Origin of the sequence: Pelagicoccus sp. SDUM812003, assembly GCF_031127815.1 — a bacterium.
In the GTDB taxonomy this organism is placed as follows: Bacteria; Verrucomicrobiota; Verrucomicrobiia; order Opitutales; family Opitutaceae; genus Pelagicoccus.
In genome coordinates, this window is record NZ_JARXHY010000011.1 from 1 (window position 1) to 56,761 (window position 56,761).

The 56,761-nt window shown below is 57.5% G+C and carries 53 protein-coding genes (1 of these 53 cut by a window edge); 29 read left to right on the plus strand and 24 right to left on the minus strand.

Annotation, left to right across the window (positions count from 1 at the left end; all coding sequences use genetic code 11):
- The 5 genes from QEH54_RS14805 to QEH54_RS14820 all read right to left on the minus strand — a co-directional run.
- Positions 1-1,505, minus strand: a 1,505-nt coding sequence (locus QEH54_RS14805; protein WP_309019477.1) for a cadherin repeat domain-containing protein, incomplete at its 3' end; no start/stop codon positions are given.
- A gap of 770 nt (positions 1,506-2,275) precedes the next feature.
- A complete protein-coding gene (gene ptsP, locus QEH54_RS14810) occupies positions 2,276-3,949 on the minus strand; it encodes a phosphoenolpyruvate--protein phosphotransferase (protein ID WP_309019478.1) in 1,674 nt (557 codons plus the stop codon).
- A 317-nt stretch (positions 3,950-4,266) separates the two neighbouring features.
- On the minus strand, positions 4,267-4,548 hold the full coding sequence (locus tag QEH54_RS14815; RefSeq protein WP_309019479.1) for a hypothetical protein: 282 nt from the start codon (positions 4,546-4,548) through the stop codon (positions 4,267-4,269).
- A 453-nt stretch (positions 4,549-5,001) separates the two neighbouring features.
- A complete protein-coding gene (locus QEH54_RS22925; protein ID WP_345785663.1) occupies positions 5,002-5,148 on the minus strand; it encodes a DUF3309 family protein in 147 nt (48 codons plus the stop codon).
- Between the two features lie 142 nt (positions 5,149-5,290).
- Entirely contained in the window at positions 5,291-5,701 is a 411-nt protein-coding gene (locus tag QEH54_RS14820; RefSeq protein WP_309019480.1) for a chaperone modulator CbpM, read from the minus strand.
- Between the two features lie 603 nt (positions 5,702-6,304).
- Between QEH54_RS14820 and QEH54_RS14825 the strand changes: the two genes are divergently transcribed.
- Positions 6,305-6,517, plus strand: a complete 213-nt coding sequence (locus tag QEH54_RS14825; protein WP_309019481.1) for a DNA-directed RNA polymerase subunit omega — start codon at positions 6,305-6,307, stop codon at positions 6,515-6,517.
- A 141-nt stretch (positions 6,518-6,658) separates the two neighbouring features.
- Positions 6,659-8,281: a chaperonin GroEL gene (gene groL, locus QEH54_RS14830; RefSeq protein ID WP_309019482.1), complete on the plus strand. Its 1,623-nt coding sequence runs from the start codon at positions 6,659-6,661 to the stop codon at positions 8,279-8,281.
- Positions 8,282-8,859: 578 nt separating this feature from the next.
- Here the strand turns inward: groL and QEH54_RS14835 are convergent.
- Positions 8,860-9,333: a hypothetical protein gene (locus tag QEH54_RS14835; RefSeq protein WP_309019483.1), complete on the minus strand. Its 474-nt coding sequence runs from the start codon at positions 9,331-9,333 to the stop codon at positions 8,860-8,862.
- Positions 9,334-9,623: 290 nt separating this feature from the next.
- Complete coding sequence (locus QEH54_RS14840) at positions 9,624-10,322, minus strand: PRC-barrel domain-containing protein (protein ID WP_309019484.1); 699 nt, start codon at positions 10,320-10,322, stop codon at positions 9,624-9,626.
- Positions 10,323-10,759: 437 nt separating this feature from the next.
- Here QEH54_RS14840 and QEH54_RS14845 point away from each other — a divergent pair, with 437 nt between their 5' ends.
- Positions 10,760-11,011, plus strand: a complete 252-nt coding sequence (locus QEH54_RS14845) for a hypothetical protein (protein WP_309019485.1) — start codon at positions 10,760-10,762, stop codon at positions 11,009-11,011.
- A gap of 92 nt (positions 11,012-11,103) precedes the next feature.
- On the opposite strand, the gene QEH54_RS14850 is transcribed toward QEH54_RS14845, so the two are convergent.
- On the minus strand, positions 11,104-11,547 hold the full coding sequence (locus QEH54_RS14850; RefSeq protein ID WP_309019486.1) for a hypothetical protein: 444 nt from the start codon (positions 11,545-11,547) through the stop codon (positions 11,104-11,106).
- A gap of 178 nt (positions 11,548-11,725) precedes the next feature.
- The gene (gene sufB, locus QEH54_RS14855; protein WP_309019487.1) at positions 11,726-13,132 is read right to left on the minus strand and encodes a Fe-S cluster assembly protein SufB; all 1,407 of its coding nucleotides are present in this window, start codon (positions 13,130-13,132) and stop codon (positions 11,726-11,728) included.
- A gap of 356 nt (positions 13,133-13,488) precedes the next feature.
- Here sufB and QEH54_RS14860 point away from each other — a divergent pair, with 356 nt between their 5' ends.
- Positions 13,489-14,250: a BON domain-containing protein gene (locus QEH54_RS14860; protein WP_309019488.1), complete on the plus strand. Its 762-nt coding sequence runs from the start codon at positions 13,489-13,491 to the stop codon at positions 14,248-14,250.
- A gap of 233 nt (positions 14,251-14,483) precedes the next feature.
- Here the strand turns inward: QEH54_RS14860 and QEH54_RS14865 are convergent, their stop codons facing one another.
- Positions 14,484-14,627: a hypothetical protein gene (locus QEH54_RS14865; protein WP_309019489.1), complete on the minus strand. Its 144-nt coding sequence runs from the start codon at positions 14,625-14,627 to the stop codon at positions 14,484-14,486.
- A gap of 53 nt (positions 14,628-14,680) precedes the next feature.
- On the opposite strand from QEH54_RS14865, the gene QEH54_RS14870 reads away from it, so the two are divergent.
- Positions 14,681-14,950: a DNA-directed RNA polymerase subunit omega gene (locus tag QEH54_RS14870; RefSeq protein ID WP_309019490.1), complete on the plus strand. Its 270-nt coding sequence runs from the start codon at positions 14,681-14,683 to the stop codon at positions 14,948-14,950.
- Positions 14,951-15,115: 165 nt separating this feature from the next.
- Here the strand turns inward: QEH54_RS14870 and hflC are convergent, their stop codons facing one another.
- The 7 genes from hflC to QEH54_RS14905 form a co-directional block, all read right to left on the minus strand.
- On the minus strand, positions 15,116-16,150 hold the full coding sequence (gene hflC / locus QEH54_RS14875) for a protease modulator HflC (RefSeq protein ID WP_309019491.1): 1,035 nt from the start codon (positions 16,148-16,150) through the stop codon (positions 15,116-15,118).
- On the minus strand, positions 16,137-17,072 hold the full coding sequence (gene hflK / locus QEH54_RS14880) for an FtsH protease activity modulator HflK (RefSeq protein ID WP_345785664.1): 936 nt from the start codon (positions 17,070-17,072) through the stop codon (positions 16,137-16,139). Before hflK ends, hflC begins: the two co-directional genes overlap by 14 nt.
- Before the next feature lie 478 nt (positions 17,073-17,550).
- Positions 17,551-17,796, minus strand: coding sequence for a hypothetical protein (locus tag QEH54_RS14885; RefSeq protein ID WP_309019493.1), 246 nt, complete (start codon positions 17,794-17,796; stop codon positions 17,551-17,553).
- 235 nt (positions 17,797-18,031) lie between these two features.
- On the minus strand, positions 18,032-18,709 hold the full coding sequence (locus tag QEH54_RS14890) for a response regulator transcription factor (protein ID WP_309019494.1): 678 nt from the start codon (positions 18,707-18,709) through the stop codon (positions 18,032-18,034).
- Positions 18,706-19,782 carry a sensor histidine kinase gene (locus tag QEH54_RS14895; RefSeq protein ID WP_309019495.1) on the minus strand — a complete coding sequence of 359 codons (1,077 nt, stop codon included), beginning with the start codon at positions 19,780-19,782 and terminating at the stop codon, positions 18,706-18,708. The genes QEH54_RS14890 and QEH54_RS14895 overlap by 4 nt, the downstream gene beginning before the upstream one ends.
- A gap of 419 nt (positions 19,783-20,201) precedes the next feature.
- Entirely contained in the window at positions 20,202-20,537 is a 336-nt protein-coding gene (locus tag QEH54_RS14900) for a hypothetical protein (protein WP_309019496.1), read from the minus strand.
- Positions 20,538-20,721: 184 nt separating this feature from the next.
- On the minus strand, positions 20,722-22,383 hold the full coding sequence (locus tag QEH54_RS14905) for a hypothetical protein (protein ID WP_309019497.1): 1,662 nt from the start codon (positions 22,381-22,383) through the stop codon (positions 20,722-20,724).
- Here QEH54_RS14905 and QEH54_RS14910 point away from each other — a divergent pair.
- Positions 22,382-22,570 carry a hypothetical protein gene (locus tag QEH54_RS14910; RefSeq protein ID WP_309019498.1) on the plus strand — a complete coding sequence of 63 codons (189 nt, stop codon included), beginning with the start codon at positions 22,382-22,384 and terminating at the stop codon, positions 22,568-22,570. The two genes, QEH54_RS14905 and QEH54_RS14910, sit on opposite strands and share 2 nt — an antisense overlap.
- Positions 22,571-23,084: 514 nt before the next feature.
- Here QEH54_RS14910 and QEH54_RS14915 read toward each other — a convergent pair.
- From QEH54_RS14915 to QEH54_RS14930, 4 genes are all read right to left on the minus strand, one after another.
- Positions 23,085-23,585: a cupin domain-containing protein gene (locus QEH54_RS14915; protein ID WP_309019499.1), complete on the minus strand. Its 501-nt coding sequence runs from the start codon at positions 23,583-23,585 to the stop codon at positions 23,085-23,087.
- A 27-nt stretch (positions 23,586-23,612) separates the two neighbouring features.
- On the minus strand, positions 23,613-25,088 hold the full coding sequence (locus QEH54_RS14920) for a PLP-dependent aminotransferase family protein (protein WP_309019500.1): 1,476 nt from the start codon (positions 25,086-25,088) through the stop codon (positions 23,613-23,615).
- Positions 25,089-25,811: 723 nt separating this feature from the next.
- The gene (locus tag QEH54_RS14925; protein WP_309019501.1) at positions 25,812-26,924 is read right to left on the minus strand and encodes a hypothetical protein; all 1,113 of its coding nucleotides are present in this window, start codon (positions 26,922-26,924) and stop codon (positions 25,812-25,814) included.
- A 458-nt stretch (positions 26,925-27,382) separates the two neighbouring features.
- Positions 27,383-28,381: a hypothetical protein gene (locus QEH54_RS14930; RefSeq protein WP_309019502.1), complete on the minus strand. Its 999-nt coding sequence runs from the start codon at positions 28,379-28,381 to the stop codon at positions 27,383-27,385.
- Between the two features lie 342 nt (positions 28,382-28,723).
- Here QEH54_RS14930 and QEH54_RS14935 point away from each other — a divergent pair, with 342 nt between their 5' ends.
- The 6 genes from QEH54_RS14935 to QEH54_RS14960 all read left to right on the plus strand — a co-directional run bounded on the left by QEH54_RS14935 (position 28,724) and on the right by QEH54_RS14960 (position 36,856).
- Entirely contained in the window at positions 28,724-28,864 is a 141-nt protein-coding gene (locus QEH54_RS14935) for a hypothetical protein (protein ID WP_309019503.1), read from the plus strand.
- Positions 28,865-29,064: 200 nt separating this feature from the next.
- Positions 29,065-31,407 carry an endonuclease/exonuclease/phosphatase family protein gene (locus QEH54_RS14940; protein WP_309019504.1) on the plus strand — a complete coding sequence of 781 codons (2,343 nt, stop codon included), beginning with the start codon at positions 29,065-29,067 and terminating at the stop codon, positions 31,405-31,407.
- The gene (locus tag QEH54_RS14945) at positions 31,404-32,063 is read left to right on the plus strand and encodes a VTT domain-containing protein (RefSeq protein WP_309019505.1); all 660 of its coding nucleotides are present in this window, start codon (positions 31,404-31,406) and stop codon (positions 32,061-32,063) included. Before QEH54_RS14940 ends, QEH54_RS14945 begins: the two co-directional genes overlap by 4 nt.
- 182 nt (positions 32,064-32,245) lie before the next feature.
- Complete coding sequence (locus QEH54_RS14950; protein ID WP_309019506.1) at positions 32,246-34,555, plus strand: hypothetical protein; 2,310 nt, start codon at positions 32,246-32,248, stop codon at positions 34,553-34,555.
- Positions 34,556-34,609: 54 nt separating this feature from the next.
- Positions 34,610-35,899, plus strand: a complete 1,290-nt coding sequence (locus QEH54_RS14955; protein WP_309019507.1) for a glycosyltransferase — start codon at positions 34,610-34,612, stop codon at positions 35,897-35,899.
- A 141-nt stretch (positions 35,900-36,040) separates the two neighbouring features.
- Positions 36,041-36,856 (plus strand): sugar phosphate isomerase/epimerase family protein, encoded by an 816-nt coding sequence (locus QEH54_RS14960; RefSeq protein ID WP_309019508.1) that lies wholly within the window; start codon positions 36,041-36,043, stop codon positions 36,854-36,856.
- An 86-nt stretch (positions 36,857-36,942) separates the two neighbouring features.
- Here the strand turns inward: QEH54_RS14960 and QEH54_RS14965 are convergent, their stop codons facing one another.
- Positions 36,943-37,791 (minus strand): YihY/virulence factor BrkB family protein, encoded by an 849-nt coding sequence (locus QEH54_RS14965; protein WP_309019509.1) that lies wholly within the window; start codon positions 37,789-37,791, stop codon positions 36,943-36,945.
- Positions 37,792-38,011: 220 nt separating this feature from the next.
- Here QEH54_RS14965 and QEH54_RS14970 point away from each other — a divergent pair, with 220 nt between their 5' ends.
- Positions 38,012-38,230, plus strand: a complete 219-nt coding sequence (locus QEH54_RS14970; RefSeq protein WP_309019510.1) for a hypothetical protein — start codon at positions 38,012-38,014, stop codon at positions 38,228-38,230.
- A gap of 21 nt (positions 38,231-38,251) precedes the next feature.
- Here QEH54_RS14970 and QEH54_RS14975 read toward each other — a convergent pair whose 3' ends face one another.
- Positions 38,252-39,055: an SDR family oxidoreductase gene (locus QEH54_RS14975; RefSeq protein WP_309019511.1), complete on the minus strand. Its 804-nt coding sequence runs from the start codon at positions 39,053-39,055 to the stop codon at positions 38,252-38,254.
- A 281-nt stretch (positions 39,056-39,336) separates the two neighbouring features.
- Between QEH54_RS14975 and QEH54_RS14980 the strand changes: the two genes are divergently transcribed.
- Positions 39,337-39,567 carry a hypothetical protein gene (locus QEH54_RS14980; protein WP_309019512.1) on the plus strand — a complete coding sequence of 77 codons (231 nt, stop codon included), beginning with the start codon at positions 39,337-39,339 and terminating at the stop codon, positions 39,565-39,567.
- A gap of 98 nt (positions 39,568-39,665) precedes the next feature.
- Here the strand turns inward: QEH54_RS14980 and QEH54_RS14985 are convergent, their stop codons facing one another.
- On the minus strand, positions 39,666-39,923 hold the full coding sequence (locus QEH54_RS14985; RefSeq protein WP_309019513.1) for a Rho termination factor N-terminal domain-containing protein: 258 nt from the start codon (positions 39,921-39,923) through the stop codon (positions 39,666-39,668).
- A gap of 703 nt (positions 39,924-40,626) precedes the next feature.
- Between QEH54_RS14985 and QEH54_RS14990 the strand changes: the two genes are divergently transcribed.
- The 15 genes from QEH54_RS14990 to QEH54_RS15060 all read left to right on the plus strand — a co-directional run.
- Positions 40,627-42,621 carry a methyl-accepting chemotaxis protein gene (locus QEH54_RS14990; RefSeq protein ID WP_309019514.1) on the plus strand — a complete coding sequence of 665 codons (1,995 nt, stop codon included), beginning with the start codon at positions 40,627-40,629 and terminating at the stop codon, positions 42,619-42,621.
- 42 nt (positions 42,622-42,663) lie between these two features.
- Positions 42,664-44,613, plus strand: coding sequence for a chemotaxis protein CheW (locus QEH54_RS14995; RefSeq protein WP_309019515.1), 1,950 nt, complete (start codon positions 42,664-42,666; stop codon positions 44,611-44,613).
- A 273-nt stretch (positions 44,614-44,886) separates the two neighbouring features.
- Positions 44,887-45,945 carry a chemotaxis response regulator protein-glutamate methylesterase gene (locus QEH54_RS15000; protein WP_309019516.1) on the plus strand — a complete coding sequence of 353 codons (1,059 nt, stop codon included), beginning with the start codon at positions 44,887-44,889 and terminating at the stop codon, positions 45,943-45,945.
- A gap of 41 nt (positions 45,946-45,986) precedes the next feature.
- The gene (locus tag QEH54_RS15005) at positions 45,987-47,075 is read left to right on the plus strand and encodes a HEAT repeat domain-containing protein (RefSeq protein WP_309019517.1); all 1,089 of its coding nucleotides are present in this window, start codon (positions 45,987-45,989) and stop codon (positions 47,073-47,075) included.
- Positions 47,066-47,902, plus strand: a complete 837-nt coding sequence (locus QEH54_RS15010; protein ID WP_309019518.1) for a protein-glutamate O-methyltransferase CheR — start codon at positions 47,066-47,068, stop codon at positions 47,900-47,902. Before QEH54_RS15005 ends, QEH54_RS15010 begins: the two co-directional genes overlap by 10 nt.
- Positions 47,903-47,918: 16 nt before the next feature.
- Entirely contained in the window at positions 47,919-48,278 is a 360-nt protein-coding gene (locus QEH54_RS15015; RefSeq protein ID WP_309019519.1) for a response regulator, read from the plus strand.
- A 38-nt stretch (positions 48,279-48,316) separates the two neighbouring features.
- A complete protein-coding gene (locus QEH54_RS15020; RefSeq protein ID WP_309019520.1) occupies positions 48,317-50,203 on the plus strand; it encodes a hypothetical protein in 1,887 nt (628 codons plus the stop codon).
- Positions 50,204-50,272: 69 nt separating this feature from the next.
- Positions 50,273-51,106: an STAS domain-containing protein gene (locus tag QEH54_RS15025; protein ID WP_309019521.1), complete on the plus strand. Its 834-nt coding sequence runs from the start codon at positions 50,273-50,275 to the stop codon at positions 51,104-51,106.
- Positions 51,107-51,112: 6 nt separating this feature from the next.
- Positions 51,113-51,493 carry an STAS domain-containing protein gene (locus tag QEH54_RS15030; protein WP_309019522.1) on the plus strand — a complete coding sequence of 127 codons (381 nt, stop codon included), beginning with the start codon at positions 51,113-51,115 and terminating at the stop codon, positions 51,491-51,493.
- Positions 51,494-51,519: 26 nt separating this feature from the next.
- The gene (locus tag QEH54_RS15035; RefSeq protein WP_309019523.1) at positions 51,520-51,933 is read left to right on the plus strand and encodes an ATP-binding protein; all 414 of its coding nucleotides are present in this window, start codon (positions 51,520-51,522) and stop codon (positions 51,931-51,933) included.
- 1 nt (position 51,934) lies between these two features.
- Positions 51,935-53,038, plus strand: a complete 1,104-nt coding sequence (locus QEH54_RS15040; RefSeq protein ID WP_309019524.1) for a SpoIIE family protein phosphatase — start codon at positions 51,935-51,937, stop codon at positions 53,036-53,038.
- Positions 53,039-53,064: 26 nt separating this feature from the next.
- Positions 53,065-53,358: a hypothetical protein gene (locus tag QEH54_RS15045; RefSeq protein WP_309019525.1), complete on the plus strand. Its 294-nt coding sequence runs from the start codon at positions 53,065-53,067 to the stop codon at positions 53,356-53,358.
- Positions 53,359-53,384: 26 nt separating this feature from the next.
- A complete protein-coding gene (locus tag QEH54_RS15050) occupies positions 53,385-53,756 on the plus strand; it encodes a response regulator (RefSeq protein ID WP_309019526.1) in 372 nt (123 codons plus the stop codon).
- Between the two features lie 52 nt (positions 53,757-53,808).
- Positions 53,809-56,592, plus strand: a complete 2,784-nt coding sequence (locus tag QEH54_RS15055) for a chemotaxis protein CheA (RefSeq protein ID WP_309019527.1) — start codon at positions 53,809-53,811, stop codon at positions 56,590-56,592.
- A 129-nt stretch (positions 56,593-56,721) separates the two neighbouring features.
- On the plus strand, positions 56,722-56,761 hold the 5' end (the start) of the coding sequence (locus tag QEH54_RS15060; protein WP_309019528.1) for a response regulator transcription factor. It continues 650 nt past the right edge of the window; only the first 40 of its 690 coding nucleotides appear in the window; it begins with the start codon at positions 56,722-56,724; its stop codon lies off the right edge, out of view.

A 56,761-nucleotide genomic window follows, 5' to 3' on the forward strand; every position in this document is an offset into this window, starting at 1 on the left:
GGGGCGACTTCGTCGAGATCGTTGATGGAGAGCGTTACGGCCTGTTCGGAGCTGTTTCCTGCTACGTCTGTGGCGACGACGGTGAAGCTGTAGGACGGCTTGGTCTCGTGGTCGGGGTTTCCTGTGAGGGAGACGGCTCCGGTGTTGGCGTCGATGGAGAACGATTCATAGTCCGCTGCTTCTTTTAGAGCGAAACGAATTGTCCCCGCGTCCTCGGCGGTCGCAGTGTAGACGACTTCTCCCGTTCCCGAACTTTCGTCGATTGCTAGCGTTACTGAGTCTTCAGCAAATGTGGGGGCGTAGGTATCCACGAATTCGGATACATCATCGCTGGGCAATTCGCCGGTATTTGTTTCGACGGTCTTCGCTCCTTTGACGATGACCGATTGAGAGTGTTCCGACAAGGCGGCTTTGCCGTCTCCCTCCACCGTCAATCCTTCTAGCACCTGTTCAATGGTTTTCTGGCTGTCGCCCCCATTTATTTCGTCTGCTCCGGAAAAGGATGCGAGAATTGCTCCGTACTTTTCTTCGGAGCTCATCCCGTCCGTCCCGTCGAATTCCCCGCCGTTGGTAGGCTCAACTTTGAGGTTGTGGAGGTCCTCTAAGCCGAAAAGTTCTGCGATAGCCTTGTTGTTGGCCGAGACAGTCTCTGCGGTGAGCGGCTTTGCTTGAATGTTGCGAAGTCCGATTTCGCTGGCCAGGGTAGTGACCACGTTAATGTTCATTGTCACCGTCGTGTTTGGCTCGGTGATAATTTCCATTGCGCTGAGTCGAGCGTTCAGGTCCTTGTTGGCGCCGGAGGATTCGTCGAGATAGTCGGCACCGTCGTCGGCGTCCACTACCATTGCAATCACCACCCCGGTATAGTCGCCCACGTCCAAGGAGAAGGAGCCATCCGCGTTCACCTTTGCCGTGCCAAGCAGCGTTTCGCCATCGGCTTGATACACTTCTACGCTCAGGCCGTTCGAGTCGATGACTGGGCCGGCAACGATGGAGCCCTCTACGGTGTTTTTCACGATCGGCTCATCGGGTTCTTCGGTTTCCGGAAGAGCGGCCGTGCCGTCTCCGCCTCCGCCCGAGAGCGCCGCGATGCCGCCAGCTGCGAGAGCTCCTCCCCATATAAAGGGAGAGACCGTCTCTCCGCTATCTGCCGGTTCCCAGATGACCGATTCCTCGCCATTTTCCGTCAGGGCCGGGGAATCAGCGTCAAGAGCGCGTCCTGCAACGGCGCCGTCCGCCAGCGTGGCCTCGGGAATGAAGCCGACGTCAGGAGTAGAGTAAAAGTCTTCTATCACCAGCACGACTTCGTCGGCGCGTTCGACGATCATATCGTCGCCAGCGCGCTTGACGGTCAGGTCTCCTGGGGACTTTCCGCTGGCGCGAAAAACGATTGCGTAGTCGATGGATGCTTCAGCGGGGAAGCGTTCTGCCTTGGTAAGTGGGCGGGTTTCGGTAGAGCCGTCTTGAAATCGGACGACGAGAGTCAGGGTAGCGTTGGAAAGCATGGCGTAGAGTTTTCTGTTACATTGTCGGAGCGTTTCGACTTCGGCCGTCGAAGGCTAAAGAGATTAATCGCAGGCACGGTCTCTTGTAACGTCGGAATAGACCTTCGAACGACTGTTCTTCAATGGCGTATCTGTATTTGAGATACAGATTTACCTGCAGTTTACTTCAATTGTAAAAAACCCAATTTTCGTCCTTCCAGCGCAGAATTCAGAACGCAAAATTGCAACCTGTCTTTGTAAGGAAAAACTGAGGACCGCTGCATTTTGCACACTCGCTTAGTCGTTCGACCAAGGTGGATGATCGAGGGAGGTCGGTTGACCTCCCGAACTAGGATTTGAGGAGGGCCTAGAGCCTCTGGTCCAAATGCGTTCCCTTTACCTGCTGTCTGGGTCGGCGGAACTCGATCAGACCTCACTTAGCACGGGAGGTAGCGGTCATGGAACAGTTGAGGTAGCGATTTCGAAGAAAGGGATTGAGTTGTACACATTGCGATGACGCAGGCCTGATTTTGGTCAGGGAATATGTATTTGTATAACTAATACGAACGAGGCCGGTTTTAGAGGGGGAGCCGAAGGAGTCGACGCTGTCTGCTTCGCAGAGATCATGAGTGAAGGTGGCTATGCCGCAACGTCGTGGCTCGATCCCACCTACGAAGGCGACGCGTCTAAGTTTGTTGGATACAAATGCGGTTTCATAGAGAGCGCTTGGGTGGCTAGTGGGCAGCAGTTCTTTCGCTCGACCGTTGGGCGCAAAAGGGACGCCTCGTCTTCTAGAGGTCTCGGGTCGGATTGTTGTTTGTCTTTGATCTGGCATAGTGAAGCTTGCGAATGCGGTCTTTGATCTCGGGGATCATTGGCGGGGCGACGCTCAAGGACCGCAGACCGCAGCGAAGGATTTCTTCGGTGTGTCGGCTTCTGCCCGCCAGCTCGCCGCAGATAGAAAGGGGAAGGTCTGGCGCGTCCGCTCGGGCGATTTCCATCAAGCGTAAAATAGCTCCGTGGGAGTCCTGAAAATAAGGTTCGACGGCGGCGTTTTCCCGGTCGGCAGCGAAGGCGTATTGGGTGAGGTCGTTGCTGCCGAAGCTGGCGAAATCGCAGAAGGAGGCGAACTCCTTGAGGGAGAGAGCGGCTGCTGGGGTTTCGATCATGATGCCTAGTGGGGGGATCTGGGCGATGGCGAGCTGCTTGGAGGCGACTGTTAATCGTTCGCGGGTGGCTGTTATGTCCTGAGTCAGGGTTGCCATCGGGATGAGGATGCGGGCATCCCTTTCGGTCGAGAACCGGAGGATGGCTCGGAGCTGCGTATCCAAAAGTTGTGGGAACTCGAGAAGAAGACGAATGCCGCGTCTGCCAAGAGCGGGATTGGACTCGGCGAGAAAGCCCGTGTAGGAAAGCGGCTTATCGGCGCCGATATCGAGCAGGCGAATGGTGACGGGTTTGCCTTCGAAGGGCGCTAAGGTGTGTTGCATCTCCTCTAGGAGCTCATCTTCGCTGGGAGGATCGCTGCGACCCAAGTAGGCGAGCTCGGTGCGGTAGAGTCCGACTCCGTCGGCTCCATTGTCTACGGCTCGGTCAGCGTCGGCTCGTGATGAGATATTTGCGAGGACTTGGATGGAGGTGCCATCGATGGTGAAGGCGGGCTCATGGGACTTCCTGGAGATTCTTGATACGGTGGCGTTTCTTCTGGAGATTTTCTTTTGAAAGGCGGCTATGCTTTTCTTGCTGGGGTGAAGGACTACCGTACCTAGCTCGGCGTCGACCAGAAGGGGGGCGTTATGTTGGATGCGTTGGAGAATACCGTGTACTTGAGCAATACAGGGGAGGCCCATTTCGCGGGCAAAGAGGGCGGCGTGCGAGCTGGCGCCGCCGTATTCGAGCAGTACCGCGGCGGCGGACTGTTTCGATAGGAATACGGTGTCGGAAGGTAGGAGCCGTTTTGCGACGAGTATGCCTCCGGACGGGAGGCTTCCGAGTCGGTTGACCTTGATGCCGCTGAGGGCGTTGGAGAGCCGGTTGGAGAGATCCTTCATATCGTCTCCCTTATGGCGGGAGATTTGCGATTCCATGAGAAGGAATCGTTTTTCCCAGCGTAGAAAGACGGAGCGAACGGCGCTGCTGGCGCTCACGAGGTTGTCGCGTATCTCAGTTTGAAGCTCTATCTTAAGGGAGGGGTCGTTGACCATCATCTTGTGGGCTTCGAATACGGAGGCGAGTCGGGCGTCCATCTCCTTTTCCACTTTGGTGGCGAGGGAAGCAAGGTCCTCGGAGATTACGCCCGTTGCTTTTTCGAGGAAGTCGATTTCCCTTTCGACATCCGAAGCGATGATGGGAGTGGGAAGGTCTAGCGATTGCAGAGGTTCGCGGTAGACGTAGGCGCGCCCTTCCGCGAGGCCAGTGGAGATCGGCTTGCCTTTGATGGTACGCTCTGATCTTTCGATTGTCATAGAAAAAAGGATACACGTTTCTTCGGTGGTCTAGTCGGGCACGTTTCCCGCTCCTGGAATACCCGTTCGGGAGGCTTGTCATCAAGTCCTCGACGAGCAGGTTTTGGCGTCCGGTCCTGAAGGACTCTCCGAGACCTTCGTGAACGAGCAGGCCAAGATAGTGATGAAGACAATCGTGTTGAGGGCTCTGTCGAGGCCGCCAGGCGTTCCCCGCTTCATCGGTGCTTAAAAGGCGAGGAGTAGGAGAAAGGTGAAGTGTAGGGAGAGGTCTAAGCCAAGGATGCGACGGTTTTAGGAGGCCATCTCATAGGCGCTGCTCAATAAGCTCCCGCTCTGATAGGAATGGTTTCCGGAATGTAGCTCGATTGCTGGGCCTCCACGACGTCAGCGCGAGAGAGTTTGGTGTGAAGCGTGTGTCTTTTTCTATCGATGCTCTCGATAAACTTTGCGGGAAGGCGGACTTGCGAGCGTCTAAACCACTGGCGTGTATCGATCAGGAAGTCGGTTGCCGCCCATCGATCGGTTTCGAATCTGATCGCTTCGAGTTTGCCGAAGCTGCCATTTGACGTTTCGAGCTGGAATCCGATCAGGGACTTCACGCTGTGAAGGTCGCTGTGGTGAAACGAACAAGCTGAGATGAGAGCAGGGCCATGCGAGCGGTTCCCCATACCTGAGCTTTCCCAATGGCTAGGAAGAAAGTGGGATGTTGCGATGGTGAACGGAGAAGGTGGGACGCTCACATTACCATGATTCGCCGTAGCGAAGCGAGCGATCTGATCGCGCGTGAGGTTAACCAACGGCCTGCCAGCGATGTCGAAAGGGCTAGGGCGGAAGCAATGTGTTGCGACGAGTGCCAGTCGGCCGTCGAACCAAGCATCCGTCTTGACAACGATGTAACAGATTTTCCAATACGAAGAATCTAGATAGTAATCCGTAATATAGCCAAAAGCCCCATCGGTAGCGATGGCAGGCCTGCCGAGTAAGGTAGTTGAATCGTGGATCATGGATTTTGTTCTCCGAAATGGTTGATGTGAATCGAGCGCTCTGGCGGCCTACTTAATGAGCAACAGCAGAACGAGGGTTAGGATGACGAGTAGGCTCCCACTTGGGTAGTACCCCCAGTTTCGACTGTGCGACCACCGCGGTAGCGTGCCGATAATGAGCAGGATTAGGAAGGCGATGAATATGGCATGGATCATGATCGTAGGAAACGAACTGCATTGTCTCGGGCAGCTGTTCCGAAGGGTGATCTTATCTGAAATCTATCGCCTAGGCTACGGGGTCTAGATCTACCTAGCAACTATCGGGGGCAGAGTCTCTTCTCCGACGGTGTAGATTTGTCTACGTAGCGGCCCGAGGCTGGCCTGATTCGTCTCGCAGGCGATCTATTTCTGCTATCAGGGAGCAGACGAGATTAACGGCGGCTGAGTTGAGCCCGTATTCCATGCGGAGATGATTTATCCGCTGCAGCGCTGAGATCGAACTCGGATCGAAGCGCCATCCCTCCTCCTGAGGCTTGGATACGGTGGAGATCAGTCCGTAGCGATAGTAAACCGCTATTTGATAGCGTCGCACTTGGGTAATGCGAACGACCTCCTCGATCGAAAAGGATTCGTCCAGGGAGTAGAATTCTGGCAGGATAACTATGGACCGGGAGTGCAGGGCAGTCTTTTTGGTCATTGCTTGGTCACAACTATTTATGATTCGCGCGATCTCGAGGGCTTCGTAGTCGTCCTGTGAATCGAATGGCATGGGAGGCCTTCTAGGTATGATCCTAGCAATCAACCTAGCGTAGTTTGAATGAGATAGCGATAGGGTATTGCCCGCGCTATTGGCTGCGAAAGGGATTCACACGCCTTCCATTCGTTAACTTCGACTTATGGTTGGCTGACTGTGGCGCGGGTAGCGCCCTATATCCAGAAAGCTTGTTACGGAGTAGTCTACTCGATTGAGATGTATCTAAAATATAATACTTATGAAGCGATTCCTAATTGTAAGCAGGTTTGCGATCGGCTTGTCGCTGATGGCCTATGGACTCAGCAGAGCTAATTCACTCGACACTATTTTCACACGGTTCATATTCGAGATTCCGCGAGATGGCTCGCTTTTCGTTTTCTTTTTGGGAATCGCGTTGATTGCTCACGAAGGGTACCGACTCCTTGCTCCCTCTAGGGCTCAGAGCGTTTGAAACGCCAGATTTCGTCGTGGTCTTGTCGATTTGAGAGTCGATGTGCGCCCCCGTAAAGCAGGGTTGTACCCCATGTTTTGTTTTGTGGGAAAGCGTTATGATTCCGCGGTCTCCTATAGACAGCTTTCGAGGAGCGAAAATTGCTCATTTCGCGGGCGAAGAAACATATGAAAGACGACTTGATCAAGGCGGCTCGGAAAATTGTGACCGATCCCTACATTCTTGTAAACGTGGTATCGCGCCGAGTGAAGCAATTGCGTCACGGCAGCAAGCCGCTGGTAGAATCCTTGGAGAAACTGAATCTCGAGGACGTTGCTCTTCGTGAGATCATCGAAGGGAAGATCAGCTATGAGCTTAGCCCTGGTGAAAATACATACTGATGCATTCGAGAATCAGGAGGATCGCGTCTCCGCGGACCGTTTCTCGATAGCGGCATTCTGATAAAACTTTTTAGAGAACTCGATAGGGGAGGAAGCGCTTGAATTTATCGAAAGCGCTCAGTCCTGACGAGTATTGAAAATATGGCTACAAGACAACTTATGTTCGACGAGGCAGCTCGTCACAAGATCCTTCGCGGCGTCGAGCTTTTGACGCGCTCAGTTAAGGCTACGTTAGGCCCGAAAGGGCGCAGCGTAGTGATCGATCGTTCGTACGGAACTCCGATTGTAACGAAGGACGGAGTAACGGTGGCGAAGGAAATCACTTTGTCGGATCCTTACGAAAATATGGGGGCCCAGATGGTCAAAGAAGCTGCTTCACACACCTCCGACCTGGCAGGCGATGGCACGACCACAGCGACAGTGCTAGCCGAATCGATCTACCGCGAAGGCATCAAGCACGTGGCGGCTGGAGCGAATCCCATCTTTCTCAAGCGTGGTATCGATCGCGCCGTGGAGGCGGTGGTTGGGGAGCTCGCTCGGATCTCGAAACCAGTGAGCGCGAGCGAAGAAATAAGGCAGGTCGCTACGGTTTCCGCGAACTGGGAAGTCGGGATTGGCGAAATCATCGCGAAGGCTTTGGGTCAAGTGGGCAAAGATGGCAGCGTGACAATCGAAGAGGGAAAGTCGGTCGAGACGACCCTAGATGTTGTCGAAGGGATGCAGTTCAAGCGCGGCTATCTGTCGTCGTATTTCGTGACGAATAGTGAAACGATGGATACGGAGTTGGAAGATGCCTATGTCTTGGTCTACGAGAAGACGCTGTCGCGTTTGCAGGAACTGCTGCCGTTGCTGAGAGCCGTTTCGGAGTCTGGAAAACCACTGCTGGTGATCGCGGAGGATGTTACTAGCGAAGCCCTTGCCACGCTGGTTGTAAACCGTCTGCGTGGCAGTTTGAAGTGCTGTGCGGTGAAGGCTCCCGGATTTGGCGACCGCCGCAAGGATTTCATGGAGGATATCGCCGTCTTGACTGGAGGACGTTTCATCTCCGAGGACCTTGGCTTGAAACTGGAGAGCCTCACGCTGGATGATCTCGGACGGGCGAAACGCGTGCGAGTCGACAAGGATTCTACCACTCTCTACTCGGGCCCAGAGCATTCGGAGGCTGTGGAGGCGCGGGTCAAGTTGATCCGCCGTCAGATAGAGGAATGCAGCTCGGACTACGATAGGGAGAAATTGCAGGAACGTTTGGCCAAGCTGGCCGGCGGGGTGGCGGTGATCCAGGTAGGAGCGGCGACAGAATTTGAAATGAAGGAGAAGAAGGCCCGCGTGGAGGACGCCTTGCATGCGACGAGGGCAGCGGTGGAAGAAGGTATCGTGCCCGGCGGCGGGACCGCGTTGCTACGCTGTCGTCCAGCAGTCGAAGGAATCGTTGTCAGAGGTGACGAGCAATTGGGAGTACAGATCGTACGGCGAGCTCTGTCGTCCCCTATCCTGGCTCTGTGCGAAAACGCAGGGGAAGAAGGCGCAGTGATTGCGGCGGAAGTCGCAAGAACTGTAGGGAATATTGGATACAATGTAGCGACTGGAGTCTACGAGGATCTGCTGGCCAGCGGCGTGGTCGATCCGACTAAAGTCGTGCGAGTGGCGTTGCAGAATGCGGCGTCTATCGCAGGCTTGTTGCTAACGACCGAGTGTATGATCGTCGATTTCGAGGAAACCAAGCGGGCGGCGAAACGGCGCGGGTCGGTCGGAGCATTGTGTTAGCTGGAAGGATAGCGCCGCGGCGCTGTTGATAAAGGTTTGGCTGAGCCCTGATTGCTCGATCCAGGCCAACCCCAGAGCAGCAATTGCTGCAGGGGCGATTGTTCGGCTCTTCTCTGTTTGAGGACGAGGTCAGTCTTAGGGGCTTTCCTCGTTGGGGCATGATACTGGGGAGTAACGAAGTGTATTCATTTAGCCATACGACCAGCCCTGGCACGCTAGGCGGTTGGTGTAAGTCCTCCTCGCAGCAGAATACCACAAGTCAGAAATGGTTGCGACGAGCCTCGGCAATCTGAAAACCTAATCTCGGAGCGGGTGCTCCTAGAGGTTCGAACTCGGGTGTACGGTCGATTAGCCTTCAGCAGCAACGCTGTTTTTTCGACTGTGAATCCGCCCATGGGGAAACCCGTTTAGGGAGAGGGAATCAGCGCGACAGAGCTAGGGTTCTTTGGCTGTCGGCGATTCATTCTCGAAACCTAAACGGGTCCTTGTTGGATCCCCAGACGGGAAGTGCTTGGATTGTTTTTTGAAGGAACTGGTTCTTTCTTTCCTGAGAGAGCGCTGTGGGTCTTGGACTTCGGCTAGTTTTCGCGATCGGGTTGGATGAGATCGCTGAGCCATTGACGGGAGTCGTTGACGCTCTGTTGAAGGGCGTCATACGCTTTTTGAGAATCGGCTTTGACGCCTTCCCAGGTCGTTGGGGTAGCGTCGCCGATCGCTTGGATCCGATCTTTCAAATCAGCTGCCTGCGACTTGAGCGAGGCGATCTTCGGCTGAGCTGTTGATTTTGCGGAATCGGAGGACTCTTCAAGAACCGCCTCGAGGGATTGTATTTCAGATTCAATGACAGCAAGTCGTTTTCTCATCGCTTCGGAAAAGGCCTGCCTCCGCTCATACGTGACTGCCTCGATCTCTAAGCTTGTGGCGTCAGTGGAGACTTCCGTTTTCGGTGTTACGTCTGTGACTCTCGCTTCGGTGGAGACATCTGACGACTTCGAACAGCCGGCAGCTAAGATGCCGGTCAGGAGATAGATTGAGAAATGGATAGATTTCATAGTGGTTCCGGTTTTGCTTTTCGAGTTGGTGGACTACAGTTAGCGGGTTGATGATAGGCGGTCGCTGCTTCTGTTTTGGCGAAACAAGGGCTGTCTGCTGGACGATCGAAGCTATAGAAATGCTATCATCGATGCTTTTAGCTGTCTCTCGGAGCGAGGGAGAGGTGTCTTGAGCTTTTTGACAGCCCAGAGATCCGCAAGCGCTGGTGAGCGTGGCGAAGATGATGAGTACGATCAGGAAAGTGACGTGTTTTCATAAAGGCGTTTGGCGAGGCGTTCACCACTGCCTTTTAGCGGTGTATACAATCACTGGCGACGTTATGCTGGGCAACGTCGTGGGCTCGAGTGTCGAAAATTTTCTGTTTTGTCAGAGCGACATGGATGGTCGAGTGATGGTGGTCGATGTGTTCGATCGATTCGGGAAGGCTAAGGACTTGTTTTCCCGAAAACCAATTCCCGGTCTCAATCACCAGTTCGGCGACTTTCCACTTATGGGTATCGATCGTTAGGGAACTGACTTTCCCTACAGGTCCGTCGCTTGCATTGAGTCGATAGCCAAAAAGTGACTTGAAGGTTCGCAGGTGGATTGCGTCACCATCTACCTCCTTTTCCCTGACGGGACCGATCATGTCGCCCTCCGAGGCGTTGATTTGACTGCCGTCCAGCCAATAGGCCGACCACCCATAGTGATGGTGGACTGTCTCTTTGTAAGAGCGAGTGATCGCTGGAAAGGTCTTGAATGGAGGGCAGCTTTCGATCTGCGCTCGACTAATCGTTGTTCTTAGCGGTTTGGGCTGAGCGAGGGCGTTTTTGTCAAAGGCTTCGGGAGCGAGCAGGGCATGCTGCGGTTCAATCTTGTCCCCGATTTCAACGACGAGGTAGCGTATTAGCCAGGTCGAGTCGTCGAAGTATACGTCCGAGATGCTGCCGACTTCCCCATCCGAAGTTAGGATCGACGTTTCGATCAGGTTCTTGGCGTCTGTTATCATAAAGTGTTTTATTTGTTAGTCCGAGAGTCTACCGGTTTGTCGCCGAGAGCGATACGGGGTGTTCGCCTACTAGAGCGCTTATTATGTTTGAGTCCCATTTCTGCGTTCCCCGAGCATCGGAAATCACGATGGGTGCGGAGTGTTTCGACGGGAGGCGATTCGCGGCGTGCGTCATTCGAGTCTTTGCAATGCGCGAAGCGAAAAGTCATCAAAATTTGGATACTAGCTATTGCGTGGCTTTCCTTCTTCTTGCTCGAACCCGGCTTTGGCGTCCGCTTCAGAGGGATATTCGAGCAGTCAAATGGTGCGCAATCGCCTGCGGATAGATTTCAGAGAGAAGGGGGGCGAATCAAAATTTTAATCCTCGACGGGTAAGACCCCATGTGATCGAGCTAGTGAGTCCTATATACTTAGCCATGAAGAGAAACAATATTCGTATGGATAAGTCTAGGGGGGCTGTCGTTTCGGAAGCTCCCGTATCGCCTGCCGAGCGATCGTTCCAGTCGGAACCCAGCGAGAGTGACATTCGCGACTATGCGTATCACCTTTATGAGCACAGCAAAGAGACGACTGACAACGATCTGGACAACTGGTTCGAGGCGAAGGCTCGTCTAGAGGCTCGCATCCCGCGGGAACGCGAATGCGGTCGGATGAGCTCTGAGCCAAGCGAAGGGACGGCGCGAACCTGATTCGCAAGCACTCCGAAGGCTTAGTTCATCGATGATGGGGGAACGGCGAACGAGTGTCGTGGTTCATCACTCGGTCGATTTCAAAACACGCCCTAGTCCGATTCTTCGGCGACTGTCTTTTTCGCGTCCTTAAGGCGTTTCGGTTCCACGTCAGACATCATTCCCCGGTACATCGAGCTATCGTTCGCCATGTTGGACATCATATCGGCCATATCCTCGTGCATGGCGGATCGCTGCTCCACCATTTCCGAGAGCAGAGTGACGACCAGGTCCATCTTTTGGTCGTCTGAGGCGAGCTTGATTGCAGCGATTTGTTCCGCGAGTCTGGCGTCTTGCGCCTTCATCTCCGATATCAATTTGCTACGGTGTTCGCGCATGGCGAGTTGTCGTTCCGTATTGCGATCTTGCTTCATCGCCGGGCCCGGTTTCGGCTCGGCGGCCCGCGTATTTGTAGTCGTCGCGAGGGTCGCTGTGAAAGCCAAGGCTAGGGCCAGGGCGGAAAACGTTAAGAGCTTTGCGAGTGGGTGTTTTTTCATGTTGGATCGTTTGCAGATTTCGATTGCTTGCCTGAAGCAGGGATTCCGACTTTAGGGAACCCTTGAGCAGGGGGTTGGTTGACGAAAGGCTGTAGTATAAACCTTCGGACACTGGAGCTCCATGGGGTGAAACGCTACCGGCGCCTTCGAATTCTATTCGCGGAAAGTGTATTGGAAATCATCCTACGGTGCCTTCCATCTCCATTTCGATGAGGCGTTTGAGTTCGGCGCTGTACTCCATGGGAAACTGACGGGTCAGGTCGTTTACAAAACCGTTGACGCTGAGGCTCATGGCTTGAGCGTTGGTCAGTCCGCGTTGCTGCATGTAGAAGAGCTGATCGGATGAGACCTGGCTGACGGAGGCCTCGTGTTGGGTGACGTTGTTGTTTCCCCTCACCGTGATGGCAGGATAGGTGTCGGTTCGCGACTGGGTATTGATAAGCAGGGCGTCGCACTCGGTGTTGTTCTTGCAGCCTTTGAGGTGTTTAGGAATGTGCACGCGCCCACGGTAGGTGGAGCGCCCGGAGCCGACGCTGACGGATTTCGCAATGATGTTGCTGGAGGTATTGTCGGCGGCATGGATCATCTTCGCTCCGGTGTCCTGATGCTGGCCGTCGTTTGCCAGGGCTATGCTGAGCACCTCGCCGCGCGCTCCGCGGCCTTTGAGAATGACGCCCGGGTATTTCATGGTGAGCCGCGAGCCGATATTGCAGTCGATCCACTTGACGATGGCGTTTTCGTGGGCGAGGGCGCGTTTGGTGACGAGGTTGTAGACGTTGGACGACCAGTTTTGCACGGTGATGTACTCGATCTTGGCTCTCGGCATGGCGACCAGTTCGACCACCGCGCTGTGTAGGGTCGCGGTATCAAACTTGGGCGCGGTGCAGCCCTCCATGTAGGTGACCTCGGAGCCTTCGTCCGCGATGATGAGGGTGCGCTCGAACTGGCCGAAATTTTCCGCATTGATGCGGAAGTAGGCCTGAAGCGGGTGGCTGACCTTTACGCCCGGCGGGACGTAGATGAAGGAGCCGCCGGAGAATACGGCGCTATTGAGGGCGGAGAATTTGTTGTCGGCGGTGGGGATCACTTTCCCGAACCATTTCCTGAAAATCTCCGGGTGCTGCATGAGCCCCTCGGTGCTGCCCATGAAGAGAACGCCTTGTTTGCCAACGCTGTCTTTTATATTTGAATACGCGGCTTCGCTGTCGAACTGAGCTTCGACCCCTGAGAGGAAACGACGTTCGTTTTCCGGAATGCCGAGTCGCTCGAAGGTCTGCTTCACCTCGTCGGGCACATCGTCCCAGCTCTTCTTAGTCTGGCGATCCCCCGCTAGGTAGTAGCGGATCTGATCGAAGTGGATGTTATCCAGATCCGCGGTGGCCCAGTGGGTCGGGAGCGGTTTTTTCAGAAAGATGGCTAGGGCCCGCTTGCGAAAGGCCCGAATCCAATCGGGCTCTCCCTTGACATCGGAAATGTAGTCGATGGTCGCCTCGCTCAGCCCGGTGCCGGCGTCGTAGGCGTGATGTTCCTCGAAGCGAAAGTTGCCCCGCTCCCGGTCGACTTGGATATGTTTGTTGGCGATCATAGTCCGAAAGGTTTGATGCGGTATGCGAGGGGGGAGCGATGAATGCCGATGAGTCGAAGGTAGCGGTCCTTAGCCGCTAGCAAGGAAACGTGTCCCGCTTCGGGAAAAGGCAGGTCTGCGTTTCGTCTATTTTTGCGTGAGCGTTTGTGTAAGCATGATGATTGCACGGTCCGATGATGGACCAATGCTGGTAAATCCGCTATGGGGTCTAATCCGGTGCTTTTCGAAGCCCAGGAGGAGGGAGGTGGTCCAGCGGTACGGCTTCGGATTGGCCGTTTCGTCTCCCTTCTAGGACTCTGCGGCGGGTTGGGTTTGACCCCATGGTGTCAGAGGGAGCTTCGCGTAATAATGTTGGTATGCTTGATTCCGATGCCGACCAGAATTTGGGAATGAGGAAGTTTCTGGCCAAGGAGACGCCGCCAGCGGAGCTTTCGCGTTTCGCCGCCAACAGAAGACTCGAACGCGAAATCCGAGACTCGTTCAGCCTGCGAAGGATTCTCGGAAATCGTGTTTTCGTGAAAGCGGACGGTGGGGTGGTGACTTTGAGGGGAAGTTTACGTGACGAAGAGGAACGCTGCCTTGCGGTCGAGACAGTCGCCAGCGTCTCGGGCGTAAGTGAGGTGGTGGATGAACTGATTCTGGGCGACCGTTCCCAAGTCGGATCCAGCTCAGCCTTGGTCGCCACCATCTACGTGCGCCTGCTGTCGAAAGCGAATGTGGGTCTCGAGGCGGTCAGCATAGAGGACCAGTCGGGCGTGATTTTGGTAAAAGGGGTGGTCGATAATCCAGTGCGAAAGCTGTTGATCGAAACGCTCATCCTCGAAACCAAAGGGGTATCATCGCTAAAGAACGAATTGCGCGTCGACCCCTTGGCTATCGGGGAAACTGCAACCGAGAGCGTGGACGACGCCTCGATCACCGGCATGGTCCGGAGCGCTTTGAAATCCGCAGGTTTGCACGCCGAAATACGAATCTACAACGGATTGATCGTTCTTTCAGGAGTCGCTGCGGATCTGGCGGAGCGGAGCATGATCGGGGCCATCGCTCAAAGTTTCAGGGGAGTCAGATGGGTGACCAACGAAATGTCCGTTCGTCGCGGCGAGCTTCCTTACGCCTGAATCGGTGTATACAGATATAGACTACGAGCTTCGAGCGTGTGGGGCCTTGCGACCATGAGAACGGTCGTTTCAAGGCTGTTTGGTCTTTCTGGCGAGGGTTTGACCCCATATCGGTTTTAACCGCGATAGTCTATGGTGAAGGGTGAATGACTGACTTAACTAGAATTCGGGCCACACCGACATTTCGTGTGGCGAGGGAGAGCTCATCCTTGCGGGACCGAGTACACTCCCGTTCACGCGAACTCGCCAGCATGGCTGGCCGTGGAGCCTGTGAGATCACTCAGCGCGACTACGAGCAGGCGAAGCGCGACTTGACGGGCGAAGTGGATCTGGATCGCCAGAACGCGGCGCTTGATCGTGTACGGTCGCTTGGTCACGTTCGCACAGACTCCTGCCCGACACCTTCGCCACCTGAATCCTTCAATCGATTGTGAGAGTCGAATATTTGAATACCGCCCAAACGATAATCACTGACCCGTACATCCTCGTGAACCTGATTTCGCTACGCGTCAAGCAGCTGCGACAAGGAAGTCGTCCCTTTGTTGAATCCTTGGAACGTCTTTCATATTTGGATACTGCGTTGCGGGAAATCATGGAAGGAAAAATTGGCTACGAGCTACTTGGCTCCCATACCCTGCGATACCCAGCGAACAATCTTCACCGGGTAGAGGTGGAGAATGTCGCCGCTTCCAGGAGGTAGCCCGCATCTTGTCCAAACTGGTCATGCTCCGCCTTCATTCGTAGAAGGTGTTTTGCCCAAATGAAAGCGCCGCGCGGTCGAGCTCTCCTCACGTTCCCGTCGCTGGGTAGAGCCATCGCTTACGGGAGGTGGGCGGTTCACAGATCACAGTAGGGAAGTCCCCGGCTACTTGGAGCGCTGGTCGTTGAGGTGCCCGTTGAGGTAGTCAGGTGGACCTTCGCCGTTGTCCGATCTAGAATCTGGATACATGCCCTTGAAGAACTTGAAGACGTCGCTATCGGTGGAAAGCACGATGGTGGAATCAGTTGAAACGATGGTACGGTAGGCCTGCATCATGCGTGTGAATTCGTAGAATTCGACGGATTGGGGGCTTTGGTTGTAGACTAGGGAGTAGATCTCGGTGGCTTTGGCGTCCGCGAGGCCGCGGATTTCTTCGACCGCGCGGTAGGCTTCGGATTGGATCTTGTTGAGATCGCGCATGCGATTTCCCCGGATACGCGCCGCCTCGCCATTGCCTTCCGAGAGAAAGCGCTCCGCGATCTGGCGTCGTTCGCTGATCATTCGATCGTAGATCTTGGGACGCACGCTTTCGTTGTAGTTGATGCGCTTGAAACGAATATCCAAAAGTTCGATACCGAATACCCGCACCTTTTCGGACGCTTCGTCGAAAATCTCCTTTTCCACCAGCATGCGGCCTTTTTGGATCGGAACCAAGGCGCCCATGTCGAGGGCCTGTTCCGCTTCGGTGAGAAAGGTATCGCGCAGGGGGGATCTATCTTTGGTGGTGCGAATGATCTCGATCAGCTCGTGTTTGGCCACGGCGTTTCGGGTTTCGCTTCCAAGGATGTCGTCCAAGCGGGACTGGGCGCTGCGTTCGTCGCGCAACCTGAGAAAATACTGCAGCGGGTCGGTGATACGCCAGCGAGCGAAGAGGTCTACGGAGATGTAGAGTTTGTCCTTGGTAGGCATGTCGGACGGGGATCCGTCCCATTCCATAATGCGCTTGTCGATCGGGTTGACCTCCTGAACGAATGGGGCCTTGAACTTCAGGCCAGCCGTAGTGACGGGGGATCCGATGGGCTTGCCGAACTGGGTGACGATCACCTGTTCGACTTCGCCCACCTTGTAGATCGAGCTGGTGGCCACGAAGATCCCGATGGCGAGAATGATAATGACGGCGATTGTCTTATAGTTGTTCACTTGTGGTATTCCGGTTGGCATTGAGATTGAGCAGGGGCAGGAGCTGGCTGGTATGTTCGTCGATAACGACTTTCGCGTGGATGCCCGGCATGATGTCCTCGAGGGTTTCGATATAGATGCGCCGTCTCGTGACCTCCGGAGCTTTGCTGTATTCCGCTAGCAAGGCGCTGAAGCGAGCCACGTCGCCCTCCGCCTCGTTGATGCGTTTGAGGCGGTAGCCATCGGCTTCGCGGATGCGCTGGTCCTTCTCGCCCTCGGCAAGCGGGATCACCTTGTTGTAGTCCCGCCTCGCTTCGTTGATGAGCTTTTCCTTCTCCTGTTGGGCTTGGTTTACCTCGTTGAACGATTCCTGCACCGGAAGCGGCGGATTGATGTTCTTGAGTTGAACTTGATCGATGCTAATGCCCATGGCGTACTTGCTGGAGAGGGCTTGCATCTTGGTAAGGGCTTCGCTCTCGATCTCCTGACGTCCGATGGTGATAACCTCGTCCACGGTGCGATCTCCCACGACCTCCCGCATGACGGATTCGGAGACGTAGCGAAGAGTCGCGCTGGGGTTTCGCACTTCGAAGAGGAATTTTTGCGGCGTGGCGATGCGGTATTGGACGACCCACTCCACGAGGGCGGCGTTCAGGTCGCCAGTCACCATCTGCGTTTCCTGTCTGCTATCTCTCGTCTGAGACCCCTGGTAGGGGTCCGTCCCGCCGGGGGTAGTAAACCCGAACTCCTGTTTCAGCTGCCTTTTCACGGGGACGATGGTGGCCTCGTCGACGCCGAAGGGCATTTTGAAATGCAGTCCCGCCGGCACCTCCTTCAGGTAGGCTCCGAAGCGTTGCACGACAGCGACTGAATCGCTGGGAACGGTATAGATTGACGACCAGGTCACCAATAAGATGATTACGACGAGAACGACAATCGGCATCGATTGAAGGCGAAAGCGTCGAAGCCGCGCGAGCAGAGCCTCTGATGAAAACGCTTGTTCGGTTTTTTGGGGTTCGGTGGTGGTCATGGTTTGCTAGATATTCTGGTTGATTGGAACGGTGGGCGTCTTGGGCTATAGCTTGTATTAACAAATAAAATACATCTACGCGGGCCCGCGCGTTCAGGAGTCGAGAGCGTTGCGTCGGACAGGGCTCTCTATGCAAAAAAAAAGGGGCCGATTTGAATCGGCCCTTTTGTTCGTTAACTGAGTGAGAATGACTGAGATCGCTTTGCCTCTTTTTTCGATCGCTTCGCTTCTTTCTTTTCCTTCGCGGTCTTTTGAGGCGCCTTCTTGTCTTCTCTCTTGGTGTCTTTGGTCTTTGGCATATCTGAATCTGGGTTTGTAGGTTTTCTAAGGATACACTATCCTCTTAAAGGTGGTTCACAGCTCCTGTGGAGTGTGGTGATGGTTTGCCCTGCTAGGCGGAGAAGTCGGCGGGATCTCGGCCGGTGGAGGCGGGTGGTTGCGTCGTGCCTTCGACTTTGGCTTTGGTTCCCGTCTTGTTGGTCTCCTTGACAGGGGCGTGAAGGGTCGACTCGCGCTTCTTGAAGCGTCGGATCAGTCGTTTCGTTTGGCTGCGGAGAAAATGCAGAACATTCTCGGCCTGGAGGGTTCGCTTGTCCTTGGATCGCTCGCGGTCGGCTTTCGTTTTCTGAGTCTGCATGTCGAATATGGGTTGGATGATTAGCGGAAGTCTCGGTTGGGGGCTGGCGCTTTTTCGGGCTTGTGATGATACTCTGCCGGAGGTCGAACGGCTATGGGGTGGAACCCTTCCTTTTTTCGAACCGTGCCGTGCAAGGGGTCCCTGTGCGGTTGCTCCCCAGAGCCTGTGGTTCGTATTGGAACGGAAACGAGATGGCGTAGTCGCGAGTCAGAAAGTCGAACGGTGAAGCCAGCGTCTATTCGGTAGTTGGCTGAACACTACTTTCGATGACACCGGTAGCGATGGCGTGGCGGGTGAGCCCTGCAGTGTCGTGGATGTTGAGCTTGTCCATCAGTTTCTGGCGGTGCTTTTCGACTGTCTTGATGCTGATATGCATTTCCGAGGCCATCTGCTTGTTGGCGAAACCTTCGGCGACGAACTGGAGGACCTCCGATTCGCGTTTGGTCAAAGGTCGCGGACTTTGCTCGTTGGGCGTTCCTTCCAGCCGAGCCTTTTCCTTGGCGTTTCGCATGCGGTGGGCGACGCTCGGGCTGAAGTACGACATACCGGCGGCGATCTCGCGGATGGCCTGCAGGAAGACGTCGCCCGAGTTTTGCTTCACGAGGAATCCGGCCGCGCCCACTTTTGCCATGTGGGCGACGTATTCGTCGTCGCTGTGGGCGGAAAGAGCTAGTACACGCGCCTTTGGGTTTGCCGCGAGAATTTGGCGGGTGGCTTCAAATCCGTTTAGACCGGGCATGGCGATGTCCATGACAACCACGTCAGGACGAACGGCGTTGGCGCAAGTGACTGCCTCGCGGCCGGTCGAAGCTTCGCCGACCACTTCGAACTCGTCGGAAAGGTCGAGCAAGGCGCGGAGGCCCTCTCTCACGATGCCATGGTCCTCGGCGAGCAGTACGGTGATGCGTTTCATGGTTGACCCTTTCCGCGGGGAGAGAAGGGCAGGACTGCGGTGATGGTGGTACCGCAGGGGGACTTTGATTCGATCGAAAACGCTCCGCCGAGCATTTCGATGCGCTCGCGCATGCCGAGCAGACCGAGTCGCTTTGGTGTCGCAGAATTTAGGATACGCTTGGCGTTGAACGACTTTCCGTCGTCGCGGATTTCGAGTTTGATGCTGTCGGGCGTTTTGCTCAGGTCCACCCACACGTTTTTCGCTTTGGCGTGGCGAACAACATTGGTCAAGGCTTCTTGAGCCACGCGATAGAGGGCGGTGGCCTGTTCGTTGCCGAACGAGTCGATGCTGCTATCGGCGTTGAAGCGGATCTTCAGCCCGAGGCTCCCAGGCAGATCTTTGATATAGGAACGAATAGACGGAACGATGCCCAAGTCGTCCAGCAAGGAGGGCCTCAGGCGAAGGGCGTAGCGGTGGACTGCTTCGACCGATTGTTCCACCAGCTTCTGCGTCTGGTCGATTCGATCGCTAATGTCACGACTGCCAATTTGAGCGACCTTCTTCAGTGTGGTGAGCCGGACGTTGATGCCAGCCAGGACTTGGGAAATCTCATCGTGCAGATCGCGGCTGATTTCCTTGCGTTCTGTTTCCTGAGCGAGAAGAAACTGGAAGGTCAGGCGCCGCACCTGGAGACGTTGGGTTTGCGATTCCTGCAGCAGCTTTTCGTGTCGATTGCTCTCCCTGCGCAGGCGGCCCTCCAGCGACTTCTCGGTTCGCTGGGATTTCAATTGCTGCGCGATGCGTTCGCGCTCCAGTGGGGCGAGGGCCTCCATTTGGAAGACCGCTGACGACGAGATGCCGGAGGCTTCGAGTCGTTTGCCCTTGGGAGCCGTTTTTTCCCCTTCGAGACGCGTCATCGCTAGATCGTGCACGCGTGCGAGGTCGATTGCAGTCAGGCCCAGCTGCACGGCTTGTTTGCCGATGGCTCGAGCGGATCGAGAGGTTTTGGCTGGTCGAGGACCGCGCGCTAGGTGGGCGGCGAGGGCGCTTTCATAGGTGCGTACGAACTGGTTTTTCTGGTTGGCTACCATAGGCTTGGCTGGGGTGAAGGCTCTCTGGCGTCGGCGCGATTGAGCTACCCGCAACAGGTTAAGTATCACGGAGAAGCTCGAAAGGCGAGAGAAGGTTTCTGGGTTATTACCCGACTGGCACCATCGCATTCCTGCTCTTCACCATATGCTTTTCAAGGACCTTGCGGTTAATCAGGCGTTTGCTTCGCCAGTTGGGCGTGCGCCCTCCGAGATTCCGCGGGTGATTGCCAGCGCCATCGAAAATCCGACTATCCGATCACGTTTAACAAGTTTCTCGACAGAATCCTGGAAATGTAAAATTAATTTGGATACATGTCGCCGAGTATTGCTGTCGGATCCGTAACGAACTCTCGGAGGCGGAGTTGAAAAAAGAGGACCGCCGTTCGGGCGATCCTCTCTGGTCTCAAGTGGTAGTTCGATTAGGAACGGCTTCCGCGCGGCCGGCCGTTTCCGCCGCGTCTGAGCGAGCTTGCTCCGCGAGTAAATCTCACTGAATCGATCTTTTCGTGGGCTTCGACGCTTGCGTTGGACGGGCTCTGGGAGGGCGTCTCTTGGGCGTGCTTTGTTTGGGGACGCTTCCCGTTAGCGCTGTATTGGCGGCTGGCCTCCGCGGGAGTCTTTGCCAGCAGAGCGTTTGAGTCCGCGGGTTTTAAACGCTGCTTGGCGTGGTTGTCTAAGCTCGATGAATACTGTCCGGCGCAGAGTGATCCGGCGAGAATGCTTATCGAGGCGATGAGTATGGTGGTGGTCTTCATTTTGTGGTTGGTTTAGGTGGCGGCAGTTGCCGAACGGTGGTAGTTGGAGTTTGGAAGTGTGTAGTTGAATTGTGGATGAACGCTTGGCGTTTGGCATCGCAGTAGCGTTGGTTCACGTTTCGGGACGTGACGCATGAAGTGGGAGCTTGGCTCTTAACCGCTAAAGGGTTTGGGGGCGCCTGATCTATCGAGTCGCGAAGAAGGGCGCGCAGAAGCAGGAGGAAGAGGGAAACGTGTCTGCGTCTCGCCAGACCCGCTCCAGTTTGGTCGCGAACGGGGCGGCTTCGAGATTCTTTCCTTGGGCGAGCAGCGCGTTTTGCAGGCCCAGAAGCCCCCATCCGTTGTCGCGGTTGCGCACGATGTCCTCGCGGTAGACTTTCTCCGCTTCGGCGAAGTGGCCTTGTTCCATGAGGAGAGCTCCGAGAGCATGTCGCACCGGAAGCATCCAGCCGGGAGGTTCATCGTAAATGAGTTCGTCTTCTGCTGCGATGCCTTGGCGAAGAATTTCGTAAGCCTCGCTGTATTTGCCTTCTCGGTACAACAATTCTCCTTGAATCATCGCTCGGGCGATGGGGAGAACGGTGGCGACCGAATTGATGAAAATGTACCAGTCTTCTGGGACGCTGGCCATCGCTGCGTCGAACGCTTTGATTTCCTCGCGAGCTTCCTTGGTGCGACCGGTGGCGGAAAATGCGATGGAGCGAGCGTAGTGGCGCACGGCGTTGCTAACGAGCCGGTCTTCCGCGTACGCGGGCTCGTTTAGAATGTCTTCCCATTTGCCGAAGCGAATCATGACGTGGAAGGTGGTCGGCATGATGCCCTCGATGAGACCAGCGTAGGCTTTTAGGTTTTCTTCCGGCATCTCCGCTTCGAGATCGCGAGCCGCTTTCATCGCATCGGCGTAGCGGCCGGACATCATGGCTGCGTAAGCGAGGAAGTGCTGATTGTGGGCGTAGTATACGGAATACATTTGTGGCTTGGGTGCGATGGCGAAGTAGGCGCGATCGGCCTCAATAGCGTTCGCGTTGGAGTCGACCGCGTCGCTGTAGCGCCCGATTCGAATGTAGATGTGGGAGGGCATGTGAACCAGGTGCCCGGCGCCCGGCACGAGTTCTCTCAGGGTGTCGGCCGCTGTTTCGGCGCGATTCGGATCCTGGGACGCTTCGACGGCGTGGATGTAGAAATGGTTGGCCCCTGGATGATCGGGACGGTTGGCGAGCACAGTTTCAAGGGTTTGCGTGATTTCATCGATGCGTCCGATGGGATTGCCCTCGTTGTCCCAGTAGTTCCATGGCTGGAGGTTCATGAGAGAGTCGGCGTAGATTGTTCCCACGTCAGGGTCGTTGGGGAAGGCGGCGAATGCTTTGCCCATGGCCGCTGCAAACGCTTCGTCGAGCTCGCGACGGTCCTCAGGCGCGGGATAGGCGTAGCGTTGAGAAACCGCTCGGATCAAGGCGACCTCGGCCGGGCTAGCGTTTTCCAGGCGAGCCAGAGCTTCATCGGCAGCTGCGCGGGCTCGTTGCGAGCGTTCGTCGGTCATCGCCGGGTCGTTGATGTTGATGCCGTGCGAGTAGGCGATTCCCCACCAAGGCATGGCTGCAGTCGGATCGGCTTGGGCGGCGGCGTGAAAGGAGCGAATCGCTTCGTCGTGGTTGAATCCATACATGAGCTGGATCCCTTGATTGAAGAGCTTTTGAGCCTTTTCCGATTTCGTCGAGATGGGACGAACATAGTCGCCAAACCCTGGATACAGTCGGTCAGGCGCGTCTTGGGATTCGGCCGAGATCGCGTTGAGGCAGAAAACGGTAGCCAGCAAAAGGGAGGCGGAAGTAAGAATTGGTTTCATGGTGGTAAACGGATTGAGTTTAATCGCGATAGGGGTGATGGTGGGCGGACAGGGCTTGGGCGATGAGGCGGAAAGGTTCCGCATCGGTGCCGCAGCAACCGCCGAGAATATTGAGGTCGAACGCCTCGGCGAGGTTCGGAATGATCAGCTCCTTTTCGAAGGTTTTCTAGGCTGGAGCATCGTTTAGAACTTCGAAGGAGCAGAAATCCCGAAGCGGGTAGCCCTGCTGAAACAGGAGAAAGGTTTCGTTGTCCGCGAAGGTAGGAAGCGTTGGTCGCTGTTCAGCAAACGTGTGATATTGGAACGGGTGGGTGTCATGATCTTGAACGTTGGAGGTTAGGCAAAGGAGACTGCCGCCGCTGGGAGAGCTCCGAGAATGGCGCAATCGTATCGAATCGTGCCTCAGTCGCCTAGCTCGGCGAATTACGGTACTGCGCCGTCCGCACTACGGTGTTCGATGGGAGGAGTCCCCGTAGCAGGACGCGAAGGGGATGCGTTCCGCTCGACTTGGGACTTGTCGGGGGTTGTCGAAGCGAGCGCTGGAGATTTCGTAAGGGCGCCAAGGCCTGTGCCTTGGCTGTGTCAGGACAGGGCGGATACATGACAGTCAAAAAAAAGACCGGCAACAATGCCGGCCTTGAAGGGTGTTTGTTTGCCTAGAAGCCAAATTGATCGCGACGAAGGGACTGTAAAGCGAGGTTTTAGTCTTCGGCGGAGGCAGGCACGCCCGGAAAGGTGAGTCCGAAGCGCCCGCACAGTTTCGGAATGCTATCGAAATCCATCTCTAGATTGTACTTCTGGTTGATCCGTTCGAACTGGCCTTGGTCTCCCCAAGCAGCAGCGACTTCTCGAAAATAGTCTTCAAATCCCGCTGGCGATATGACTTCGATGATTTCGCAAGGGTCGTCTGATGGATTCCAAAACGTGTGCCATTGTCCCCGAGGTTTGAATACCCATTCGCCTGCTCGAGCGGTGACCACCTCATCGCCTAGTAGAGCGGCCAAGGTGCCTTTTAGCACGTAGGAGTATTCGTCCTCGTCGTGGTGATAGTGGAGCGGAGCCGCGAGCGCGTGGGGAGCGATCGGATGATGGACGACCGAGAATCTTCCATCGGAAAGATCTCCATCGATTTTCCAGTCGACTCCGAGTCCACCGAAATCGAACGGTGGGGTTTTCTGTTTCGCGAGTTGTTTTGTGATCATGGTGTTCTGTCAGTTGTGAATGGATGGCTAGTTGCGTGCCCTTTTGCGGAGAGGGACCGCGGATAGCGCTTCTACGGAAAGTTCGCGGACCAGCGAGCCGAGCGTCCTGATGGCGTCGCGGCTTCGTTGACCGAAGGGATTTCCGCAGCTGATTCGGATGCGATTCTCTTGCGTGCCTCCGATGGCGAACATCGATCCGGGGATCACGGAGATCCCGTTTGCCAAAGCGCGTCGATGGAGTTCCAGAGCGTTTACAGTCTCCGGGAGTTCGATCCAGATGACGAAACCGCCTTGGGGTTTCGAGACCGACGTTCCTTCGGGGAACGCTGAGAGGACGGCGTGGTGGATGGATTCGACCTGTTGCTTGAGCTGTTTCCGAAGGGACCTGAAGTGCCTTTCGATGCTGCTTGAGGCTAGGAACTGCGCGAGGCCATATTGGATGATGGGTGGTGTACCGATTGTTTGGGTACGTTTAATCTTATTCGCTTTCTCGAAGTGGCCTCCTGGGGCTAGCCAACCGACGCGCATCCCTGGGGCGATCGATTTCGAAAAGGAGCTGCAGTAGAGAACCGTGCCTTCTTGGTCGTACGCCTTTATCGGCCGTGGTCGGGTTTTTCCGAAATACAGATCTCCGTAAACGTCGTCCTCGATGAGCGATACGCCATGGTCATCCAACAGTTGGAGTAGTGACTTGCGTCTGTCGTCGCGCATGCAACTACCGTTCGGGTTGCTGAACGATGGAGTGAGTACGACCGCCTTTACGGAATGCACGTCCAAAGCTTGGGCGAGCATTTCGATGTTGAGTCCATGTTCCGAGGAGGAGGGGATTGGCAGGGCTCTCAACGAGAGACGTTCGAGCATCTCCAGGATTCCGAAGTAGCAAGGAGACTCCACGACAACGGTGTCCCCCGGCTTCGCGACCACTTGCAGGGCGAGATTCATGGCTTCGGTCGCGCCCACAGTCACAATCAGCTCTTCCGGGTCGACATGGCATCCACTTAGGGAAAGGCGTACAGCGAGCTGGCGCTTCAGTTCCGGGATGCCGCTGCACTGAGGATAGCGGCCGAAGAGCTCCGGGTCGTTTCGCGACGCGGAGGCGACCGCTTTGGAGAGTTTCTCGTATGGAGTGAGGGAAGGATGGGGCAATGCGAAGCCGAAGTTGACGACGTCGGGGCGATTTACGCGCTGAAAAACGCTTTCGATGACGTCGGACACGTCTATGGAAAGAGGGGCGAAGCCCGACCTACGCGTGGGCCTATCAGAAACTCCTGAGAGGGGGCTTATCGATTTGACATAGTATCCAGATTTTGGACGCGCTTCGACGAACCCCTTCATTTCCAGAAGCTCCAGTGCGTGCATGACGCTTGCGTGGCTGACGCTTTCGCTGGAGCAAAGAGTTCGGATCGAAGGAAGCTTGTCGCCCGTCCGATAGACTCCATCGAGTATTTGCGATTCGATTCGCGACGCCAGACGCTGATAGATGTAAGCGGCTTCGTTTCTCATGTTGGCGAGATCATATGCAAATTTAGAGTGGGCGCATAGGAGCAAATCCGCTCAAAGCGTATGGTAGCAGATGGCGCTGCAATGTACTATGCTCAGCGACTTCATATATCTCTGTGACTAGGCGATTCGCTTGGGATCTGAGAGGATTGAGGCATGGAAATGAAGCCGATATTGAAACGGGTTCGGGACTGGATGGATTCGCGGAAACAGAAGGGTGGAACGAAGGTGCGCCTGATCGTGGACCCTCGGAAGATTGGGGTTCGTCCCAAAAATGGGCGTATCGTCGTCTTCGGAAGCCGCGCATTCGAGATCACGCGAAAGGGCGAGTGAACGGTGGCCACGTGCGATGGCAGTCTTGCTCAGGACTCTGTCAGGTAACGATTTTACGGGTACAGCGAGAGACCTAGAACCGATCGCGGACCGATATTCGGTTTTCGCTTGAATGATCGTCAGTTGCTATTCGGGCGAAAGTGTCCTCGTCGTAGGCGGATCGTTTTGGTGTGGCGGGTCAGCGCATCGTCTTACGGTGATTGGTAGGGGACTTCATCCTTCGCTGCGTGTAGATTTGTGAATTGTATGTAATTGTATTGAGGATACGATACAGAGCGAAGCTCTGAAACTAAAAACGGCGACCGCATTTGCGGTCGCCGGGTGAAGCGTTTGTCTTGAAGCTCGTTCCGCGTGAAGCCGGAAGCGAACGCTCAGGAAGTCTTGGTAGGTATGTTAGCCCTTGACCTGTTCGCCTTCGACGCTGATGGAGCGGGCGCTGATCACGGTGCGATCGTTGATCTTGGTCTTTTCGCCGCGGACGCGAATGTTGTCGCCATTCTCAAGGTTGAGGTCGCTCACTTTGGTATTGGCGCCGAGATCGATGGTGGCCGCTTTCCCATTTTTCATGCGCAGCTTCAGGAAGGTGTTCGATTCGCCATCGATGTTGACCATCTTATGATCCTCCAAGGTGCCATCTATGGTGATCGAGCTGGCCGCAGACTTGTCCTGTTCCATTTGGTTCTCGGAAGAATCGTCCCAGCGTTGCTTGGCCGCGGTGGAGCCGCTTGATTGCTGCGATAGCTCCAGCGCTCGATCGATGTGATGCGTTTCGCCTCCGCTCTCCAACTGTGAAACCACGAAGATGCTTTGGCCGTTGATGGAGCCTCGCGAACCCTGGAGCGTCACTTCATCGCCTTTTTGCAGTTCGGCGTTGAGAAGCGGAGAGTATCCGAGGTCGATCACCGCTTTTGAGCCGTCCTCCAGAGCGATCCGGGCGAGGGCGTGGTTTGCGGTGTATCCAGAGGAGTACTCCAGATCCATCTTGCGAAAGCCTTCGACGGTACCGCTCAGGGTTTCCGAGCTTTCGTCCTGAGACGACTTCTTCATTTGCGAACTGGAATCGGAGTCGGCGCTCGCCTGCATGCTGCTGTCCGAATCGGAGCTTTGCTTGTTGTCGCTGTCTGAGTCGGACGCGGACATCAGGTCGTCGTCATCCCATTGGACGTCGTAGCTGTAGGCGGTATCGTAGAAGCCGCGTTCGACTACCCATTCGTCGGTGGCTTCGTTCCAAACGTAGTGCGTTCCGTATACCAGATCGTCGTCTACGTATTCGTAGTTGATATCTCCATACCAAAATGAGGAATCCCAGTAGGGACTGTAGTAGGTGTAGTCGAAGGTATCGTCGTACTCGTAATCGACGGCGCTGTCGTCGTCGAACCAGTCTGACGGGTCATACCATTCCTCTTGGTGGTATCCTTTGATGGGGTCGTATTCGTACGCTTGGGCGTACAGGGCGCTGTGGGCGAGAAAGGAGATGGGCAGCCCGATCGCGATTAGTTGTTTCATCGTTTTTTTGCCACGTGTTAGTTTCATTGCTATGCGTAGGGGTTTACGTTTCAGTCAGGACAGCCATGCGAAAGCTGCCATTTGCGAGTTGGGAACCAAAGTCGCAGAGTCTGCGCCAACCCTTGCGATTGCGACGTGACTCAGAGGCAACTGCTGTCGGCGATTTCAAGTTGTTCCTCGATCGGAGCGGCGTTTGCGCGCTAGGGGGCTAGACAAGGCGTTCTTTTGTAAAAGGTCTGCCTGATTTCGCAGTCCCTCGCTTAGGTTTCGCTTTGCGGAGAAAAGCTGCGGTAGCGCCGACGAAGGAGAAGGCGGCAGGCAGTATGCAAAGTGCATCTAATCGCAGTCGTACGCGGAGCAGAATGCCCACTGTTGACGCTGGCGCTGTTGGGGCATGCCGCAGGCTTTGCCGACGGGGAAAACGTTGCCGCGGCCCGAGGACGCGTCCGATGCGGTCGCTAGAGGTGGCCGGGGGTCTCGACGAGGAGCCTTGCCAACAGGGTCTGCCAAAGCTCGGGGTCGATGCGCTCGGTAAGACGCTGCATCATCAGCAGCTCCGAGGCGTCATCGAAGCAGGACAAGGCTCGGGCCGGTTCGGGAATCGCTTTGGCTCGCGCCAGGATGGCCGCGACCTCCCTCCGGTCCGCCATCGGGGCCTTCGCCGCTTCGAGAGCTGAAACGAGGGAGTCGACCTCCAGCCGCAGCCCGATGGTGGCCATGGCCTCGATGGTTTCATGGGGAGTCAGGATAGGTCGCCCAGCGATCGCCACCGCGTAGAAGCGATTCAGATCCTGCATGCGGACCTCCAGTTCGTCTTGCGACGTGAGGTAGCGAAGGCGTTTCGCGGAGCGCCCGTCGACGCCTGTGCGCTTCAGGTAGGAGGGGAAATTGATTTCGAAAGAGGTGAAATTGACGCTTTGGGAGCGACGAACGCAGCGTTCGACCAGGGCTTCCCGTTGCAAGGCGTGACCCGACTCATGCACGATGGAGAAATCGCTAGCGATGTCGGCGATGCGAATGGCGTGGTCGCGAGATTCGTAGCGGGCCACGATGGTGCTGGCTAGCTGACGGTTGCGCAGGGGCAGCGCTTTCGAAACCGTGGCGGCCTCGGAAAGAGCGTCGTAGTTCGATAGGTAGATATGGTCGCGGCCGTATCGCTGGCGCCAATCCCGTTTCGCTTGCAGGATCTCTGACAAGTCCGGGAGCTCTGCGTAGACGCAGGTCAGGACCTCCGAGTAGCTGATGAACCCTTGGGCGAGGGCTTGGATTCGGAGCTGGCGAACGTTTTCCCGATAGGCTTCCAGCTTCTGGACGACAAGCGCTGACTCGGGCCCCTCGGAGGCGCGAGTCGGATGGGGAAGGAAATGAATCGCGACCAGAGAAACCAATCCGAAGAGAAGCGGGCACAATCGCTGGGAGCTGGCAAAACGGTCTGATCGAGAAGGGAGGCAAAGCATTTGCTCGGAGGAGGAATCGTTGGTCGCTGTGGGAGTTCGAGCCAGCGCTGGAAACCGGAATCGCTCCGCGACAGATGGCTCGACCAATCAGCTTATCGGCAGAAGGGCGCGCGGGTTTTAGGACGCGCTTTCTAAAAATAGGTGAATCGCGCCATGGGATGTTGGATACGCGCCGGGCGATGGTGCAGCTTGCACCTTCTGCGGTTGGAAAGGTGGGCTTTTGCGGCGACCTTTGGACGCGTTCGGCTTTTCGGAGGGCGACATCGCCTCGGTTGCCAGGCTATTCGCGAGCGGGAATCAGGGGCCGAAACGAATGGCATAGGAACTGCGGTGCAGCACGCTATGAAAACGAAATTCAAATCGATCACGTGGTTCGTATCGTTGGCGGCGGCAGCTGTCGTTCTGGCAGGGTGCAACACTGCTGATGGGATAGGGAAGGATGTCGAACAGCTCGGCGAGGAGTTGCAAGAGGCAGCGGATTGATGCCGGTCCGCCTCCCGCGGTGGCCAATCTTCGGAAGGGTGTGGCGGAATCATTTCCGGCGATCGCTGTCGGCGACGAGGATAGTCCACTCCGGGGTTCTCGATGGCTTCGCCATGCGCGGGATGGTGGTGAGTTGTTTTGCAAGCTTCGAAACGAGAGGAACGTTCCTGGGCGTGGAGCGCTAGGATAGGCGTGGGGCGATGAAGAATCGCGCGCACCCAGACAAGCTACAGGCGAAGTTGGAGGGCGAAACCGCTAGGAAGGCACCTGGGGTGATCTTGCTGCAGGTGGACGGTCTCGCTCGCCGGCAGTTTGAGAGCGCTCTGGCGTCGGGCCGATTGCCCTTTTTGCAGAGCATGGTCGGAAGCGGTTCGCACTCGCTGCTGAGCTTCTATCCCGGTCAACCCTCTAGCACGCCCGCGGTGCAAGCAGAGATCGTGTACGGCAAGCGCTGCGCCGTGCCAGCGTTTAGCTTCTACGACGCGGAGCGTGGGGAGGACTATCGCATGTACGGGGCGGCGTGGGCCCGTCGCGTGTCGGAGCTGGCGAGCCAGGAGGCGGCGTCCCTGCTAGAAGGTGGGGGCAGCTACGCCAACATCTATTCCGCCGGCGCTCGGAGGGCGCGCTATTGCGGCGAGCAGAATACCGCAGGCCACTGGCTGGAGGAGATCTCGCTGCTACGCCTGGTTCGTTTAGCGATTTCGTATCCAGGCCGAGCCGCCAAGGTGATTTGGCTTTGCCTCGTAGAAGTCCTTCTGGCGGTGCGCGATTGCGTGAAGGGAGTCATCAGCCGGGGAGATCTCGCTTCCGAGCTGAAATTCGTGGTCGCGCGGGTCGGGGTGAGCATCGCCCTCCGGGAAGCGATACGTTTTCGCATGATGGAGGGCATCAAAGAAGGGCTTCCGGTGTTGCATGCCAACTTTTTTGGATACGACGAGCAAGCTCACCGTAGAGGCCCCGAATCGGAGTTCGCCCACTGGAGCTTGAAGGGAATCGATGGGGCCATTCGCAAGATCTGCCGCTGCGCCAAGGAGAAGGGAGGGCGAGAATACTCGGTGATCGTCTTCTCGGATCATGGGCAGGAATCGGTAGTTCCCTACGAAGAGGAGCATGGGGAAAGCTTCGACGACAAGGTACAGGCTCTCTTTGGAGAAAACGGGTTCCATGTTCGGGAAGGAGGCGCCCTAAGCGCCATCATGGAGCGGGCCCAATACGCGGCTCGCAGTTTGGTAGGACTTGTCGATGATGAAGAGGTCGTCGGGAAACGATGGATACGGGTGAAATCGATGGGGCCAGTGGCTCACATCTACGTGCAGAATGGACTGCCCGTGGAGAGCAAACGCGAGTGGGCGCGAAGAATTGTATCGGAATCGGGAATACAAATAGCGTTCTATCGAGACGAGCTCGGGGATCCCGTGTGCGTCACGGAGGACGGCGAGGGTGATTTGGGGTTGCTGTTGGAGCTTTTGAGAGCCTGCGAGCACCCATTTGCCAGAGAAGTGGTGGCGGATACTGAGCTGATGGTGAAAGCAGGGCTTTCGGGCGACGTGATCGCTCTGGGATGGCGACCGGGACGCCGGTCCTTGTCCTTCGCTAGGGAGCGGGGTGCTCATGGAGGACCGGGGATGGAAGAGTGTCATGGTTTCGCTCTGCTCCCCAGTGGTTTTCAGCGAAATCGAAGCTGGGTGCGCGGCCTGGATCTGCGGGATGCCGCGTTTGAGCTGTCCGGACGTTGCCCTGTTGGCAATGCGGTCACTCGGACCCACCCGGAGCGTCCCGAAAGCGAGGTGCTGCAGCTCGCCAGCTACAACGTGCACGGTGGAGTCGGCTGCGACCGGCGCCTGGATCCGGATCGCATTGCGGCGGTGGTGAGCCGCTTGCACGCCGATGTGGTCTGCTTCCAGGAGGCCTTCGAGAGCGCGGACGGGCGGGTCTCGCTCGAGTCCGCGTTGCGCAGGCGCTGGTGCGAGGACTTGAGCTACGACTTTTTGCCCCTGCATGAGAAAAGAGGGGTCCGCTACGGCGTGGCCATCGCGTCGAAACGGCCCTTTCGCGTAGTCCGGTCCGAAGGATTCGAGCTTTCCGATCGGCGCTTTTCCCGCTTGGAGCCGAGAGGAGCTCAGGCGGTCGAATTCGAGTTGTCCGGCGAACGGGTTTGGGTAGCGAACACCCATTTCGGTCTGGCCGCAGGGGAGCGGCAGGCCCAAGCGAAAGCGTTGCTGGAGGACTCCTGGCTGGGAGACGCTGCGTCAAAGCTTCCGGTGGCCTTGGCGGGCGATTTCAACGCCGGTCCAAATTCGACCACTATCGAGCTGCTGCGTAGTAGGTTTAAGGATACGCAGAACGCTCTGGAAGGCAGGCGAACGCAGGCCTCGTTTCTTTCCTGGGCGCCGATACGCCGAATCGATCATATCCTCACCACCGATCAATGGACCGTCGCTAGCGCGGGATCGTTTCAAGGACGAGGGGCCCGAGTCGCTTCGGATCATTTGCCGGTGTTCGCGGATCTGAAGCTCGATACCCGGGAGGCGGTGTCAGCGTGAGCTTGCGAAGGAAACTGATCGCCGGAGGGCTGGCGGCGCTCGTGGTCGGGGTAGTGGTCTATGCGTTACACAAAAACGGATACAGCTGGAAAGACTTCGAAACGATGCTGAGGAACGCCCCGGCGTGGATCTTCTTGCTCCTTCTCGTCGTCCTGCCGCCGCTGGGCGTGCCGTTGTCCATCTTCATGCTCGCCGTCGGGGCGCGCTTCGGGTACTTTCTGGGCGCGTTGACCGCCTGCGGAGCGTTGGTGGGCCATCACCTGATTGCGATCTGGCTCAGTTCCGCAGCCAAAGGCTTGCTTGGTGAGAATGTTCAGGGAAACCGGCTTTGGAAACGGCTGGAACGAAAGGTGGGTGAGAATCATGGCGGAAAGCTGGTTTTCCTTTTCGCCTTCATTCCCGGGCCGCCGTATTGGATAAAGCTCTACCTGCCGCTGGCCATGGGCGTCTCGCTCCGACTCTATCTCTGGTTCAGCACCACCGCCCATATGATTGGCGTATTTCTCTTCGTGGGGCTCGGCAGCGCCTTGCTCAAGGGAAACGCTTTGTTGGTAGGGGTCTTCCTGCTCGCCATGGTAGGCTTCTATCTCCTGGTGAAGTGGATTCGCGAGCGTCAGGTGGGGACGAAACGGGGCGAACGCGAGCGGACTGCCTAGACGGCCGCCGTCATCACGAAGCGTTCGGGTTGGTTCGCTCCCATAAACCCCACTGTTGCGCCGTTGTTGCGCTGCGGTGCGAATTGCAGCGAAATCGATGCGGAAGGATTTCAAAATGCGGTGTCTTGCATCGGCGATGGCTTGCGAGTTCGTTGGCGCGAATATCGCACCTTTGCTAGGCGATGGTTAAGTGGATACCTTGGCAACTCATCGCGAAGCGAGCGTCGAAGGCGTATGGATTCTCCAATCCGCTCGATACGCTGGATCGTGTGCGTCGGTTTAGCCAGCCGTCTGAAACTGCGGAGCCCATCGAGCTGCTGCGGGCGGGATTCGCCTTCCACTCGCGCGGCCTGGTCAATACCAAGGCCATCCAGAACAATCTGGACTGGGTCTGGCCGTATTGGGTCACTCGGCAGTTCGACCCGAAGGACGTTTCCTTCGTGCCGCGGGCCTTTTCCTTCAGTCACATCAACCTGACTCACCGCAACTGGACCGCGGTGGGGCTGCCCAACAGCTCCGCCTACGGCATTGTGGATCCCAGAGGCCTGGTGACGCCGTTTCACGACTCCTGGTCGATCGACTTCTGGGTGGTGGACGACGAAGGCAAGGTCATGTTTCCCAGTCAACTGCCAGATGCGGAGCAAGCTCTGGCGATCGACGAGCTGCCCTGCGTGCGCACGCGATGCGAGCGCGACGACCTGAGATTGCAGACGATCGTCCGTTCGACCCTGGCTGAAAACGGCCAGGAGCGCGTGGAGGTGGTAGCCCAGGCCTCCTGCGAAAGCGGAGGCTATCTCGTCGCCTCCTTGCGTCCGTACAATCCCGAAGGCATCCAGTTCATCGACCGGATCGAGACCGACGAGGAGCGAGGCGAGTGGCGGGTGAACGATTCCCAGACCGTTCGGCTGATCGGCGATATCGAAGGGTATCTGGTTTCCAACTACGAGCAAGGCGACGTTTCCCATCTGATTGGCGACGTGGTGGAGAAGGCGCCTAGGATCGAGTGTTCGGCAGGCATGGCCACTGCGGCCGCCCTGTCGAGAATAGAGCCGGGCCGGACGTGTCAGCTAAGGGTCCTGGCCTCTCCCGAAAGAACCATTCCGGTATCGGACTCCAAGGACGTGAAGCGAAGCGAGCGACGGGCCAACGCGATTTGGGCCGAGTCGATGGGCAGAAACGCGCGGCTGGAGCTGTCTGACAATCGGGTGAAAACGCTCTATGATCAGGCCTGCTCGACCTTGGTTCTGCTGTCGCCGGAAGATATTTATCCTGGCCCCTACACCTATCGGCGATTCTGGTTTAGGGATGCTTGTCTGATCGCCCACGCCTTGCTGCGCATCGGGCAGCACGAGGCTTGTCGAAGGGCGCTGAGCCGTTTCCCCGAGCGGCAGACGCTCAAGGGGTACTACCTTTCGCAGGAGGGCGAGTGGGACTCCAACGGCCAGGTGCTTTGGATTTACGAGCAGTACGAGCAGCTGGCCGGAGAAGCGATCCCTGAGGAATGCTACGCGGGCGTTCGCAAGGCCATAAACTGGTTCAATGGCATGAGGGTGAGCGCCGAAGGCACGCGCTGGCACGGGCTCCTGCCGGCAGGATTCAGCGCCGAGCACTTCGGACCCAACGACTACTACTACTGGGACGACTTTTGGGCCATCGGCGGACTGGAGGCGGCAGCTCAGCTGTGTCTGCGCCACGGCGACGAGAACCTGGCTCAGAAGGCCAGCAACCTGGCCGTGGACATGCGTCAAAGCGTGGAAGCGAGCATCGAGTCGAATCCCGTGTTCCACAAACGCAGCTCCATGCCCGCGTCGCCCAATCGGCGCATGGACAGCGGGGCCATCGGATCTCTGGTTTCGGACTATCCGCTGCAGCTCTTCGATGCCGGAGATGTTCGCGTGCGCCGGAGCGTGGAATGGATTTTGGAAAACTGCTTCGTGGACGGGGCGTTTTTCCAAGACATGATTCACTCCGGCCTCAACGTGTACCTGACGCTGGACGTCGCCCAGACGCTACTGCGGCTAGGCGATCGGCGCTGGCGCGGGCTTTTGGATCGCTGCGCGGAACTGGCTTCGCCGACCGGACAATGGCCCGAGGCGATTCACCCCATCACGCTCGGAGGTTGCATGGGCGATGGCCAACATGCGTGGGCGGCGGCCGAGTGGGTGATGCTGGTCAGAAACGCCTTCGTTCGCGAGGAGAAGGGATGTCTCGTGCTGGGATCGGGGGTCGAGTCGGACTGGCTGCCGGAGGGCAAGACGGCCTCCTTCGGCTACACGCCGACCAGCGTCGGAGATTGCCGTGTGAGCTTCGAGCGAAAAGGGGACCGCCTGGAAGTCTCGATCGATTTTCGAAAGGAAAACGGGACGGCGCGCTGGCGTCTCGCAGTTCCTGGATACGAAAACCTGAAAGGTGTCGGGTCGGCTCGAGCCATGGCCAGCTCGGTGGTCGAAGCGAGGGAGACGGTAGCGAACGGAGCGAGCTCTCGCTCGTGACGACGGGGTTCAGGCGCGAGTTTTGCAGGTGGCGGAGGGCGTATGAAAATCGCGATGTTTACCAATACCTACCTGCCCCATGTGGGAGGTGTGGCCCGGTCGGTGAGCTCGTGCGTGAAGGCGTATCGAGAACTTGGGCACGAAACCTTGGTTTTCACACCGGAGTTCGAGGAAGGCTCGCCCGAAGACGAGGGAGTCGTGTACTTGCCTGCGATCACCAATTTCAACAACAGCGGCTTCTCGGTCCGCTTGCCTTCGCCCTTGACCATCTCCGACCAGCTCGATGCCTTCGAGCCAGACGTGATTCACAGCCATCATCCGTTTCTGCTTGGAGACGCCGCCTTGAGAGTGGCCTACGCTCGGGAGATTCCTCTCGTCTTCACCCATCACACGCTCTACGAGCGCTACACGGACTACCTGCCGTTTCATGGCGAGTTCGCGCAGAAAGCGGCCGCCACCCTAGCCACCGAGTACGCGAACGCTTGCGATATGGTATTCGCCCCAAGCGAGAGTCTGGCGAATCTGATCGTGCGGAGAGGAGTTAAAACGCCAGTGACGACGCAGCCGACCGGGGTCGACATCGAGCGCTTCGCGGGAGGGGACGGTCACGCGTTTCGCCGGGAACATGGCATCGGTAGGAACCGCTTTCTGATCGGGCACGTCGGGCGGCTCGCCCATGAGAAGAATCTCGACTACTTGTGCGACGCCGTAAGCGCCTTTTTGAAGTCCGCTCCGGAGGCGACCCTCGCGATGGTAGGCGGCGGCGATCAGGAGGATTCGTTGCGAGCTCGTTTTGAGGAGCATGGCGTGACCGAGCAAGCGTTGATGGTAGGGAAGCTGCAAGGGGAGGCCCTCATGAACGCCTACGCGGCCTTCGATGTATTCGCTTTTTCATCACAGAGCGAAACTCAAGGCTTGGTGCTGGTGGAGGCCATGGCCAGCGGCTCCCCCGTGGTGGCCCTCGACGGCCCTGGCGTGCGGGACGTCTTGTTTCACGAGGAAAATGGGTTGCTGCTCCAGGGCGATGCGGCTCCCGAGCGTTTCACCGAAGGTTTGGCGCGTCTGATGAAGGATAGGGACTTTCTCGCGAACTGCGGGCAACGAGCTGCGGAAGTGGCCCGTGGATACGAGCTGAAGATCCTGGCAAAGCGCGCGCTTGACCGCTATGGCGAGCTGATTCGATCCGAACGGCACGAGCGGCGGGACGGGCTCTTGGAAAACTTCGAATCCTTTGCCGCCGCCTTGGAAGCCGAGTGGGAGCTTCTCAAAGCCAGAGCCTCCGCAGCAGTGGCCGGAGTTGGTCTCGTTGCAGACGATGAGGGGAAGAATGTCGAGCTGAAGTAGTGTAGTCGATAAGGGACTACACGGAAAAAGTTTCGAAGCGACGGAAAGGCGATTGAGCCTGCGAGACTTCTGGGGGGCGAGCGATTTTGGCGCGTGAGCTGCGGCATGAATCGTATGTTTTGCGTGAGCCAATTTACCACCATGCCTCGCAGCGCCGAGGAGGATATCTCCGTTTACCAAAAGGTAGGAGTGGAGGCGATGGAGCTTTGCGAAGCGAAGTTTCCGAAAGCAAAAGCGGAGCGCCGAGAGCTGGTTTCCCGAATACGGGATTCCGACATCGCGGTTTCCAGCGTGCAGGCGGAAGCGCATTCGATCTTTCCAGATCGCATGGCCAAGCAGCCCGCTCGACCGGAGGATCGTTTGGAAGCCTTCAAGCGAAGCATCGATTTCTGGTCGCAGGAACTGGAGAGCGAAGGACTGCCGTTCGTGCTTATCGCTGGCGTGCCACCGGACCAGAACTTTAGAAGCGCCTGGGAGCAGGCTCGTCGCTGGATACGCGATGCGGCCGCATTTGCCGAGTCGCGCGGGGCGCGTATCGCCTTCGAGCCACTGGGCCCGAGTATGATGTATTTCGATACATTCATCTATGGACTTGATCAAGGCGCTCGGCTTATCGACGCAGCGGAGTCCGAGAGCGTGGGCCTAGTGGTGGACGCTTGGCATGTTTGGGAAGAGCATGATCTGGAGCGACGACTTTGCGATTTGGCCAGTAGAACTCTAGTGGCGCATGCCTGTGACTGGCCCAAGGGAGGGCCTCGCTGTCTGGATGATCGGGTGTTGCCTCGATCGGGCGTTATCCCGTTGCGTGACAAGATCTTTGGTCCTTTGCGGGCGGGCGGCTACCGCGGACCGTTCACCTTGGAAGTCCTGTCCGATGAATCCTTGCAGGATTCGCTTTGGAAAGAGGATCCCATGGTGATGCTCGATCGAGCAAAGCTGGCAATGGCCTCGTACTGAAGCGAGCGAACTCCAAGACGGGAGCGGGCGGAAACGCCTGCAGGGGCCCGAGTGCAGGAAGGCATCTGGGGCGCGAGGTTTTGGCCTCAATCGCTTGAGCCGTCGTTTTTGCTTTGTTGCCAGGACCTCGCTACTTCGGCTCCGAAGAAAAGTGTTTGGGCGGAGAAATAAACCCACAGCAGAACCGCCATCAAAGAGCCAGATGCCCCATAGACCGATTCCTGCCGCGTCAGGTAGAGGGTGAACAGGCTTTTGCCGAAGGTGAACAGCAGCGAAGCGACCATGGCGCCGACGAGGGCGTCGCGATATCGAATCGGCGTTTGCGGCAGGATCTTGTAGATGAATGCGAACAATCCCCAGACGATCAGCAGTGAGATGACACCATTGGAGAAACGCCAGAACCAATCCTGTCCAGGAAGATCGAATTCGGTGGCGGCGTAGGAGACGGCAGCGTCGAAGATGAGCGAGACGAGCAGGATGAAGGCGACCACCAAGGTCATGCCGAAAGCGGTGAGGCGTTGTCGAGCGAAACGCGATACTTGTCGTTTGAAGGCCGTCGGTCCCTCCACTCCCCATACGATGTCGAAGGCGGTTTGGAGCTGGGAGAAGAGCCGAGTGGAACCCCATATCAGTATTAAAAAGCTGAATAGGCCAGCGAAGGAGCCCATGTCGGAAGACTGGGCGTTCGCGATGATGGTTTCGATGAAATTGGCCGCCGTTCGGTCCGTCAGCGTCGCGATCTTGTCGACCAGAAAGCCCTCTGCCGCCTGCTCACCCCAGAAAACGCCTGCCACGAAGATGATCATGGTCAGCAAAGGAGCCAACGAGAGAGCGGTGTAGAAGGCTAGGGCTGCGGCGAGCATGATCGCTTTATGCTCCATCCACCCCTGCGCCGAATCGGTAAGGACTTTTCTGATACGATTGAGCGTTTTCACGTGGGCGGTGTGGAAGCGGTTGTCGATCGTGTCTGTACGTGACTCGAAATCATCGGTAGCGGATTGCTAGTATTGCGCCAAGCTTGCGTGGCGCAGTTAGGGCGATGGACGATGCTGGGAGGGAGCTGGTGTCCGCTCTCGGAGTGTTGCGGATCGCCAATCGTCGTCGTTAGCGACCTGAGCGCGGATGGCATGGCGCGATTTATTCTACTTTGAAACCATGAGCTTATGGCACATTCTACTATCCATCGCTGCGATCGCCATCGTGGTGGCCATCGCGGTGGCGTTTTCACGAGGTCGCGAGCGCAAGCAGGGTCCCTTGCCCAATGGGGTGACGTTTGAGGATCCGCAGCAGGAAGCGACACGCACGCCTCCTCCCTCGCCGCCGAAATCCCAAAACAAGCGCCAGGAACAAGAAAGCCCTGCAGAAAGGCGGTAGGGCCCGCTCCTTAAGGCGGGACTAGGGGGAGGACCAGTTTTCTTGGAAATCGGGATACAAGGTGAGACCGCCATCCACGAAGAGGGTTTGGCCAGTGACGCTTTTCGCCTGATCCGAAGCGAGATACAGGAAGGCGCTGGCGATCTCCTCGGGTTCGATCACGCGTCGCTGCGGCACGTGCTCGGAGACCTTTCGCCGTGTCGTCGGGTCGTCGAGGGCGGAGTTCATTTTGGTGTCGACGACCCCGGCTCCCACCGCGTTGACGCGGATGCCGCGCTGGGCGAATTCCAAGGCTAGGGTGCGAGTGAGCATGCGAAGTCCGCCTTTGGCGATCGAGTAGGGCAGAAAGCCTGGTTTTGGGATCACTTCGTGCACGCTGGTATTGTTCAAGATGCATCCTGAAACGTTTCGCTCCAGGAAATGGCGAATCGCTTGCAGAGAGCAAAGGGTGGGACCGCGCAGATTGACGTCCAGCTCGCCCGTCGCGTCCTCCCAGTTCAGTCTTTCCGAGGGACATTCGCTTTCCACCCCAGCGTTGTTGACGAGTACGTGCAAGGTGCCGAATTGGGATATGGTCTGCTCGAACATCTGCTCGACCGACGGCTTTTCGGAAACGTCAGCCCGCACCATGAGCAGATCGGTTCGGGGGCGCTTCTGTCCGTCGAGCAATGACCACAATTCCCTTTCGGTTCGCTCTTTCTTTTCGTCATCGGATCGATAGTTTACGGCGACGCGGGCGCCTTCTTGCAGAAACCGGCGAGCGATCTCCTTTCCGATACCGGAGGTGGCTCCGGTGATCAGGCATGATTTGCGGTCTAGAATCATAGTGGCAAAGCAGGTTCGGGTTGTCGTTTCGAATCCGTCGACCTGTTGCATAGGGCGCGCCGATGGGCCATGCTTCCGTTTGTAGTTTTCGATCCGATACAAGGGCGGCTAGTAGAGACCTCCCGAGGCGCCCCGATTTCTCGCCCTAGATAGGGAAGCGATCAATGGTGCGTTTTGAATTCGCCCACGCTGCGATTTGCAGGATTGGCAGAAGTCGGTCCCTCTCCTGGGGGCGAACGAGAAAGGGAAGTCGCTGGCGCGTTTTGAGCACTAGCTACGGTATGGAAACTGTAAAACCGAAAAGGCCATCAAAGCTGCTCATTTCATTGATCGTCGCCGGAGCGCTTGTGGGAGCGACCCTTGGAGCGTTTACCGGCATCTCCGTGCTCTTCGCCCTAGGAGCGATCGCCTTGGTCGGTGTGTTGGCGTTCGCGGCGATCTTGGCGAGAGGCGGACGCCCAGCTCACCCGACGCGGGAAGGCGAAACGGAGGAATTCTCCAGTCGTTCCTAGTTGTATCTAAAATATGGATATGAAAGGGTGTCGGTAAATCCCGCCTCGTCTTGAAGCAGTTCGCATCGTCGAGCCAACTCCCCATTGCGGACCGGTTTCTAGTGGTTTCGCAAGGCTTCGATCAGCTGGTCCTTGTTCATCTTGGAGCGTTCTTCGATGTCGAGCTCGGCGGCTCGCTCGGCGAGTTCGTTCTTGGACCAGTCCTCGTACGGTGACGCTCGGCCTCCCTTTTTGGCCGCCTTGGTTCTGCTGGTATTGGCGATGCGGGCCGCTTTCTCCTTGCTCATGCCCTTGTCGCGCAAGGCCTGGTACTGTTCGTCGTCCTTGATGGAGGGTCCGTGGTCTTGGGCTGCCATGTTTTGTTCCTTTCCTTAAGTTGATGCTGTCTTTGGAAGTTGGTTACGCAGGAGCTGGGCCAAGCAGACCGCTGGACGAAACAAGATTTTTCCCTATCGCCGAACGGGCGAATAGCGGGAAAGCGCTTCTAGTCTATAGGTTTTCACTGCTACGGTAGGAGCTTTCGACTTGGACCGCTCGGGCGAAGTCTCCGCTCGTCGCATGGAATCTCTCGACTCCGATTGTGGGTGGTGGGAGAGGGTACCTGCTGCTCGGGGCGAACATGGCTGGTGAAAAGGAAGGTCGCGATTTGGTAGGCTTTCGGTCGCGAAAATGGATGCGACGAACCTGATTTAAGTTGGATTATCCTTTAGTCGCATACTCCGCGCCGGGTGTGCTGGTCCAGGGAGAAACCAGGCTGGCCTGACGCCTAATGGCGATTTCATCGCTGGGAAATGATGAAAAACGAAACGCTTTCACAGGCGAGCGGTGCATTGCGCGACTGGCATCTGGCGAATTTGAGGTATCGTCGCGTAGTGATTTTGCGCGCAAGGGCGCGCAGATCGACTCAAGCGAAACAAGGGAAGTGTGTAGTCAGAAAAACGATACGAAGACGATTCTTCTGGGCACCGGCATTTGCGCGTGAGCAACCCAACCCAATCCGCTACCTGCTGGTCGCTCATACGAGCGGGCGGACCTCAACGACACTAAACAGCATCATCAGTGAAAGATAATACATACGAAACCAGCAATCAGAAGAATGGCGTGGCCGTAGCGCGTCGCAATGGGGACAGCGTCCTTGCTTCGCCCCGTGTCAATGGGTTTGGCAGCAAACCTGTGGAAAAGAAAGACAAGGGAGACGAAAAGGAAGTCGCTCGCAAGCTTGCCCAGAAGAAGGCTCAGGCCCGCACCTTGGCTCGCGCTCAGGCCGCGGCGGAAAAGCTGTCCGCAGCTTCGGAGGAGGTTTCCAGCTCGATCAACGAAGCGAGTTCGGCGGTTAACGAGCTGGAAAGCACTATGCAGCAGGTTGCATCCGGCGCCGCTCAATCGGCTTCAGCTTCCGAGGAAAGCCGTGCAGCGATCAACCAGATCGAAAAGGCGGCGACCATCGCCAACGAGCGTTCCAGTGCCTCGCTAGAAAAGACCAACGCTCTTCAGGAGCTGGTGGTATCCACCACCTTGGACATCGAAAACCTGATCGCTGGAGTCAACGACAGCGCAAAGTCGAATATCGAGTCGGCCAAAATGATCGCCGAGCTGGAAACGCACTCCGACGAGATCGGAAAGATTGTGCATGCTGTCGCTCGCATTGCGGACCAGACGAATCTTCTGGCCCTTAACGCCGCCATCGAGGCGGCTCGGGCCGGCGAGCACGGCAAGGGTTTCGCCGTCGTGGCGGACGAGGTTCGCAATCTCGCGGAGATGAGCGAAAAGAGCGCTCGCGGTATTCAGGAGGTCATCAATGAAATCCAGGCTCAGGTGAAGGTGGTGTCTGCCGACTCCGAACAGGCGGGCAACAAGGGCCGCGAAGAGGTGGAAAAGGCAAAAACCATCACCCGCGATCTGCAAACCATCTCCAAGGATATGGGCGATGTGCGGGACAGCGTGCAGTCGATTTCGGCCAGCGCTCAGCAATCCCAGAACGGCGCCCGCGAGTACCTGAAAGGCGCCGAGCAAGTGGCGGCCGCCTCCGAGCAAGCGTCCTCTGGCTGCGAACAGGCTTTGAAGACCGTTCAGGAGCAGACCAAGGCTTATAGCGAAATGAACCAGGCGTCGGCGGACCTGGCTCAACTGGCCGAGTCGCTGAAGAACTCCACGGATATCATGAAGTCGGCCGAGGAGCTGGCGGCCGCGGCGGAAGAGCTTTCCGCGAACACCGAGGAAGTGAATCGTTCCTCAGGCGAAATCGCCGCCGCCATCGATCAGATCGACAAGGCCGCAGCCATCCAGAGCAAGGTGGCCGAGGCCAACAACAAAACCGGCGAAGAGCTTCGCGAGGCGGCGACCAACATGAACGAGCGCTCTAATGCTGGCGCCGAGCGAGCTAGAGCGATCAAAAAGCTGCTAGGGACCAACAAGGCCAACATCGACAAGATGATCTCCGAAGTGAGCTCATCTGCCGAAGAAGCGGCCAAGTCCGCCCAGAACGTGCTCGAGCTCGAGGAGCGTACCCGCCGCATCGATAAGATTGTGGACTCCATCGTGATGGTGACTGTTCAGACCAACATGCTGGCGGTCAACGGCAACGTCGAAGCGGCCCGAGCCGGCGATTACGGGCGCGGTTTCTCCGTAGTGGCTGCGGACATACGTTCCTTGGCTAACGAGAGCAGCGAAAACGCGGATCGAATCAAGGACTTGGTCAAGACCATCCAGGCCCAGATCACCCGTGTCGCCAGCGACATCGAACTCACCGGCAAGACGGCAGCCGCGGAAGCGGTGAACGCCAAGAAGTCGACGGCCAACCTCGAGCGCATCGAGAAGGACATCGACGATGTGCTGCTTGGCATCGAGGAAGTTTCGGTGGGCGCGGGCCAGTCGCTCAAGGCTCTCGACGAAGCTGCGGCAGCGTCAGAGCAAATCAGTTCGGCTGCCGAAGAAATGTCCCGGGCTACTCAGGAAGCGGCTTCGGCAGCGGAAGAAGGTTCCAAGGCAGCTCAGGAGATCGCTCAAGCTGTCGAGGAAATCGCTTCTCAGGCGGACGAGCTGCAGCACGCGTAAAGGCGGGCTGTATTCAAACCTTAATACGAAACAATTACAGAAATGCCTAAAAAGCAAAACAAGCCGCAGGAGGGTCCCGTCGATACGATGGAGGCTCCCGTAGAGGCGCCGCCCACGGCGACGCTGGAGCGGCCAGAAGAGTCCGCGGTCTCCGAGACGCTTCGAGGAGCGGACGAGAACCAGCTCGTCACGTTCTGCATCGAAGGTCAGGAGTTCGCGTTCGACATCATGTCGGTGCAGGAGATTATCCGTCAGCCGCAGATGGCCCGCATCCCCATGGCGTCAAGCTATGTGGAAGGAGTGGCCAACCTGCGAGGAAACATCCTGCCAGTTATCGATACGCGAGCTCGCTTCGGCCTGTCCCGATCGGAAGAGACGGACCAGACTCGAGTGCTGGTGCTCGACATCGATGGAACGCAAACAGGATTGCGCGTCGATCAAGTGCGCCAGGTTACTCGCGTGCAGAGCGCCGAGGAAGAGCCGCCTCCCGAAGTGGTCAAAGGCGTCAGCGAAGACTTCCTTCGCAGCGTGATCAAGCTGGACGATGGCAAGCGCATCATTCTCGAGCTCGACCCGAAAGCGGTCTGTAGGATTGGCGATTCGGTTCGCTCCCAGTCAAAGGGCGGCAAGAAGGCCGGTCTCGGCGAATCCGCTTCTTCTCGTAGCTCGAATCACGAGAATACCGACGCCATGGAGCAGATCGTGACCTTTCAGCTTGGCGAGGAGGAGTTCGCCTTCCCGATGGACAAGGTGCGCGAGATTCTGCGCGTACAGCGACCCAGTGCGGTGCCAGATACGCCCGAGCACGTGATGGGTGTTCTGACCATTCGCGACAAGATCCTGCCAGTTATCGACCTGCGTATTCTGCTAGGGCAGACGCCATTGACCGATGGCATCGTGGCCGATGTGGAAAGCGTGCGCGAGCAGTGCGTCCAATGGCTCGAATCGACGCGTAACTTGGTCAGATCCAAGGACGCCGATCGCATCGAGGTTACCATTCTGGAGCAGGCTCAGCGTTGGGTTTATACCATGAACCCCGCCAGCCAAGTGCTCATCGATACCTTGGCCAAGATCCGCAATGGTCTGGACAACGTAACGCGTGACGCTCGCAAGCTGGCGACCCTCTCTCAGGAGTCTAGTGACGAGAAAAGCCCGGCCCACGCGTTTTTTGAAAACGCGGTCGAAGGATCCTGCAAGCAAGTGATCGACAGTCTTAAGGAATACGTCCTGCAGGTGCCCGATAATGTTTTGGAAGACCAACGACTGATCGTGGTAGACGCTCTCGGCGCGCAACTCGCTCTGGTGGTGGACAAGGTGCGGGAGGTGATGAATGTCTCTCGCGACGACATCGAGGCCTCGGCTGGCTTGAACAGCGAAGATGGTGCGGAGCTTTCTGGCATCGCCAAGCTCGACGAAGGCAAACGCCTGATCCTTATCCTCGAATCATCCAAGCTGCTCGACGAACGAGTAGCGGCCAAGCTGAAAGCTTTGGGTGGCGATCAAACTGGCGACGGCCTGGGCGAACGCGAAGGGGCAGGGGCTCATGGCAAAGGCGCGAGCTCGGACGAGCAGCAATACATCACCTTCCGTCTTGCGGAAGAGGAGTACGCGATCCCCATAAACCAAATACAGGAGATCGACCGCTATTCCAAGATGACCCGCACTCCCAAGGCTCCGGCCTACATGGAAGGCGTGGCCAATCTGCGCGGCGAAGTCATTCCGGTGATCAACGCTCGAACCCGTTTCGATCTCGAAGGTCGCACGCCAGACGATCGCACGCGTGTGATTATCATGGATCGCGACGGCAAGAAGACCGGGTTGATGGTCGATTCGGTCAACGAGGTGCTCAACCTCGCTGCTCGCGACATCGCGGCTCCGCCAGCGACTATGTCGCACAGCGTGGACCGCGAGTTCATCTCCGGAATCGGCAAGATCAACTCCGGCAAACGCATGGTCGTGCTGCTCGATATCGACAGCGTGGTCGGCGGCTAGCCTTAAACAAGCGCTTCGGTCCGCAGTCGCCTTCCGGTGGCTGCGGCACTCGAAGGGCTTCCCGTCATCCTGTATTCGAAATCGTAAGACTATTGTGACCGGAAGCCTTTTGAGAGCGCCCGAAAGAGCCCACGCTGTAGGGCGGGACGCTGACCCACCTATCTGGATTGTCGCCTCAGCGCGGAGACATGCGACGCCGCAAGTGGCGAGGTCCTAGACCGTAAACGAACGAACAACTGAAAAAGAAAACCAAGGCAGGGAGCCCACAAACCGATGGCCAAACACAAAGTACTGATCGCTGACGATTCGGCGCTAATGCGCCGCACGCTGCGCAAGATAATCGAGGCGGACGACGAGTTGGAGCTGGTCGCTTACGCCCGTGATGGAGCGGACGCGGTAGCCAAGGCCAAGGAGCTTCAGCCCGACGTGATTTCGCTGGATATCAACATGCCGGTGATGGACGGGGTGACCGCGTTGCAGCACATTCTCGAACTGGAGATCTGTCCGGTGGTCATGGTGTCGTCGCTCACTCAGCGTGGGGCCGCGACGACCTTCGAGTGCATGGAGCTGGGAGCCTTCGACTTCGTGGCCAAGCCAGGCGGCACGGTCAGCTCGGACATGAGCGCCGTGCAGCAGGAGCTGGTGAAGAAACTCAAGTTCGCGGCTCGCGGCCGCCATAGCAACCGTCTGGCCACTCGCCGTCGACGGGCGCGATTGGACGCTGTCCAGTTGCCGTCGACAGCGAGTCTGCGATCGGCCTCTGGTCGTTTCAGAGCGATAGCGATCGGCATTTCTACCGGAGGTCCTGGCACCATCATGGACGTGCTTCCACGAATCCCTGCGGAAACCAACGGCGCTGTCTTTCTCGTCCAGCATATGCCGGCCAACTTTATCGGATCCTTCGTTAGCCGTCTGGACAAGGCCTGCGCTCTCACCGTGGTAGAAGCCGAATCGGGGCAGAAGGTGGAGCCTGGCTATTGCTACGTGGCCAGCGGCGATAAGCAGATGACCTTCTATCGTCGGGCCAGCGGAGCGGTGTACGTGCGCACACCGACCACGCCCAAGACGCTCTACACGCCTTCGGTGGACGTCATGTTCGACTCCTGTCTCTCAGTCTACGGGGCGGACACCATCGGCGTGATCATGACCGGCATTGGCGATGATGGAGCGGCGGCCCTGCAGCGCATACGATCCGCGGGTGGACATACCATCGCTGAAAGCGAGGAAACCGCGGTGGTCTACGGCATGCCGCGCGAAGCGGTGGCAAGGGGCGCGGCGCTCGAGGTCCTGCCCTGCTGGGACGTAGCGGCCGCCATTCAAAGAGCGATTTAGGCGAGTATCCGTTAACAAACTACAAAACGAATAGAAATCTTATGAGCTTAGAACAATTCATAGCGGATCTGGACAGCGACGACGAGGCAGCTCGCATATGCGCAGCCGAGGACATTGGCTTCGAGAACGATCCGTCTGGCGTTTCTCCACTGGTGGCGCGGCTCGCAATCGAAACGCAGCGATCCGTGCAGGAAAGCTTGTTTCTGGCGATCGAGCGCATTGAAGGAGATGAGTCCATCGCCGCCCTGGTGGATTGCTTGCGCATGGACGATGCCTTTTGTCGCAACGAGGCAGTGATGATCTTGCAACGCCGCAGGCAGTCAGCCCTGCCTGCTTTGCAGGCCTTGCTGGATGATCCCGATCCCGATGTGCGCAAGTTCGCCCTCGACGCGGTGGCCGGATGGGGACACGAGGAGCTGGCCAGCTTCTACCGTCGAGCCTTGGGAGATGAAAGTGTCAATGTGGTTATCACCGCGGTCGAGTACGTGGGACAGCATCGCTTGACCTTTTTTAAGGAGGACCTCGAGCGCCTTTTTCTCGAACGAGCCAATCCTATGCTGCAGACCGCTTGCCTGCAGGCGCTGCTCGATGTGGGAGACGCTCAGAGCGCTGAGCTGGTGTTGCGACGCTTTCCGACCTTGGAGGTGACGCCGATCCATCTTCTGGACGACTGGCTGCGAGCGCTCGGTAAAATAGCGGGAACCGATCGATTCAACACCTTGATCGGGAGTCTAGCGTATGTGGGAGACAACTACTTGGACTCTTGGGTGGACGCGTTCGTTCGCATGGGTCGGCGAGCTGGAGTAACCATGCTCGAAGAGATGATGCAGGCGCGTATCCTTGAACTGGTGACGGGCGACGCACTCGAGTCTGCCACACGGGTTCAGCTCGTTTCCTTTCTCTTTGGTTTGAAAGCGAACGCTGCGGTGGATAGCGCTTTGCTCAACTGTCTCTGCGACCCCGATCCGGCGGTTCGGCTCTGCGTGGCGAACGAAGCTCTGGCTGGGAAACGCGACGTATGGAGTGGGCGCTTGTCCGAGAGATTGGCTCTCGAAAGCGACTCCATTGTTCGGGAGCGATTGCGTGAGGCCGTCCTGGCCTTCGAAGGAAAGGCCCGCTCATGTCGATGAACCTCAGCGCCGACCAATACCGAAAGATCAGAGAACTGATCTACCGGCACATGGGAGTCGCCTTCGACGATGGCAAGCGCTACTTTCTGGAGAAGCGTTTGGAGACTCGCATGTCCGCCCTGCGAATCGAACGGTTCGACGACTATCTCTTTCTATTGCGATTCCCGACCCGCGGGGAGGATGAGCTGCAGCAGTTCGTTAACGAGATAACGACTAACGAAACCTACATGTTTCGCGAGTTCGAGCAGTTGCAGACCTTCGCCGACGACTGCCTGCCCGAAACGCTCATGCGCAAGGATTCGGCCAACGATCGGAATCTGCGCATCTGGTGCGCGGGCTGCAGCTCAGGGGAGGAGGCATACACCTTGGCTATGATCCTGCGGGAGACGGTGCACGATCTCGACAGCTGGACGCTGGAGCTGCTTGCTTCGGACATCGACGAGACTCGTCTTGGTATGGCGAGTCGAGCTGTTTACGACCGACGTTCGGTGGCCCAAGTGCCCGAGGCCTACTACGATCGCTACATCGAAGAACGTGATGGCAAGTACCACATCGCTCCGTCGCTGAAGCGCATGGTTCGGTTCGAGAATATCAACCTGCACGACCGAAAGGCCATGCGAGGGCAGCGAGGGTTCGACTTCGTCTTTTGTCGCAACGTTTTGATCTACTTCGACGAGGTGTCGCGACGTGGCGTGGTCGATAACTTTTACAACGCCATGAATAGCGGCGGCTTCATTTTCCTAGGCCATTCGGAATCGGTAGGCCGCTTTTCGACGAAATTCGCCCTAAAGCGGCTGGGGAGAAGCTTGGTGTACTACAAAAATTAATACAAAGATGGTTTCGATGAAAACAATTCTTATAATCGATGATTCCCAGACGGTTCGGAATTATCACAAGAGCATCGTGAAGGCGGGCGGCTTTCGGGTTGTGACTGCGGTCGATGGGGCGGATGGGTTGGAGAAACTCTACCTTAACTCGGTGGATATGGTATTGACCGACATCAACATGCAGGGGATCGACGGCTACGAGTTCACGCGGCGTGTTCGGTCGGATAGAAGTTTCGAACGCCTGCCGATCGTGATGATTTCCACCGAAGGCGAGGAAAGCGACAAGCTCAAGGGCTTCGAGGCCGGAGCGAATCTTTACATGGTCAAGCCCGCTGAGCCCGAGTTCATACTCGAGCAGATACGGATGTTTTTGTAGTGGAAAAATGGCGACAGTGTAAACGCGCGATGTGGCGGATGTTTCCCTCTGCCAGCGGCGGACCTTCGGCGGATCGCTTGAAGGAGCTATCGGCGAGGCTATGCGTGGCCAGCGAACGACTCGCTGCCTACAGCCGGCAGTCGGAGGGCGAATTCGCATCGCTCGCTCGCGGCACGGGCGAACTGTTTGCTCGTATCGAGGCTATGCGGGAGCGGGCCCGCTCGCTCGATGGGCTGGTGCGGGGAACCGGCGAGGATCACGCCTTGTGTTCCGCTTTTCAGCTCTACAAGAGCGCGAGCGACTTGGTGCAATCGAGCCTCGGCTTCGGAAATTTCGCGGCTCGCGAGCTGGAGCTGGTGGATCCGGTGCTCAGGGAGTGCTGCTCCCATCAGCGGGAGTGTCAGAACGTCGTCATGCATTTCTCGATACTCGGCACTGGATTTCGCATCGAGTCCGCGTATTTGGCCCCTGAGGATCAAGCCGTCTTCGACGGAGTGGCCAGCGATATCGTCGCGACGCAGCGGAGACTCGGACGCATGACCGAGGAGGTGTTTGGAAAGCTCAAGTCCAGTCTGAGCTGCTTGGTAAACGATCGCAAACGCACGGAGAAGGTGCACCGAGAGCTCGAGTGCGACATCGTTCTGTCGGCTCAAGCGATCCGCAAGGAGCTTGACGGAACATCCGAGGCCCTCGCTCCCGCGGGGGAGTTGAGCGAACGAATCGTGGCGCATTCCGACCGCGGCCCCGCGATGGTGGGCTCGGTGGTGGAAGCCCTGCAAATGGATGACGTCGTCCGCCAGAAGCTGGAGCACGTTTGCAAAAACCTCAGCGAGCTCTCCGAACTCCTTGCGTCGTCGTCGATGAAGAAAGGCAAGCAGCGCAAGGAAGACCTGGCGTATGTGAACGTGAGCGCCCGGGTGCAGCTGGAACAGCTCAGGCAGGCTCGGCGAGAGATCGGCGAAGCGGGCAAGACGGTGCTCGGTGGAGTTCGCTCTCTGATGGATTTGGGCGGGGAGTTGATTGAATCTCTGACGGAACTGCAGGAACGGGTAGCGTCCTCGCTCGACAATTGCGAGACCGCGCGGCTTTTCTCCCGCGAGATCGAGAAGATCGGCGAAATCGCCCGCTCCTGTTCGGAAATCAATCAGCGCATCGCCCGCCTCACGGACGAGATCGTGGAGATCATCGATTCGTTTTCCCGCGACATCCTGAAGCAGAACTTCGATATCAAGGTGGTCGCCCTCAACGCTCAGGTGTCCGCCAGTCGCTCGTTGGGCGGTCGGACCATGGAGCGGCTGGCTGCGGAAACCGCCAACCTCGCTTCTAAGAACGAGTCCATGACCAGTTCGATGCTTTCGACCCTGAGTGATCTGCCTTCTCGGCTGATGAAGTTGCAGGAGGACTCGCAGCGGTTTCTGGAGCTCGCCGGGCGGGACCAGGAAGCCCTTTCCGAAGACAGTTCGCTGGTGACCCAGCGCTTGGAGTCCATGGACGATCACATCCTTAGCGAGGCCAGATCCATGGGCCGGGAATTCGAAGGGCTGCGACGAGAGACTGACGCTTTGCTCAGTTCGCTCACGTTTCCGAATTTGGTCGAGGACGTCTTTGAGAAGGCGGAGGAAACCTGTTCGGTCCTGATCGAATTGACGGGGCGTTTCGCAAGGGAGGCGGATGCTCAGGCTGTTGAGAGTCGAGTGGAAAGCTTGAAGCAGTCCTACACCATGAAGCGGGAAGTGGTCGCTCACGAAAGCGCCTTGTTGGCCGAATCCGAGGACGCTTCACCTAAGAAAAGGTATTCAGAAAAAGAGTACGTAAATCCGGTTTCGGATTCCCAGAAGGACGCGACTTCGAGAATCGAGAATCTTGCGGTCGTCTCGCTCGCCGCTCAAGGGGAGTCGGACGACGACGGAATAGAGTTATTTTAGAACGACAAATAAAAACCCAAGCCGCGCTGCCAGGAGTCTGGCGGCCAAAAACAATTGATGAATGATAAAATGAAACGCTACGACTTCCTGCAACAGGTGCAGACCGAAATTGGAGACAGATGGATCAAGGAGATGATGGCCTCCCCAGGTGTACGGGCGGACGCATATGGAAAGGAGAAGCTGGAGGCTCAGTGCCGCGCTTTTCTGAAGGCGTTCGTTGAGGTGTACGCGATGGGATCGGAATTCGATCAACGCAGTTTGATCGGTGAAGAGCTCAACGCCCTGATTCTCGATGTGGCCCGCTCTCGGGCCAGCCTGGGCTACAGCTCAGGGGAGACGGCTCATTTCATCTTCTCGCTGCGCTCGGTGCTGAGCAAACTCTTTAGCGAAAGGCTGGCGGGCCAGCCGGAGGAGCTGCTGCAGGAAAGCATGCGGCTGAACGATCTTTGCGAGCGTCTTGCGGTGATCACCATGGAAAGCTTCATGGAGACGCGCGAGCAGCTGATCCAAGCTCAAGCGCAGTCCATCCTCGAGCTGTCGAACCCGGTCATCAAGATATGGGATCGGGTCCTGCTGTGCGTCCTGATCGGCACGGTGGATACGGCCCGGTCTCAGCAATTGCTCGAATCCATACTGGAAGGTATCAAGAAAATGGAGGCGCGGGTGGCCATTATCGATATCACCGGTGTCCAAGTAATCGATACTAGCGTGCTCAAGCATATCTTCACCATCATTCGAGGCATCCGCATGATGGGCTGTCAAGTGATCATCACCGGGGTCAATCCATCGGTGGCGAGCTGCGTGACCAAGCTCGACGTGGATCTATCCCTTTTCAACCCCAAGGGCACTCTGCGACAAGGCTTGCAGGATGCTCTCGCCATAGTGGAGCCGCGCAGCGCCTAGAGAATCATGTCGACCGTTTTACCCATATTGAAGTTCAAGCAGTGCTTGATCACGAGCATCCATCGCCATTTGGAGGACGAGGAGGTTTCCCGTTTTCAGGATGAGCTGTTGGAGAAGGTCGGGTTTTGCGAAACGCGGTACGTGGTGATCGATGTGAGCGCTCTGGAAATCGTGGATACCTACATGACCCGAGTGCTTAGCGGCTTGGGTAAGAGCTGCTGGATGATGGGGAGCCGGCTGGTTCTCTGCGGCCTGCAGCCGGAAGTAGCCATCACCATGGTGGAGATGCGGCAAGCGATCACCAACGTGCAACCAGCCAACGACCTGGAGCATGCATTAGAGATTGTGGAGGCGGATGCGTTCGCAGCGGAAGGCGGATCCATTTGAGCGCCTACGCTCGGGAGGCAGTAGTCATGAGCAAAACGATACCGATCAGGAGTTCGGCCGACATCTTGGAGTCGCGCGAGCACGGACGTCAACTCGCTCGGTTGATGGGCTTCGACCGGGTGGATCAGACCAGGATTGCGACTGCGATTTCTGAGATCACCCGAAACGTGCTGCAGCATTCGCAAAGCACGGGCGAGCTATCCATCGTAGAGGTGGAGGAAGGAAACTGTCGAGGTCTATGTATACGAGTGGTGGATACAGGGTGTGGAATAAAGGATGTCGGGCTTGCCTTGGAGGAAGGCTACAGCACAGCGAGCAGTCTAGGAGCGGGGATCCCGGGGACGCGGCGAATAATGGACGAGTTCGACATCACAAGTTCGGAAGGCAACGGCGTATCCGTAAGGATGGTACGCTGGCTGCCGAGGAGGAGGTTCGCATAACATGCCGTTTTTTGAGCAGAAAGACGAGACGAGACCGGTGGCCTTCGAGACATGGAGCTCGCCCCGAGGAGGCGAACTGCTGGAGAATTCGCGAGTCGGATCGGTGATGAGCGAACGACCGCAGCGCATCGGGCATGAGATGGACGTGCATGCCGCTCGCATCGCGGCTCGCCATATCGCCAACGACGCCAAGCTTGTGGCTTCCGACGCTGCGGCTTATGTGACCGGCGTCTCCGAACTCGCCATGAACACGCTGGTCCATGGTCGCGGAGGACGGCTGATACAGCGCTGCGTGCAATTGGCGGACGGGCGCTTGGCCGCTGTCGCTCAGGCGGACGACAAGGGGCCTGGGATCAGCGACATCGCTCGAGCCTTGCAGGACGGGTTTAGCACCGCGGGCAGTCTAGGAGGCGGATTGCCTGGGGCGGAGCGCTTGTTCGATGGGCTGGTGATCGACAGCGCTGTCGGGCACGGAACGCGAGCGTGGGGAATCAAGGTCTCGCAGATGCCGAGCTTGAGATCCGGCGACGCCTTTGTCCACACGGAGCGCATGATCGCTCCGGCGAAGGGGCAGCTGGAGTCCGGCGACGCGGTTTTCGTTTCCATACGCGCTGGAGTGATGCAGTTGGCAGTAGTCGACGGAGTGGGGCATGGAAGCAAGGCTAAGCAAGCGGCAGGCGCCGCGATCGCTTATTTGGAGGAAAACGGGTGGCGCGATCCGGCGTCCCTGACCGATGGCTTGCATCGCGCCCTGCGGCATTCGGTGGGAGCGGCCATGGCCTGCTTCCGATTGTGCGTCAACGGCAAGGAGGGAGTCTTCTTTGGCGTGGGCAACGTGAGGGGAAGATTGCTGGACGAGCGTCGCGAACGGTATTTCGAGAGCAGTCCCGGCATTCTCGGCGAGCCAGGTTCGAGCCTGGAGGTGGAACGTTTTGAGGTCAGTGGTCGGGGAGTGGCCCTCTTGTATAGCGATGGCATCGCCAATCGCTTCAGCCTAGCAAGCCTGTGCGCGGATCCGCGAAAGCTGCCTATGGTAGCGGCTCGGCGAATCTTCGATACGCACCGGGTGGAGCGGGACGACTCGAGCCTGGTGATCGCCTGGTAGGCGTCAGAGGAAATCTGTATTTAGTTATGAACTACGAAATTGAAACGATCGAGACGGGAACGCGCCTGACGCTCAAGGGCGCGGTGACGGTGGAATGCGCCGCGGAGCTGGCTAGGGCTGTGCGGCTCGCCTTGAACGAGACTGCGGGCGATCTGCGACTGGTGATCGATAGCTCGGTCACGATCGACGCTGCGGGCTTGCAGGTTTTGCTTGCAGGACGAAGAAGCCGACCCGGTCTGAAACTTGAGTCGGCCAGCGTCAACTGGACCGAACAGTTGGGCCGCTACGGATGTAGGTGGGAAGCAGATACGGAAATTTAGAAGCTAAAAAGTAAAGGAATACGACCATGGCAAAGACTATCATTTCAATCGACGACTCGCTCAGCGTGCGGGAAACCGTGCGCATGACGCTGCGTTCCCAAGGCTACGACGTCGTAGTGGCGGAGGACGGGATCAAAGGCTTCGAAGCCTGTCAGCAACGCAAGGCGGATTTGGTTATCACCGACCTGAACATGCCGAACCTGGATGGCATCGGGCTGATCGCCAAGCTCAGGCAGCTGCCCAACTATCGGTTCACCCCGATCCTGATGCTCACTACCGAGTCAGACGAGCAGAAGAAGCTGGCGGGCAAGCGGGCGGGAGCGACTGGCTGGATTGTGAAGCCGTTTAAGACGGAGAAGTTTCTCGCGGTGGTGAATAAGGTTTGCGCCAGCAGGTAGCGACTTGGCTCGCCGTACCCCCAACCCCCCTTCAACGACGACTCCCACAGTCATGGACACCAACGAAATACTAGAACACTCCCGGCGCATATTCCGCATCGAGGCGGTGGAGCTGCTTTCCGAATTGGACGGAGCTCTGCTGAAGCTGGAAAACGACCCAGGCAACGAGAACCTGATCAACCGGGTTTTCCGGGCGATGCACACCCTCAAGGGCTCTGGCGCCACCAGCGGCTACGATCGACTCGCCGGCTACCTGCATCGGGTGGAGGAAGTCTACAATGCCGCCCGGGAAGGACGGGTGGTGGTGCAGTCGGAGATCATCGATCTGTCGCTCAAGGTGTGCGATGTGGTGAACGCGTTTTTGCAGACGGCTGAAGCGGAGGCGGACGAGGTGTTCGATCGTTCAGAGGACGTGGTGGAGGAGCTTTGTCGCTTCCTGCCAGCGGAAGGCGGTCAGAGCAAGCCCGAGACCCGCCCGCAAAGCGAGGGGAGCGGGGCGGCGTGGACGTATTTTAGAATCGTTTTCGCGCCAGCGGCGGAGCTCTTTTTCAACGGCAGCGATCCGGTCATGTTTTTGCAGGACCTGCGCTCGCTCGGAGCTTGCCAGGTGGAGCTGGACGAGAAGGCGCTGCCGGACCTCGAGTCGATCGACGCCGAACGGTGCTACCTGAGTTGGCATATATCTTTAGTCAGCGAGTGCGACGAAGAAACGGTGCGCGAGGTGTTTCAGTTCATAGAAGACGACTGCGAGCTGCGGATCGAGAGTCGGTCTGTCGCTGAGGCGCCAGTCTTCGCAGCGTCGGTCTATTTCGAGCGGGAGCTTCTGCGCGACTTTCGGGAGGAGTGCGCCGAGAGCTTGGCGGACGCGGAGCGATGGCTGCTCGCCTTGGAGGCCCCGGTAGAGAGCGAGGACGCCCTCGGCAGCGTTTTCCGCTGTTTGCACAATCTAAAGAGCAGCGCTCGCCTGATGGCTAGCCAGGCTGTGGTGCCGATCCCTGGGCAGCATCCGCTGCAGCTGATAAATCGGGTGACCCACGCCGCGGAAGGCGTGATCGAGCTGCGACGCGAGCAGGCGAATGAAACGGCTATCGAGAGCAAGGACCTGCAGATCCTGTTTCAGGCGGTCGATCTTGTGAAGGAATGTATCGATGCCATTGATACGGAGCGATTCGCCAGCGAGGCGGTGGAGTCGTTGATGGCGCAGCTACGCGATCTCGGCGGCGAGGATCTGGGTGGGGTGAACGCGGTGGGCTCGCTGGACACAAAGGCGGCCATGCCAGTTTCCGCTTCTGTGGCATCCGGAGCGATCGAGCAAAGCTGCGTGCCGCTCGAAGCTCTCTTGGTGGCTCTTGCTCAGCGGGGCGAGTTTGGCAAGGACGAGTTGCGCATGGGTATCCGTGCTCTCAATACGGTTGGCTTAGCCTTGCGCGATCTCCGGGAAACGGAAGCAGAGCAACAGGCGATCTCCTGCTGCCAGCGACTGGAAGCCGCTCTGGATGCCCAGGAGCGGTTGGGCGGCGAGGAAGCCAAGCGCGTCGGAGCCGAATTGGCAGCTTTGCTCTCAGCGTTCAAGGCGAGGAAAGCGTGCGGTGGCGCGGGTGGGTCTGCAGTTTCCACTCGCGCGGCGACCGCTGAAGCGCGACCGAGCGCTGGGGCCAGCGTGCGGGTGGATCAGGACAAGCTCGATCGCTTGATGCGCACGGTGGGGGAGCTGCTGGTGGCTCGGGGGGCGTTTCCGGTCATGCAGCGCAAGGCGATCGATGGGGAATCAGGGGCGTTGACGCAGGATCTGAAGGTCGCGGGCGATACCATTTCCCGCATCGCCGACGAGCTGCAGAACACGGTGATGGCCATCCGCATGTTGCCCATTCGCTCCGTGTTCCAGCGCTTTCCTCGTTTGGTGCGCGACTTGGCTCGGGCCAGCGGGAAGGAGATCGCTTTCGAAACGGAGGGCGACGACGTGGAGCTGGACAAAACGGTCCTGGAACAGATAGGCGATCCGCTGGTGCATCTGGTGCGAAACGCCTTGGACCACGGCATCGAGCCGCCTCAAGAGCGTGAGCTAGCGGGCAAGCGGCGAAGCGGAACGCTGCGGCTCAAGGTCTCGCAGCGCAGCAGCAGCGTTTTCATCGAGGTCAGCGACGACGGTCGCGGTCTCGACCCAGCTAAGCTGCGAGCCAAGGCGGTCGAGAAAGGTCTGATGGACGAGCAGACCGCTGCCTGCCTGGACGATGCGGCGGCGCGGGAGCTGATTTTTCACGCTGGATTCTCCACTGCGGCGAAGGTGACCGACATCTCGGGCCGTGGGGTTGGCATGGATGTGGTACGCAACAACATCGGTCAACTGCACGGCACCATCGAGATTCGGAGCGAGCTCGGAAAAGGCACGACTTTCGTCATCCAGCTACCGACCAGCTTGCTAGTTAGCAAAGGGGTGCTGGTGCGATCCGGAGCGGAGCTATACCTCCTGCCTAGCGAGGCCATCGAAACCATGGTCAAGGTGCCGAGGGACGAGGTGCGCGCCTTCCGTCGCTCGCGCTTCGTCCAGATCCGAGGAGAAGTGATCCCCTTGATCGACTTGAGCGAGGCCCTTGATTCGCCGAGAGGCTCCGTCGAAGTCGATGGCGCTGATGCTGAGACGCTTGCCGTAGCTGTGGTGCGCGGATCGCAAGGCAAGCTGGGCGTCTCGGTAGACGCCTTTCTGGAACAGCTCGAGGTGATTGTGAAGCCCATGGGGGAGCAGCTTCGTCAGATGGACCTCTTCCAGGGTGCCTGTATCCTAGGGGACGGTTCGGTGGTGCTGGTGCTCGACCCGTCCGAGCTGGCGACGGCGTAGCGATGACGGAGAACGACTTTGAAAAAAAGGTATTAAGCGAGTAGAATTATGGCAGATCGAGTTGATGAAAACGGAACATTGATTTTCGAGATGGGTTGGAGGCTTGTTGAAGCGCTTCGATCGATTCGTATGAAAAAAGGTATTTATATTCTGGACGGCCAACCCCTCG

Excerpts from the sequence above, each read along its gene's own strand:
- ptsP (WP_309019478.1), bottom strand. The coding sequence starts at position 3,949 with ATGACAATCGAAAGATCAGAGCGTACCATCAAAGGCAAGCCGATCTCC.
- QEH54_RS22925 (WP_345785663.1), bottom strand. The coding sequence starts at position 5,148 with ATGATCCATGCCATATTCATCGCCTTCCTAATCCTGCTCATTATCGGC.
- QEH54_RS14820 (WP_309019480.1), bottom strand. The coding sequence starts at position 5,701 with ATGCCATTCGATTCACAGGACGACTACGAAGCCCTCGAGATCGCGCGA.
- QEH54_RS14825 (WP_309019481.1), top strand. The coding sequence starts at position 6,305 with ATGAAAGACGACTTGATCAAGGCGGCTCGGAAAATTGTGACCGATCCC.
- groL (WP_309019482.1), top strand. The coding sequence starts at position 6,659 with ATGGCTACAAGACAACTTATGTTCGACGAGGCAGCTCGTCACAAGATC.
- QEH54_RS14835 (WP_309019483.1), bottom strand. The coding sequence starts at position 9,333 with ATGAAATCTATCCATTTCTCAATCTATCTCCTGACCGGCATCTTAGCT.
- QEH54_RS14840 (WP_309019484.1), bottom strand. The coding sequence starts at position 10,322 with ATGATAACAGACGCCAAGAACCTGATCGAAACGTCGATCCTAACTTCG.
- QEH54_RS14845 (WP_309019485.1), top strand. The coding sequence starts at position 10,760 with ATGGATAAGTCTAGGGGGGCTGTCGTTTCGGAAGCTCCCGTATCGCCT.
- QEH54_RS14850 (WP_309019486.1), bottom strand. The coding sequence starts at position 11,547 with ATGAAAAAACACCCACTCGCAAAGCTCTTAACGTTTTCCGCCCTGGCC.
- sufB (WP_309019487.1), bottom strand. The coding sequence starts at position 13,132 with ATGATCGCCAACAAACATATCCAAGTCGACCGGGAGCGGGGCAACTTT.
- QEH54_RS14860 (WP_309019488.1), top strand. The coding sequence starts at position 13,489 with ATGCTTGATTCCGATGCCGACCAGAATTTGGGAATGAGGAAGTTTCTG.
- hflK (WP_345785664.1), bottom strand. The coding sequence starts at position 17,072 with ATGCCGATTGTCGTTCTCGTCGTAATCATCTTATTGGTGACCTGGTCG.
- QEH54_RS14885 (WP_309019493.1), bottom strand. The coding sequence starts at position 17,796 with ATGCAGACTCAGAAAACGAAAGCCGACCGCGAGCGATCCAAGGACAAG.
- QEH54_RS14890 (WP_309019494.1), bottom strand. The coding sequence starts at position 18,709 with ATGAAACGCATCACCGTACTGCTCGCCGAGGACCATGGCATCGTGAGA.
- QEH54_RS14895 (WP_309019495.1), bottom strand. The coding sequence starts at position 19,782 with ATGGTAGCCAACCAGAAAAACCAGTTCGTACGCACCTATGAAAGCGCC.
- QEH54_RS14900 (WP_309019496.1), bottom strand. The coding sequence starts at position 20,537 with ATGAAGACCACCACCATACTCATCGCCTCGATAAGCATTCTCGCCGGA.
- QEH54_RS14910 (WP_309019498.1), top strand. The coding sequence starts at position 22,382 with ATGGTGGTAAACGGATTGAGTTTAATCGCGATAGGGGTGATGGTGGGC.
- QEH54_RS14905 (WP_309019497.1), bottom strand. The coding sequence starts at position 22,383 with ATGAAACCAATTCTTACTTCCGCCTCCCTTTTGCTGGCTACCGTTTTC.
- QEH54_RS14915 (WP_309019499.1), bottom strand. The coding sequence starts at position 23,585 with ATGATCACAAAACAACTCGCGAAACAGAAAACCCCACCGTTCGATTTC.
- QEH54_RS14920 (WP_309019500.1), bottom strand. The coding sequence starts at position 25,088 with ATGAGAAACGAAGCCGCTTACATCTATCAGCGTCTGGCGTCGCGAATC.
- QEH54_RS14925 (WP_309019501.1), bottom strand. The coding sequence starts at position 26,924 with ATGAAACAACTAATCGCGATCGGGCTGCCCATCTCCTTTCTCGCCCAC.
- QEH54_RS14930 (WP_309019502.1), bottom strand. The coding sequence starts at position 28,381 with ATGCTTTGCCTCCCTTCTCGATCAGACCGTTTTGCCAGCTCCCAGCGA.
- QEH54_RS14935 (WP_309019503.1), top strand. The coding sequence starts at position 28,724 with ATGAAAACGAAATTCAAATCGATCACGTGGTTCGTATCGTTGGCGGCG.
- QEH54_RS14940 (WP_309019504.1), top strand. The coding sequence starts at position 29,065 with ATGAAGAATCGCGCGCACCCAGACAAGCTACAGGCGAAGTTGGAGGGC.
- QEH54_RS14950 (WP_309019506.1), top strand. The coding sequence starts at position 32,246 with ATGGTTAAGTGGATACCTTGGCAACTCATCGCGAAGCGAGCGTCGAAG.
- QEH54_RS14955 (WP_309019507.1), top strand. The coding sequence starts at position 34,610 with ATGTTTACCAATACCTACCTGCCCCATGTGGGAGGTGTGGCCCGGTCG.
- QEH54_RS14960 (WP_309019508.1), top strand. The coding sequence starts at position 36,041 with ATGCCTCGCAGCGCCGAGGAGGATATCTCCGTTTACCAAAAGGTAGGA.
- QEH54_RS14970 (WP_309019510.1), top strand. The coding sequence starts at position 38,012 with ATGAGCTTATGGCACATTCTACTATCCATCGCTGCGATCGCCATCGTG.
- QEH54_RS14975 (WP_309019511.1), bottom strand. The coding sequence starts at position 39,055 with ATGATTCTAGACCGCAAATCATGCCTGATCACCGGAGCCACCTCCGGT.
- QEH54_RS14980 (WP_309019512.1), top strand. The coding sequence starts at position 39,337 with ATGGAAACTGTAAAACCGAAAAGGCCATCAAAGCTGCTCATTTCATTG.
- QEH54_RS14985 (WP_309019513.1), bottom strand. The coding sequence starts at position 39,923 with ATGGCAGCCCAAGACCACGGACCCTCCATCAAGGACGACGAACAGTAC.
- QEH54_RS14995 (WP_309019515.1), top strand. The coding sequence starts at position 42,664 with ATGCCTAAAAAGCAAAACAAGCCGCAGGAGGGTCCCGTCGATACGATG.
- QEH54_RS15000 (WP_309019516.1), top strand. The coding sequence starts at position 44,887 with ATGGCCAAACACAAAGTACTGATCGCTGACGATTCGGCGCTAATGCGC.
- QEH54_RS15005 (WP_309019517.1), top strand. The coding sequence starts at position 45,987 with ATGAGCTTAGAACAATTCATAGCGGATCTGGACAGCGACGACGAGGCA.
- QEH54_RS15010 (WP_309019518.1), top strand. The coding sequence starts at position 47,066 with ATGTCGATGAACCTCAGCGCCGACCAATACCGAAAGATCAGAGAACTG.
- QEH54_RS15015 (WP_309019519.1), top strand. The coding sequence starts at position 47,919 with ATGAAAACAATTCTTATAATCGATGATTCCCAGACGGTTCGGAATTAT.
- QEH54_RS15020 (WP_309019520.1), top strand. The coding sequence starts at position 48,317 with ATGTTTCCCTCTGCCAGCGGCGGACCTTCGGCGGATCGCTTGAAGGAG.
- QEH54_RS15025 (WP_309019521.1), top strand. The coding sequence starts at position 50,273 with ATGAAACGCTACGACTTCCTGCAACAGGTGCAGACCGAAATTGGAGAC.
- QEH54_RS15030 (WP_309019522.1), top strand. The coding sequence starts at position 51,113 with ATGTCGACCGTTTTACCCATATTGAAGTTCAAGCAGTGCTTGATCACG.
- QEH54_RS15035 (WP_309019523.1), top strand. The coding sequence starts at position 51,520 with ATGAGCAAAACGATACCGATCAGGAGTTCGGCCGACATCTTGGAGTCG.
- QEH54_RS15040 (WP_309019524.1), top strand. The coding sequence starts at position 51,935 with ATGCCGTTTTTTGAGCAGAAAGACGAGACGAGACCGGTGGCCTTCGAG.
- QEH54_RS15045 (WP_309019525.1), top strand. The coding sequence starts at position 53,065 with ATGAACTACGAAATTGAAACGATCGAGACGGGAACGCGCCTGACGCTC.
- QEH54_RS15050 (WP_309019526.1), top strand. The coding sequence starts at position 53,385 with ATGGCAAAGACTATCATTTCAATCGACGACTCGCTCAGCGTGCGGGAA.
- QEH54_RS15055 (WP_309019527.1), top strand. The coding sequence starts at position 53,809 with ATGGACACCAACGAAATACTAGAACACTCCCGGCGCATATTCCGCATC.